Below are 57671 nucleotides of genomic sequence, written 5' to 3'. Positions count from 1 at the left end.
CCGATCCCGCACCGGGTTCGGAATATCCTTGGCACCACACGACTTCGCCCGTCAGCGTTGCTGCGATCCACCGCCGCTTCTGTTCATCGGTGCCCAACTCGAGCAAAGTCGGGACGAGCATTGAGATGCCCTGGTTCGCCAAGCCGCTCGGAAGCCGAGCTCGCGAAAACTCTTCCGCGATAATGCGCGATTTGAGTATATCCGGCGCCGCTCCGTAGCCGCCATATTCGGCCGGTATCGTGCGCGCCGTATAGCCGTGCTCGATCAATAGCTTTTGCCATCGGATAGCTTCGGCTGAGGGCCGGGAGAACCGGGTGGCGGAGGGTGGCGCCAAATGTCTGTGCGCATTGATGAAGGCGCGGATCTCCGCGCGGAAGGCGTCATATTGGGGGCCGTAGTCGAGATCCATGTCGTCTCTACCCTTCACGCGGACGAAAAACAGGAAGGCGAAAGTCCCCCCCGATCATTTCGAAATCGAGTTCGACCGGCAGATCGAGTGCGAGGATGTCACGCTCGCAATCCACGAGGCGCGTGGCCATGCGCACGCCTTCCTCAAGTTCCACCACGGCAGCCACGAACGGGACGTCGGCGGCAAAAGCGGGGTGCAGCGCCTGATGGGTCACGGTCCAGGAAAAAAGCGTGCCCTTGCCGCTGCTGGGTTCCCAGGAATAGTCTGGCGAGCCGCATCGTGCACACATGTAGCGAGGCAGGTGGCGAAAGATGCCGCAACTTCCGCAACGCTGGAAATAGAGTTGACCGTCCTGGCACAGCCTCCAGAACTCCTGTTCGATCGGGTCCTGCGGCCGCGGCTGCGGCTTGGCCGGCGTTGCCTGCGCGGAGGGCCGCGCCTTGGGAGGCACATCATGCTCGTCGCTCATGCAAACCTCCTGAGGATCGCGATGCTGCCATCGCCAAGGTCTCCCCAGCCTGTCACAAGGCCGGTCTGGGCTCCGATCACTTGACGCTCGCCGCAGTCATGGCGCAGCTGTCGTACTGCTTCCACAACATGGTTGAGACCCCAGACATGCGCCTCGCTAAGCAAGCCGCCATGGGTGTTGATCGGTAAGCGCCCGCCCAGCTCGATCTGGCCATTGGCGACAAATTCGGCCTGCGCGCCAGGCTCGCAATATCCGAGCGATTCGAGCTGCAGCAGAACGATATAGGTGAAACAATCGTAGATCTGGAGGAAGTCCATGTCGTCGCGCGTGACGCCCGCCATATCGAATGCGCGCGGGGCGGCATCGCTGAGGCCGATCTTGAAGGGGTCGGGGCGGGAAGGGATGTCGTCGGCGGGATAGGGATGGCCTTCGGCCGCGCCGGCGATGCTGACGGGCACATGCGGCATGTCTTTGGCACGGTCCATGCGCGAGAGGACGACAGCACAGGCGCCATCGGTCTCGAGGCAGCAATCGTAGAGGCGAAACGGCTCAGATATCCAGCGCGCCGAATAATAGGTTTCCGCGTCGAGTTCGCGGCCATAGGTAAAGGCGCGTGGATTCAATTGCGCATGACGGCGGCAGGCGAGCGCCACGGCCGCCATCGCATCTTCGCCAACGCCGTAGAGCTTCGAGTGACGGGTCGCCAGCCAGGCGTACATCTGCACCGGCAACAATACGCCGTAGGGGCTGTAGTAGCCTTGGATCGTATTGGTCAGGGTGTTCATGTTCATCGGCCGGGTGGGCGGGGCGCCCGGCTTAGGTCTGAGAGCGGAATAGCCGTTCCAGCCCAGTGTCACGAGCACATGATCGCATAGACCACAGGCGATCGCCATGGCGGCATTCTGTAGTGCCGTTGTCGGGCTGGCGCCGCCCATGTGCACGGTTGCCGCATAGCGCAGCACATCAATGCCCAGATTGGCGGCCATCTCCTCCGACGTCGTATAGATTGGCGGCGGCACCATGCCGTCGATATCGGAGGGTTTCAGTCCAGCATCCGCGATGGCCCGGCGCGAGGCGGTGAGCATCATTTCCACTGCAGTCCGCTCGGTGCCCTTGACGAAATCGGTCTGGCCGACCCCGGTGATTGCTGCCTTGTCGGCAAAGGAAAGGGTGGATGAAAGATTCATGCCGCGTCCCTGTCTCGCTCGCCGGTCAGAAATGAGTTCCGGCGCCGGCCAATGCTCTCTCCGCGCCCTCTATAAGGTCGCGCATCACGACTGCCGCTGGGCGGATCGCATCGATCAGACCAATCCCCTGGCCTGCGAAGCCGGGCATGATGTCCTTGCGTGCGGCCTTGATGCCAGAAGCCATGACAGGCCCCGAAACCATCGACTGATAAGGCATCGGAAGCGGCTCTTTGCCGGCCGCCACCCAAGCATCGGCCCATTTGTTCCGAATCATCCGGGCAGGCTTGCCCGTTAGCGATCGGCTGACCACCGTATCGGCATCGCCGCTTTCGGTGATGGCTTCTTTCTGAAATTGTTCGATACCTGCTTCGTCGGTTGCGAGGAACGCCGATCCGATCCACGCCCCCTGGGCGCCGAGCATCATCGCTGCGGCGACTCCGCGACCATCGGCTATTCCTCCCGCACCGATTACGGGAACACGATCGCCGACTGCATCAACCACTTGCGGAATCAGCGAGAAGGTTCCGACAGGAGAGTTGTGGCCGCCGCCGTCGTGACCCTGCGCGACGATCAGGTCGATACCCGATTCCACTACCTGCAGGGCGTGCTTGACCTTTCCGATCACCGCCATGACCTTGGTGCCATTGGCATGAAGGCGTTCCATCCACGGTTCGGGATTGCCAAGGCCTGCGGCATAGACCGGCACTTTTTCTTCGATGATTACTTCCATCTGCGCTTCGAAGAACTCCCGCGAGAACAGCTGCAGTCCGCCCTTGCCCATGTCCGGGGCGCCCGCCGCGCGCATCGCCGTGGCGGCGTCCACTGCGGGCAAATGCTCGCGCTCCATGAATTCGCGGGTGAACTCCTGATATTCGCCGAGCAAAGCCAGGGGGTTTTCTGCTACACCTCCGCTCTCCGGCGCCGAACCGCGCCTGACAGACGCCGGCAGCAAGGTATCGACCCCAAAAGGCATGTCGGTCATCTCGCGGGTTTGCCTGATCCAGCTACGTAACTGGTCGGGCGAGCATGCGGCAGCGCCGAGAACACCAAGTCCGCCTGCGTTCGACACCGCGGCAGCGAGTGCAGGCACGCTCGCCCCGCCCATTCCAGCCAGAAGAATCGGATATTCGATCCCGAGAATTTTGCAAACAGGGCTCTTCAGCGCCATTATCCTACCCTCTCCGTTCCGCGCCCGATCAGACGCAATTTTCTAAATCTGCCCCCACCTGACACGCTGGGATACAAGCTCGGGGCTTCGCTCTGCCAGATAGGACGCGGATCCCGAGACGAGCCGGGCCATGGCCTGACGCGCCGCTTCGGAATCCCCGGTGCGTACTGCTTCGAGGACACGGCGGAGGAATCGCAATTGGACCGCTCGCTCCTGCGCCGAATAGCCAAGTGAGTGAGAGAATTCGCGCGTAATTAAATGCAGCGTCGACGTTAATAGCCCGAACAATGGATTGCCGCTGGCCCAGCCGAGAAGGTCATGAAAACGACGGTTCAGTTCCTCGAACTGGCCTCCGGCTTCATTTCGTTCCAGCTCTTTGAGGCAATCGGCGAGTGCGCTCAGGTCGCCGGTAGTCGCGCGCTGGGCGGCGTAGGCGGCAACATCCGCGGCGATCGCTTCACGTAGTTCGAGCAGGCCTCTGAGGTCGGCGTCCATGAAATGCAGAATTAGCGAGAGACTGTTTGCAAAGTCGCCGGTCTGCGGACGCGCAACCACCGGACCGCCGCTACGGCCCAGCTGAAGATGGATAACGCCCTGGAGCTCAAGGAAGCGGAGCGCTTCGCGCAAGGTCGCTCGCGCGACATCATATCGCGCAAGCATTTCTTCCTCACGCGGCAACCTGTCGCCCGGGGCGTGTGCACCTGCCTCGATATCGCGAACGATGTGCTGGGCAAGCGAGAGTGCGCGCTTAGCTTTCTTCGCGTTTTCGACTTTCAGCAACATCACTCTGCCTCACCCCTGTCACGAAGCCTTATAAGATTTAAGTTCCGTTTATGTCCATGGTCGTGAGATAAAAATGTTTCAGATGCAAAAAAATGATAAAACCTTATAAGCATTATTGACTGAGCCTCAGAAGGGATTTACGATTTCAAGTAGGGCAATTGTGCTGTTATCGACGAAGGGCGCGACATGGATACCGACATGGTGGAGCCGAATATCCGCGAAAAGGTCGCTTTCATCCCGATCGACGAGATTGATGTTGCGCGTCCGAGCCTTTTCCAGAAAGACACGGTCGGCCTGTTCTTCGAGCGGCTTCGCCGAGAGGAGCCGGTCCACTACTGCCGCGAAAGCTATGTCGGACCATATTGGTCGATTACAAAGTTCGACGACATCATGGCCGTGGACACCAACCATAAGGTATTTTCGTCAGAGGCGAAGCTCGGCGGTATCGCCATCGAGGACATGCACTCGGCGAAAAGCGCGCTTGAACTTGAAATGTTCATCGCGATGGACCCACCAAAGCACAACCAGCAACGAAAGGCCGTTACTGGTGCGGTCGCGCCGTCCAACTTGCTGCTGCTTGAGCCAACTATCCGCGAACGAGCATGCCAAATCCTCGACGACTTGCCGGTCGGCGAAGATATTGATTGGGTTGATAAGGTGGCGGTCGAATTGACCACAATGACCCTTGCGACCCTGTTCGACTTCCCGTGGGAGGAACGCCGCAAGCTCACGCGCTGGTCCGACGTCACAACGGCCGCCCCTGAAACTGGGATCGTCGCATCCTATGAGGCGCGGCGCGCAGAGCTGATCGAATGCGCAATGTATTTCAAGGGTCTGTGGGAGCAGCGCATCAATGCGGAGCCGAAGAATGACCTGATCTCCATGATGGCGCATTCTCCGGCGACACGGGACATGCCCTTCCTGGAGTTTCTGGGCAACCTCTTGCTGCTTATCGTGGGCGGCAATGACACCACGCGCAACTCGATCAGCGGTGGTGTCCTGGCACTGAACCAGAACCCGGACGCGTATTTGAAATTGAATAACGATCCTGGGCTCATCACTAGCATGGTGCCAGAGATCATCCGCTGGCAGACACCGCTGACCCATATGCGCCGCACGGCGCTGCAAGATTGGGAGATCGGCGGCAAGAAGATCAGAAAAGGCGACAAGGTTGTGATGTGGTACCTGTCGGGTAACCGCGACGAGACGGTCATCGACAGGGCGGACGAGTTCATCATAGACCGTAAGAACCCACGGCATCATCTGTCTTTCGGCTATGGCATTCATCGCTGTATGGGCAACCGGCTCGCAGAACTGCAACTACGGATCATCTGGGAAGAGATCCACAAGCGGTTCGCGAAGATCGAAGTGACCGGTGAACCCGAGCGCCTGTTCTCGAACCTAGTGCGAGGGATTACGAAACTGCCGGTGAGGCTCCACGCCCGCTGATTGGCTGATTCAAAAAAAGCGGAGCTTGATATGGTCAAAGTGACGTTCGTTTCCAGCGATGGAACGCGGAGGGCAGTCGACATAGCCGAAGGTGAGACAGCGCGCGAAGCGGCGCTGTTCAACGATGTGCCGGGCATCGACGGTGATTGCGGCGGGGTGTGCGCTTGTGCAACCTGCCATGTGTTTGTGGATCCGGCCTGGATCGACAAGGTCGGCCGCTTGGCCGAAGGCGGTGCGGAGGCAGACCTCCTGCAGTTTGCGGAAGGGGCGAACGAATATAGTCGCCTCGCTTGCCAGATTCCCATCGAGCCCTTGGTGGAAGGTCTGATTCTGCATGTTCCCGAGCAGCAATACTGACATGCCTGCGTGACGCGTGTTTCACACGACGCTCGACTGTCTGAAATCGCGAGTAGAGCTCAACCAGGAGGTACTCGCTACCTTTCAGAGGTCCCAGCATCAAATGGCGGATCTGTGCTGACCTAGCTCTCGTGCGCCCGCGAGTCGAGGGGGGCGTGCCAACAGTGCCTTTCAACTTAAAATTTCATACGCTGCGCCGTATCCCGCGTTGGCGGGAATAGTGAGGATGTTCGTGCCGTCTCGCTGGATGACTTCTGGAAGGACCGGCACGATTTCGCGAGCCTTGGCCCGCGCGACGCAATCGTCTGCGCTCGCAGCTTCGGCTAGCAGTTGCAGGTTCAATCTCGTAGGAAAGATGATCGTTCGTTCACCGCTGACACCCAGTTTCAGGGCTTTGCTTGGCGAAAGCCATTCCGCATCAACGGTTTCATATCCATCACATGCTGCGATCTGGCGCTCTGGGGCGCGAACGACGAAGAAATGAGTGTCGAAGCGCTTTTGCATAAAGCTGGGCGTGATCCACCGCGCGAACTCGCTCAGGCGATCAAGGCGCAGTTGCACATCGGCCTCACGCACAATGTCGAAAAATTCGCGCTCGCCTCGCTCGACGGCTTTGCGGCTTTCAAGATCGCAAATATCCTCGAACTCGCTACCGTCGCGATGATCGGCCAGCAGGATGCCTGCTTCCTCAAAGGCTTCACGAATCGCGGCAATCCGGAGGGTGCGCTGCGTAGGATCTAGCGTTTTCCAACCCCTGCAATAATCGGCCCATTCAGGCGCTTCATCGGCAGCAGAAGGCTTTCCACCCGGAAAGACCAGCGCGCCGGATGCAAAATCGATCTGGTGATGCCGCTTGACCATCAGCACCTGGAACTCCGGCTCGTCGCGAAGCAACAGCATGGTGGCTGCGGGGACCGGATTGACTGGCTTCTGCAGGGTCATCATAAACTCCAGTTTGAATTGGCCTGATATTGGACGCTGGCCCGTTCAGGCTGAGCAACGATCTTATCGCCATTTGCGCAGAAGAACCAACCCGGCAAGAGCCAGTGCAACACTTGCAAGCACCCAGGACTGATTCGCAAGCAGCGCCGCGGAGACGATAAGTGCGGCCGCCACAGGACCTTTGACAGGCTGGCTCGCGCGGCGAATGGCTGCAAGCCGTTCAAAACTGGCCGGATCGATCTGGACAGGCACGTACCCGGACTTGGCGATCACGGCGGCGTTATCGAGAAGGTCGGGCATGACCGCCGCCAAGGCGAGGAGTTTTCGGCGAACTTTTTTTAGATTGGGCTGATTTCGGCCGAGAGAGAATCTTTCCGCGAACAGCTCCAACATGATGGGGCGTGTTTCCTCCCCAATATTATAACCAGGCGCAAAGGAACGCGCAAACCCCTCCGCCGTGAGCAATGTTCGAAGAAGGATCGCCAGATCAGGCGGAAGTGCGAGCTGATAGTCTCGCAGGAGATCGAACACGCGGCTGAAAATATGCGAGAACTCAATCCCCGAAAGGACGGTTCCTCTGAATTCACCTATCAGCTGGTCCAAATTCTGGGTGAGCCCATCACGGTCAACTTTTGGATTTCCGGCCCATTCGAGCAACACGTTCGCGACGTCGGCTGTGTCCTCGTCGGCTATAGCCATGACAAGTCGCACCAGCTCCTCGCGTCTCGCCTTCGTGAGAGTGCCGACCGATCCAAAGTCGATAAAGCCCACATCCTGTTCCCCGATAAGGAAAACATTGCCCGGATGCGGATCGCCATGGAATTCGCCATTCAGAATGATCATGCGCAGGACTGCATTCGCATATTGTCTCGCGAACGCCGCCACGCGTGGGTCGGTCGAGCCGGCCTCGAGCGCAGACGCGGGCGTTCCATACAGCCGCTCCTGGACGTTGACCCGTATCCCCGTCAGTTCCCAATGAATTGTTGGAGTCTTGATCCCAAGCGTGTCAAGATAGCCACCGATACGCTCGCATGCACGAGCTTCGGCTGCCAGATCCATTTCCCAGGCAAGATTTCTGCCAAAGGTTCGCAGGAACTCTACGGGGCGATAGCGGGCGATTTCAGGGGATCGATCCTCGGCAACGGCGGCGAGGCGCGACAGCAGCCGCACATCGGCCTCCATTCGCGCAGCAGTGCCCGGACGCCGCACCTTTATGATAACGCCGGCGCCGTCGAGCAGCGAAGCAGAGTAGGTCTGCGCTACCGAAGCCGAAGCCAGTGGTTGTTCATCGAATTGGGTGAATTCCCCTCGCCAGTCAGCTCCCCAGCTTGCGGCAAGGATGGGCTCGATTTCTTCGAATGGCACCGGAGAAACCTGATCGTGGAGCGTCGCGAAGGCAGCAATCCAGGACCTGGAAAACAGATCGCTGCGCGTCGCCAGCAGCTGTCCAAGCTTTATTCCGACCGGACCAATGTCGCGCAGGAGTGCGACGACCGCCGCCGGCCGCAATTCACCTGGATCGATTGAATTGGCAGGATGCGGAATGACGCCGAGCGCGCCCGCCAGGCTTTTGGCGCCGTGCCGGACAAGAATCTGTCCTATCTCGGCGGCGCGTGCGATGTCTCCTATCGGTTTATCTCGGAACCCAGGCATATGTCCTATTCCGCATCGGTCCGGCTCTGATCGAGATTCGACGCAATCCGCACAAGAATGTCCAGCAACGTCCGTTTTTCGTCGCGCGTGGCGTTCCGCCATAAGACCCTATGCAGCCCGTCCGCGGATTCTCTCAGTTGGGGCAACAACCTGTCGAGCTCCTGGGTCAGGATGAGCTGCCATGCCCGGCCGTCCGTTTTGGCTCGTCGCCTTTCCATCAATCCTTTCTCACAAAGGCCAGCGACGGCTTGACCGATCGTGGCGGATTCCAACTCTAGTCGCTTGGCAATTCCGGCCTGCGTCAACGATGGTTCGCGGAGAAGTTGTCCGATGATGCGCCACTGCGTCTGATTGAGGCCGCTCTTGGCAATCCGTGCGTCATAAGCGCGCCTCGCCCCCCGACTAATCTCGTCCATCAAATATAGCATACGGTCGTCGTCGGTGAGGGCGCCTTCGCGAAGCCGTGGCGGCATTGTGTCGAGATTTGCGTTCATACCGCTGCCTAGTCCGTTTCGTGGGAATGCCAAAACGCAAATTACTAAACGATTTTACTAACTGGATGGAACGGTCTACGCCACGCCATGAAGCGACTTAGCACATGTCCAAAATCCTTCGAAAGAGGCAGATGACCGACGAACCAAATGAGCGGGAACAGGATCGCGCGCCCGCATCCAGCCTGAAATCGCAACCCAAATTTCGCCTCATCCTCATCATAGCCATCACTGCTGCGCTGATTGCAGGTGGTTGGTGGTATTACAGGCATGTCACCTATGGGCAGTACATGCAGTCGACCGACAACGCCTATGTCGCGGCCGACAGCGTTGTGGTTTCATCAAAAGTGGCCGGATACGTGGACGCGGTGCTCGTCTCTGAGAACGGGTGGGTCAGTCCCGGCGAGGCGCTCGTGCAACTGGATGTGCGAGATTATAGAGCCCAGGCGCAACAGGCGCGTGCGCAGATTGCGGCGACGCTGGCCGGCGCCGACACAATCCGCTCGCAAGTAACCGAACAGGACTCAGCGATTCGACAGGCGCGGGCCCAACTCGCCGCCAAGCGCGCGGCGCTCGACCTCGCCAATGAGCAGGTAGCGAGGTATCGCCCCCTCGCCGCGACCGGTGCGGAGCCGCGAGAAAAGCTTCAACAATATGAGACACAGGCGCAGCAAGCGCACGCCGACTTTGTTGCTGCCCAGGCAGCAGTCTCTGCCGCCAACGGTCGGAGGGCCACCTTGTTCAAACAGATCGACCAGACCGAAGCCCAAGCTGACGCGGCCCGCGCGCAGCTGGAAGCGGCCGACCTAGATGTCACATCGACCCTGCTGCGAGCCAGCAAGGGAGGTCGCGTTGGCGATCTAACAGTAAGGGTCGGCCAATTCGTTCAGCCCGGCCAGCGATTGATGACGGTGGTTCCGGTAAACGAAATCTACGTCATCGCTAATTTCAAGGAGACGCAGGTCGGCCTTTTGCGGGCGGGGCAACCGGTCAAGCTCGAGGTCGACGCACTTCCCGACTTTGAGATTGCCGGACGCGTTGAGAGCATCTCCCCCGGAACCGGAGCAGAATTTTCAATCCTGCCGCCCGAAAACGCCACAGGGAATTTCACCAAGATTGTTCAGCGGATAACGGTTCGTATCGCGATAATAGCCTCGCCCAAAGTGCGTCGTCTGCTCGTCCCGGGCATGTCGGTTGTGGCAGTTGTCGACACGCGAAATGCTGCCGGAGAGCTGAAAGAGATCTCGAGTACCGACAAATGACCGCCGAGTTGGCATCGAACAGCGCCTCTGGTACTCCGACTGCAGACAGGCGGAATGCCGATATCACCGCGTGGATAGCGGTCGCAGCGGGCGCACTTGGCGCCATGCTCGCAACACTCGATATCTCTATCGTCAATTCCGCGCTTCCGGTGATCCAGGGCGAAATCGGAGCCAGCGGCACCGAGGGAACCTGGATTGCCACCGCATTTCTCGTAGCCGAAATCGTGGTAATTCCGCTTAGCGCCTGGCTTGAACGCCTTTTTGGACTGCGAAATCTGCTCATCATTGCGGTTTCCGCGTTCACCGGCTTTTCAATTCTTTGCGGTATGGCGACCGACCTCACGACCATGATCATCGGTCGCACGGGTCAGGGTTTCATGGGTGGTGCGCTGATACCGACTGCGATGACCATCGTGGCGAAAAGATTGCCGCCCCATCAACAGCCGATCGGCATGGCGCTGTTCGGCATGACAGTGATTCTGGGTCCGGTCATGGGGCCGCTGATCGGTGGCTGGCTGACCGAAAATTTGAGCTGGCACTATGCCTTCTTTGTCAATGTTCCAATCTGCGCTGTGCTGCTGCTGCTGCTATTCGTCGGGCTTCCTCACGAAGAGCCGAAGTGGGAGTATCTGACCGATGCTGATTGGGCGGGCATTGCCGGCCTGATTCTGGGGTTGGGCGCTTTGACTGTGTTGCTTGAGGAGGGGCATCGCGAGGAATGGTTTGAATCCGCTCTTATTCGCTGGCTGGCCCTCATTGCCGTCATCGGTTTCGCTTCACTGATCTACGGGCAGCTGAATGCGTCCAAGCCCGTCCTGAAACTCCGCCTCCTTCTCAATCGCCAATTCGGAAGCGTTGCGGTGATGGCTCTCGCCTTGGGAATGGTGATGTATGGTTCGACCTACGTCATTCCCCAATTTCTTGCGATCATATCGGATTATAACGCTTTTCAAACCGGGCTCGTTATATTTTGGATGGGTATTCCGGCCTTTGTGCTTATGCCGATCCTGCCCTTAATGATCCGTAGGCTCCACATCCGCATTGCCGTCGGAGTCGCAATGCTTCTGATGGCGGCCAGCTGTTTCGTCAGCATAAGCCTCACCGCGGAATCCGGGGGCGCCGTATTCATCGAAAGCCAGCTTATTCGGGGTGTTGGCATGATTCTGTCCATGATGTTCCTGAACCAGGCTACCGTAGCCTCAGTGGCAAATACAGATGCTGGCGATGCCTCCGGTATTTTTAACGCCGCTCGAAATCTCGGAGGATCTTTCGCTTTGGCCGGACTGGCTTCGTTTCAGGACCAGCGGATCTGGCACCATAGCCGGCGCATGGAAGAAACGCTGAATGCCAACAGTGTTTCGCTCCAGATTTATCTTGATGAACTCGCGAAAAGCTTCGGCGGGATGGAGGGTGCCATGTCGATGCTAGGCCGGACCATCCAGCGGGACGCGTTCGTAATGACCTACAATGATGTGTTCTTGGCGATGGGCGTCCTAACCTTGATGACCGTTCCTTTGGTCATCTTTTTGAAGCCGCTTCCCAGGAATGTTTCCCTTTCGATGCACTGAGCCTGATATGATAAAAAAATCTGTAATATCGCTTCTCGCCTCGTTTCTGCTGGCCGGTTGTGTCGCGGGCCCAGACTACGCCGGGCCTCCAGAAGTATTCTCGGCGAACCGAAATGACGGCTTTGTCCGTGCCGGCGGTAACGTCAGCGATGCCGAGCCCGAGCTGGCAGATTGGTGGCTCCTTTTGAACGATCCGGAATTGAACAGGCTTATCGAGGCCGCGTTATCGGACAATCCTTCGCTTCAGGCTGCGCAAGCGCGGATCGCGCAGGCGCGGGCATCCGTGAGACAGGAGAAGGCCGGAAGATTTCCGACGCTTGGAACCCAGGCGACGGCTATTCAGGGCCGCTTGCCGGGCCTTGATATTCAGAACAGTGCCCCGCCTTCGGCGAGCGCGCCTGTTAGTCCGCAGGGACAGGCGGATGATAGCCTCAGTGTCTACAATCTCGGGCTCAACGCTAACTGGGAGCTGGATTTCGCAGGAGGAACGCAGCGACGGATCGAGGCCGGCAACGCTCAGGCAGCGGCAGCGGTTGCCAATGTGGAGGATGCCAAGGTCCAGCTGACCGCCGAAGTCGCCAATGCCTATGTCAACCTGCGCGAGGCCCAGTTTCGAGCCAAAGCGTACCGAACCGAGTGCGAGTTGCAGCATCAAATCCTCTCGCTAACCTATCAACGGTATCAGCAAGGCGTTTTGCCCCTGTTCCCTCTCGGCAATGCAAATGCCGAGCTCGAGTTGCTCAAGTCTCAGCTCGCCGAGGCCGAAGCTGACACGGCGGTATTGCTCGATGCGCTTGCCATTTTAGCTGGGCAGATCCCAGGGACAACGGACGAAGCGCTGAAACAGATCTTCGATGTTCCCCTCCCGCCGGAACAGGTCGCGGTGGGCGACCCCTCAAACCTTGTCGCACGTCGGCCCGACATCCGCGCGGCCGAACGCAGCCTGGCGGCAGCAACGGCTCGGATCGGTGTTGCGGAGGCCGCACGATTTCCGAAGCTGTCATTCATGGGAATCTTGGGACTTGGCGGAACGTCGCCAGACGATCTCTTTGATGTGAGCAACCCGTCAATTCTCGCTATTCCGCAGCTGCAGTGGAACTTCCTCGATTTCGGAAGGGTCGATGCCTCGGTCGATCAGGCGAGCGCCGCCCGTGCCGAGGCGGTTGCCAACTATCGACAGACAGTGCTTTCTGCACTTCAGGACGCCGAGCGCGCGTTGTCGCGCTTTGGCCAGCAGCGCTCTGCCCTGGTGGCGTTCGCGCAGATCAAGTCCCAGGCAGATGGCGCAGCCGATCTTGATCGACAACGATTTGCCGGCGGAGTGATCTCGCGCGCTGACCTAAATCGCACGCTTCGCAAACAGGAGCAGGCGGCAACCGACCTCGTCCGGGGAAAGGCGGCGCTCACGCTGTCATGGATCGCCCTGCAAAAATCACTCGGCCTGGGATGGCAAATGCAAGCAAAGATTTAATGTCACCTACGAGTGTTGTTAATATAAACTCCAAGGTGCGATATCGGTTCAGAAAGAATCTCATAGGGATTTCACCTGACAATTTTATCTAACCTTAGCAAGAGTATCCTGTGCTTATTCAAACGATCTGTCGGCCGATTTGTGCGCAGCATACTCCTTGCAAGCGACCTGATATAACGCTACGCTGACGTCTACATAATGTCATTGAGGCAAGGCGCGATGTGTGGATCGGCATGGTTAAATGTGTGGGGTCAGTGGTCCCGCTTGCTGGCATGATCCGCTCGACGACGGGCTATGGGAGAGGAAGTTGCCACGGGCGATCCGCTCTCCCGACACCGGTTGGAGACTTGCTGCGATGAATGCGCGCACAGCACCGAACATCTTCGTTCGCGAAGGAGATGGCATTTCAACGTTGGTCGTTGAAGGTGACTGGACAGCGATTTCGATCGCAGGCCTTTCCGGGCATGTTCTGAGTCCCTCGAACCTCTCCTTCTCAAGCGACTTCGGAAACCTGGGAAGGATAGACAGCGCAGGCGCGCTCGCCATCCTGACTCTCGCACCCAATGCGGCATTTACCGCAGACCTGCCCGCCAATCTTGCTGATCTGTTCGCGCTGGTGGGCTCGGCCATGGCCGACCGCGATGTCCCGTCTATCAAAACTCCCCCATTTCACGTGCGTCTTGGCCAAAAAGTTTATCGAGCTGTCCAGGAAATCGGCGCAAGCGCTCGATTTCTCGGGCAACTTGAGGTGGCGCTCATGAAATCTCTTGCACATCCCAAAAGGATGCGACTGATCGCACTGGCGTCGTCAATTCAGAAGGCCGGCTTCGATGCGCTGCCACTCATAGCGATCATGACATTCTTTATCGGCGCAGTAGTGGCTCTCATAGGAAGCGATCTGCTCAAGACATTGGGTGCATCGGAACTGGTCGTCGAACTGGTTGGCATATCCGTCCTCCGCGAGTTCGGCGTCCTCATTCCCGCGATACTACTTGCCGGTCGGTCCGCTTCCACTTTCGCGGCCCAGATCGGCGCAATGCGAATGAATCAAGAGACGCAGGCAATGAAGGTGATGGGCATCGACCTGTTCGACGCGCTGGTTGTGCCACGCGTATTGGCATTGCTTGTAATTATGCCCCTCCTGGCGATTGTTGCCATGCTGGCTGGGTTGGCCGGCGGGCTTGTCGTCAGCTGGGGCATACTCGACGTGAGCCCGACATATTTCGCCGAACGACTCTCGGCTGCGGTCGATATCCGACACTTCTGGGTTGGAATGGCAAAAGTACCGGTGCTGGCCATTGTGATTGCGCTTGCCGGATGTCGCCACGGCCTTTCGGTACGCGGAGATGTTGAGGATCTGGGCGGGCGGGTGACCGTCGCCGTTGTCCAAGCGCTATTCGCAATCATCCTTCTGGATGCCGCCTTTGCAATTCTCTTCAACGTGCTCGAAATATGATTTGCGATCCGGACGTCGTTATTCGGGTGGAGAATCTTAAAACCCGATTTGGCGATCACATTATCCACCAGGATTTGAACCTAGAAGTCCATCGTGGCGAGATTCTTGGTGTCGTCGGAGGGTCCGGTAGTGGAAAATCCGTCCTGATGAACACCATTTTGGGCCTGATTGCGCCTAGCCATGGGACAATCGAAATCTTTCAGAAAAAAATTGGGAGTCGCTTTGATCGTACGGAAATTAATCACCGAATTGGCGTCATGTTTCAAAATGGCGCGCTTTTTTCTTCTCTTAGTGTGCAAGAAAATGTCGAGGCTCCTCTCATCGAACATACCCGTCTTAGAGAGCCGTGGCTCGAGGCCGTGGCTCTGATGAAAATCGGCCTTGTCGGACTCGATGCCGAGGTGGGCCGGCAAATGCCCGCTGAACTTTCAGGCGGAATGCGAAAACGTGTAAGCGTAGCGAGGGCCTTGGCGCTCGATCCAGAATTGCTGTTCCTTGACGAACCCACTTCGGGCCTCGACCCGATCGCAGCCGCGGAATTTGACCAGCTGATACGGACGCTGAGCGACACGCTGGGGCTTACTGTCGTGATGGTGACCCATGATCTCGACAGCCTGTATTCCATCAGCGACCGCGTGGCCGTGGTTGCGGATCAGAAAATTGTCGAGGTTTCGCCAATCGCGGAACTTGAGAGGTCTGACCATCCTTGGATCAGGGCGTTTTTGGGAGGGCGGGCGGAGCGCGCCAAGGAAAGGAACCGCTAATGGAACGCGACGCGAACTACGGTCTGATTGGGGGCCTGACGCTGGCTCTGCTAGCGGCGGCTTTCGGCTTCATCCTCTGGCTCGGTCAATCCCAATTCGCGCGTGATTTCGACGAGTATCGGATCATTTTCGATGGTCCTGTCCGCGGGCTGAGCGAGGGAGGCGAGGTGCAGTTCAACGGAATTCCGGTGGGAGAAATCACGCGTATTAGTCTTGATCCCAGAAATCCAAACAGGGTGCTTGCAGGAGTGCGCCTGCGCGAGGATACGCCTGTGCGCGTCGATTCTACCGCCGCGACGGAGTCGCAAGGCATAACCGGCGGAAGCTACATCCAGATCAGTGCGGGGACGCCCTCTAAGCCGTTGTTGAAGGAGGTTTCCAAGGAAGCGCTCCCAGTGATTAAGGCGGAAAAAAGTTCGCTACAATCCCTGATGGATGGAGGTGGCGCATTGTTGGCGGATGCTTCGCAGGCCCTGGAAAGGGTCAACCGGACCTTGTCCGACGAGAATATCGAAAATGTTTCGGCTGCTATTGCGAATGTAACAGCTACCACGGCGGAATTGCGATCTAGTCGCGGAATGTTCAGCAAGGCTGAACAAGCGTTTGCACGCCTGGACCGGGCGGCGGCCGATATCGAGGCCGCGGCCGCATCGGCGCGCACGGCGATCGATGGCGACGGTCGCAAGACGTTTGCCGATGTCTCGGCAGCCGCTCGAGATCTTCGAGAGGGGATCGCCGAGGCGAGGGTGGTCATTCACAGGCTTGATGACGCCGCGAGTGGATTGGCGGCGCCCGACGGCTCCGGGATTGCTGCAACTTTGAAATCGCTCGATAGCGCGGCGCAGGAAATCGAGCAGCTCGCCGGCCAGCTACGACGGACCCCTCGTGAAAGGAAGCTCCCCCAATGAAAACGATCTCTGCAAGAATGTTTTTGCTGATGGGCGCGCTAATTTGCCTTTCTGGTTGCGGGAATATTCTGGGAACTGGCGGCAAATCGACGTTGTACCGGATCAGTAGCACGCCCGTACCGGAGCGTGAAATTGCACGACAGTGGATTCCGGTGTATATTACGCGACCGACGCTTCCGCCTGGGGCCGATGGAGACAGGATCCTCACGATCGAGAATCGCGAAGTCACGTATCTGGCCAAAGCACGGTGGATGAGGCCTGCGCCCGAGATGATCCGCGAGGCTATTGCCGGAAGCGTAGCGCGCAAAATCGATCACGCATATATCCCTGTCCAGAGCGTTGCTTCCGATCATTACGTCCTATCCGCACGGCTTTCTTCTTTTGCAGCCTATTACGACCAGGGGCCCGACGCGGCCCCGATCATTCGCATCGCCGCGCAAGTGGAACTAAGCCGATCCAAAGAATCGGAACCACTGGCAGTCACGCGCATCGTCCTTGATAGGTCAGCAAGTGCAAATAGCGTTTCGAGTATCGTCGAAGCCTTTGATCGCGCGAGCCTTGAAATGGCCGACGAAATCGCGAGTTGGACGGCTGCGGCGATCAACTAGCGTGAAGCCAATGGAAACTTAGTCGGGACAACGGCCCAGCCCAAGATGAAGCGGGAATGTTATGGGTGGCTCCCCTTCAGGGAGGGGCGGCAGCCGTACACAAATAGATCGACAGCTTGCCTCATTCGGGCTGAAGAGGTTTCATTGTGACTGGTCACTCCCACTCCAAGAGCGGCCCGACGAAAAGGTGACAAAATGACGCTGGAGATAAACTGCTCCGCAGCAAAATTCGCGTCTGACACCCTGATTTCTCCCCTCTCCTCGGCTTTGCGCAAGACCTCTGCCACCAATCTCGTCGTGCGTCCTACGCCGAATTCGTAAAGGTTTCGCGCTAAAGCGGGAAAACGTGCAGCCTCAGCCATTACAACGCGTTCCAACGCGACGTGAATGTCGGTAAGCATCCAGGATAGCAGTTCATCGGACAGCTCTTCAAGCTCGAGCCGAACGTCGCCATGTTCGGGAACGTGCTGTTCAAGGAAGGAGAGCCGATCCTCGATTTCCATGAGTATTGCCGCTTCGAAAAGCAGCTTTTTGTCCCCGTAACGGGCGTACAACGTGCGCTTGGAGATGCCTGCTTTTGCAGCAATCCGTTCAGCCGTTGAACGACCGAATCCGTCGGCAAAGAAGACATCGCGGGCGACACGGAGAATTTTCCTCGAAAGTGCTTGCGAGGCTTGTCGAGTGGGCCTCCCTGTTCGTCCGGAAGCTGGTTCTTTGGTTTTTTGGGTCGACGCCATGCCTCATCTTGGCCATACCTTGACCGCGCTGCAAGCGTAGAGCGCTTTGCCTTGGACAGCCCGACCGAGATTGCCCGGGCTTATGCAAGACTCACGAGGCCCGCTGAAATTATCCCGCCTGAAAGGATCGCTGCCATTCGCACGGAATGGACGCAGTGTGATCTCATCTAGGCGAGTTGGTTACGATACGCTTCGCGTAAGGCCTTTTTGTCGATCTTTCCCGTTGCAGTGAGCGGTACTGTCGCGAACAGGATGTCGTCCGGCAGCCACCAACGAACAACCTTCGTCTCCAGATGCGCGCGAATTGCGTCGGCTGTGACGGCTTGACCTTCATGCGTTTCGATCACGAGAAGGGGGCGCTCTTCCCATTTTGGATGATATACGCCAACGACCGCCGGGACCCGGACGCCGGGGTACCCAACCGCCGCATTCTCGATATCAATCGAGCTGATCCATTCGCCCCCGGACTTGATCACATCTTTCTCGCGGTCGGTCAGCCGGAGAAAGCCGAAGCGATCGATCGTACCGATGTCCCCGGTGTCGTACCAGCCATCGCTCCCGGCGCCCTCAATATCGGGGAAATAGCGATCGACGACCCACGGTCCGCGGACCTGGAGCGCACCCGCCTGCTCACCGTCCCAGGGGAGCGGCGTGCCATCGCCGTCGATAATGCGCAGTTCGATGCCAAATTGCATGCGACCCTGCTTCGTCAGCGGGAGGTCGTTCGCGAAATCCTCGCCTTCGGCCATCAGGAGCGGGGAGGGCGTCGAAATCACGCCGAGCGGATTGGTTTCGGTCATGCCCCAGAGCTGCAGCACAGTGACACCATATTTGGCTCGGAATGTCTCGGCCATCGCCCGGGGGACGGCCGAGCCCCCAATCACGAGGCGCTTGAGATTGCCGACCCCCGTCCCCGTAGTGTCGAGATGAGCGAGGTACAAGGTCCAGATCGTCGGCACACCACCCGAAAAGGTGACGCCCTCTTCGTTGATCAGGTCGGCAAGACTGGCACCGTCCATCCTGTCACAAGGAAGCACTAGCTTGCAGCCGTTGATCGCTGCCGTGAAGGGAAGTCCCCATGCCGTTGCATGATACATGGACGAGCAGGGCATGATGACATCAAAAGCGCTGAACCCGAAGGCACTGCTTAGACCGGCCGCCATCCCGTGAAGAACGATTGAGCGGTGGCTGTATAGGACGCCCTTGGGGTCGCCCGTCGTCCCCGAAGTGTAGCAAAGAAATGCGGCTGCCTTTTCATCGAAGCTCATCCAGGTGAGGGCTCCGTCCTCGCTTGCCAGCAACGCTTCGTAGTTCAACGTGTCGGCAACATCTGGCGCGATCGTTCCGCGCTCCGCGAGAAGGACATAGCGCTCGATACCCGGAAGGAGAGGACGCAGCCGTGCGACGAGCTCGGCTAGATTGGGCTCGAAGAAGAGAATGCGGCTCCCTGCATGAGCGATAGTGAAGGCGATCTGCTTGTCGCTGAGACGCGGGTTGGCGGTGTGCAATACGGCGCCCATGCCCGGCGCCGCATAGAAGAGTTCGAGGTGGCGGTGGGAGTGTTCCAGGCGAGCGAGGAGACGCCGTCGCCCGTCGCAATCCCGAGGACGCCAAGGGCCTGCGCAGCCTGACGCGCACGCTGATCGCAGCGGTGCCAGTCATACCGCCAAACCGGCTCCACGACAGCCTTCGAGACGATCTCCCTCTTGCCGTGCGCGCGCGCTGCATATTCCAATATTCCGCTGATCAGCAGCGGCGCGTCCTGCATCAATCCCCGCAACATGCTGCATCCTTCTTCGCCCCACTGCGCCGTCGCGCGCACGGTTCCGCCTCTCGGTTCCGATCGCCGCGCTGGCTGTCAATGACCGTCATCATGCTGGCCCATGGGCAAACTCCACGGGCCGCGATTGCATTCAGCCAGCAATTCTCAATGATCATATTGCAGCGGCACGGCTTAGGTTCGATCGCCCCCGAGATGTTCTCGCCCGCGTTTCAAATTATTCACTCGCTGGTTTCAGCAACAGCGACAGGAACCGCCAATCGGACCAATCACCTTTTTTCCCCGCCGCTAAGGCGGCAATGTCGAGTTTCGCCTGCCTCACGATCGTAAGCCGAAGCGACGGAATGATATAGAGGCGTTGATCGCCCGCGCCGGCGGCGACGACCATATCCGCCGGTAGTTCGGCGGCATGACTGGTGATATCGGTGGACCGAGTAACAATATCGACAGCCGGCGTGCTACGGGGTAGCCACCAAGTGAGACCGTAGGCAGGATTGACCTGGCTACCCTGGAACATCTCGCCGAATGTCGCTTCGTCGACAAGTGGCCTGCCTTCGAGCTTTCCGCCCCCGCGGACGAACTCGCCGATCTTCGCCCACTCGGATGCGGCCAGCACTAGGCCCTGCGGCATGAGCGGTGCGCCATCGGGGCCGCTGCGCCAATCGCCGACCGTTACGCCTAGCGGCATTAGAATGCGACGCTCGATATAATGGCGAGGGTTGCCGTCCTCGCCTTTGGCGACGAGCTTTCGGCGCATGATTTCGCCGACGACTTGCATCGGAGCAGGGCCATACTGGAATTTCCCGCCCGGTGCCGCCGCGAGCGGTGCCTTGACCGAGTCCAAATACCCTTGGGGTCTCCCGACGGTTGAGGCCTGACCACCTGTCATCGACAGCAGTTGGCGAAGCGTGATCTGTTCCTTTTCGGCGTCGCCCTTCCACTCAGCGAGCGTCTCTGATGCCCGCTCGTCGAGCGTCAAAAGCCCGTCCTGTACGGCCGCCGCCGCCATCAGCCCGACAAGACTCTTGGTGCCCGACCAGAGTTCCTGCGGTGTCGCAATATCTGCAGAACGGCATCGAACCTCGCCATCCTCAAGGATCAGCAGCGCCACGCCAGAGTTTGCCTCGGAATAGGCGATCGCCGCGGCACAGCCGGGAAGAGGAGCGGGTTCGCCTGCCGTGGCCGGCTGTGCCGCAACGGCTGCTGCGAAAAAGAGGATGGTGCGCTTCAAGTTCCGACTCCCATTTTCTGGTGCTTGTCATTCTCGATATTATCGATAATAATTTCATTCGCAATCATCGATTGCTCGCGTGCACTGTCCGATTAGGATGGTGCCGGTAGCAGGGAAAGCCGAACGGAGAGAAATGGGCGCGACGAAGACCGAAGACGACAGTGCACCGACTCAAGACCGCGTCATTGCGCGTCTCTTGACTGACGACATCGTCGAATGGCGCATCCAGCCGGGATCGTGGCTGCGCGAGCGCGAAATCGCCGCGCGCTTCGGGGTGAGCCATGCGCCCGTGCGCGAAGCATTCCGTCATCTTGCGCGGATCGGTCTCGTGAAGGTGGTCCCGTGGCGCGGAACCTATGTGATCGATATCGACGAGCATGCCGCGAACGAGGTCTATGAGCTGTGGAAATCCCTGTTCGGTGTAGTTTGCCGCCTGGCTGCGGTCGAGATGACGGATCGCGACGGGCGCGAACTGATGCACCGTCTGGTCGAATATAAGGATGTCACCCAGCGCACCGAAAATACGTTCGAGCATATCAAAGTCTCGAACCGCATCGGCCGCTTCATCGCCAAGCGGAGCAATGCGCCGCTCGCGCTGGAGCTCCTCGACCGGGTCGCGCTGCTCGCGCGCTGGCAGCACAATGTCTATACCGACAGCTATATCGAGACGCATGGCAATGACGCCGCGAAGCGATCGGCCATCCTCTACGACGCGCTTTGCCGCCATATCGTCACGCGCGATGGCGATGCCGCCGATGCGGTGGCGCGCGATCTGATCGGCGTTACTCAGAATAGTTTCGGGCGCGCACTCGAGGAATATAAGGCCCGGCACGCAAAGACTAAGCCCAGCCGCCGCCGCGCAAAAGTGACATGAGCCGCCTCCCGACCGACCGCCGCACGTTGCTTAAGGCGGGCCTCGCGGCGCCGATCGCATTGCAGGTTAACTCCGCTGCCGCTGTATCTCGGGATTTGACCATGTTCGGCTCCGAACGCCTCTTCACCGACGTCCAAAGCTATACCGAGGCCGGCAACAAGCAGTCGGGCGGCGAGGGCGATCGTTGGACCGCCGACTGGACAGCGAAGCGGCTGTCCAGTGCCGGATTCGAAGTCGAACGCCAGACGTTTGACGTGCCTTGGTTCGAGGCCTCGCGCTGCGACCTCAGGCTCGGCGACATCACGATACCGCTCGTCGCACAACCGCTCGCCATCGAAACCGGCGAGGCTGGACTCGCTGCGCCGCTGCGCCTCGCAGAAATTCCTGAACGCCTCGACGGCGCGATCGCCGTAGTGCGCCTGCCTTTCCGCCGCTGGTCGAGCCTCGTAGATCGTGCAGCGCGCGAGCCGCTCGCCGATGCGCTTGCGCGCGGTGCGAGCGGGGTCATTCTCATTACGACCGGGCCGACGGGCGAGGCCTTGCTCCTCAATGTCCCGGCCGGTCATCCCGTATCGGAAAAGCCACTTGCCTTGCTCGCGCCGCGACTCGCCGCCCCGGTGATTGAAGCCGCGCGCCACGGTGCCGCGGCGAAATTAGCGCTGCGCGGGCGCGGTGGGGCTCGGGCAGCTCAGAATATAATCGGGCGACTCGTTCGCTCCGGCCGCCCTTGGCTCGTCGTCTCGACGCCGCGTTCAGGCTGGACCGATTGCGCCGGCGAGCGGGGGCCGGGCATCGCGATGTGGCTCGCGCTCGCCGACTGGATGCCCCGAGCGTTTCCCCAGCACAGCCTGCTCTTTCTGTGCAACAGCGGGCATGAATATGAGAATCTCGGTGCGAGCCATATCGCCGACAAGTTTGGTCCAGCCCCCAGCGAGACGGCTTTCTGGTTGCATCTCGGCGCCAATGCCGCAGCACGTGACTATCAGGAAATGCCGGGGCGCTTGCTGCCGCTGCCGAGTGCCGATCCCTATCGTTTTCTCATGACATCGCCCGAATTCGTTGCGCGTGCGCGCGAGATATTCAAAGGCCAGCCAGGGTTGGAAATGGCCTATCCTTCGGCGGAAGGCACAGCGGGCGAACTCTCGGAAGTGATAAAGGCCGGCTACACACGTCATGCTGGCATCTTTGGCGCACACCGTCATCACCACGCTGTGACCGACGATTTATCTACCGTCACACCTGACCCGCTTGCCGCTACGGCGCGGGGCGTCCGCGACCTGCTGAGCGCCGTCGTCTCCTAAACCCGTGACCCACGTGCAATGACATTGCGCTTTCCGGCTTGACTCGCTCGCGTTTTCTGCACAAAATTATCGATAATAATTGCGATAACAAAATGGGGAGAGTGACCATGGGACGCAGGGCGAACCTTCTTTTCTGCACGGCCGCAATTTGGGTAGCCGTCGCTCCGCCTGCTTTCGCGCAAGACAGACCGCCCGAAGCTCTTCCGGACGCGGCGGAAGCGAACGATGACGGCGCGATCGTCGTGACGGCGCGGCGCCGCGAGGAGCGGCTCGCCGACGTTCCTACAGCCGCTTCTGTCATCGATATCACCTCACTCACCGATCGCGGCGGCGCAAGCGGCAGCGGCGAATTGCTAGCAGACCAGCCGAGCGTCAGGTTCAACAATCTCAGCTCATCGATCACTTCCGAGATTTCGATCCGCGCCTCGTCGACCGCGCGCGCGACCAATGGCGATCCCAGCGTCGGCCTGTATCGCAACGGTGCCTATATCGCCGGTGGTCCCGTGGGCGGGCGAAACTTCACCCGCCTCGATCTCCTCGATATCGGCCGGGTCGAGGTGCTGCGGGGGACACAGGGCGCACTCTATGGCCGCAACGCGGTCGGCGGCGCGATCAATATCATTTCGGCCGAGCCCGAATTCGATCTCTCAGGCTGGGCGAGTGCGCGCTACGGCTTCGAGAATAACAGCTTCCAGACGCAAGGCGCGATCAATGTTCCGCTTGCCGAAGGTCTTGCGATCCGTCTCAGCGGCGATCTCGTCGAGCAGGACAAGGGCTTCTTCTACAATCCGGACAACGACGTCTATTTCGACCAACAGAAGGGTCATGGTCTGCGCGGCCAGATCCGTCTCAAACGCGGACCCGTCGACGCGATCATCATGGCCGAGACCCAGCGGCTGACGACCCCGGCGGTTCATTATCAGATTTCCATCCCCGCCGGCACGCCAGGCTTCCCGGGGGGATATACCCAGGATCGCTTCCGCTATCCCTGGAACACGGCGCCCCGTGCCAGCCAGGATGTCGATGGACTGCAGGCGATTATCCGCGTGGACTTGGGCGGCGCCGACCTCACCTCGACAACATCCTTTCGCAAGCGCCACTCGGAATATGACCTTGACAATGACGCGGTGAGCCCGGCCGAACTTGCGCGCGCGCGCGCTGCAGGTCAGATCGGGGCGCTAACCCCGCTCGACCCGAGCGGCGCCTCCTATGTCGTCGACACCACCGACAATTTCTCGCAGGACATCCATGTGACGGGCGCGAGCGACCGTCTGACCTGGCTCGTGGGCGCCGAGATGCTGCTGCTCGACAGCGATTTCTCCGTGACGACGACGCGCACGCCGACGCTTGCCAATCCTTCTCCGGGCAACATCGCCCCCGCCCGGCTCCATTTCGAAAGCTATGCGGCTTATGGTTCGCTCGGTTTCGATATCACCGACAGCCTCAACTTGACCGGCGAGCTCCGCTATACACGCGACAGCCGGAGCATCAGCGCGCGGCTCTATGATCTCGCGACAGGCCTGCCAACAGGCGGGTCATCGCGGATTATCGACGACAACATCAGCGCCGACAATCTCTCCTACAATGCGACGCTTTCGTACAAACTTACTCCAAATATTCTCGCCTATGGCAAGGTCGGCAGCAGCTACCGCGCCGGCGGTTTCAACACGCGCCTGTCCGATCCCCGCGCTCCGAGCCCGGTACAGGTACTGTTCGGCAACGAAAGCAGCACCTCCTATGAGGTCGGCATCAAGGGCAGCCCGGTGCGGCGCGGCTATTTCGCAATCGCGGGATATTATACCGAGCTCAAGGATCTGATCGCGCAGGTCGACGATGGATGCGCGCTGACCAACGCGGCCTGCCCGGTCGCCGCGGTCGCCTATCTCACTAATGCCGGTAATGCGAAGAGCTGGGGTATCGAGGCAGAATATAGCCACGGATTCGACCTTGGAGAAGGCGACGGCCGCCTCGCGCTCAGCGGCTCGCGGCAGGGCGGCAAGGTCAAGACGGGCCGATACGACGGTCTCGATCTCGCGCAGGTTCCCGACTGGCTCGCCTCGGCGAACCTCAATCTTCGCTATCCGGTCACCGGCGACGTTGCCTTGACGAGCAATGTGCTTGTCAGCGGACAATGGGGTGGCAAGCAGGAGCTGACCGCAACGTCGGTCGACCTCGACAATTATGTCCTCGTCAATCTTCGCATCGGCGTCGACTTCGGAAAGGTCAATGTGAGCGCCTTCGCGAACAACCTCTTCGACAAGCTCTACTATGTTGCCCAGGCGCCGACGATCAACCGTTACAGCCAACCCCGGGTGATAGGCGTCGAGGGCCGCATTTCTTTCTAGGGGATATGCTTGCCCGCGGCCTGCGGCCGCCAGCCGAGACGAAAGGGACGGCGAAATGCGGCAATGGGTCATGGCAGCATGTGCTGGAGCCGCGACGCTGCTCGCTTCAGCATCCGCCGCGGCGGCGGTTGCCCCTCCGCAAGCGACGCTGGCGCAGGGGCGACTAACGGGCGCTGCAGAGGCAGGAGTCGAGCGTTTTTTCGATATTCCCTTCGCTGCGCCTCCCGTAGGCGCGCTCCGCTGGCGCGCGCCGCAGGCTCCGCCGCGCTGGGCGGGTATTCGCAATGCCGCGAAGTTCGGACCCGCTTGCCCGCAGATGGTGCGGCCTGCGCTCGTCGCCGGTGGAGTAGCGGATGATCAATCCGAAGACTGCCTACAGCTCAATATCTGGCGCCCGGCCGGCGCGCGGAAACTTCCCGTCATGGTCTGGATCCATGGCGGTGCGCATGTCATCGGGTCGGGTACGTTCCCGGCTTTCGACGGTACAGCCTTCGCAAGGCAAGGGGTCATTCTTGTCACGATCAACTACCGGCTCGGCGCACTCGGCTATTTTGCCCACCCGGCTCTGAGCGCAGCCAAGCCGCGTCGCGAGGCGCTCGCCAATTATGGCCTCATGGACCAGATGGCCGCCCTTCGCTGGGTCCAGAAAAATATCGCAGCCTTTGGTGGCGATCCGGGGAAGGTCACTTTGTTCGGCGAGTCCGCGGGGGCAATCGGCGTGACGACGATCCTCGCCCACTCCGAAGCCAAGGGCCTGTTCGCGCGCGCCATCGTACAGTCGGGCGTCGGCCTACTCGACCCGCGCCCGCTTATCGAGCAGGAAGCGCTAGGCACGGCATTGGCGGCTCGCGCCGGCGCGCCGCCTTCGGCGACGATCGACGCGCTCCGGGCGCTTTCGGCCGACGCGCTCGTCGCGGCCGGCGATGTCCGGACGCCGGGCGCGATGGTCGGCCCCATTCTCGACGGCGAGCTGGTGCGCGAAGCGCCATGGCGCGTTTTTGCGCGCAGTGAGCCGATCGACGTGCCGCTCCTCGTCGGCGCTAACAGCAACGAAGCCAGCGTAATCCTCGCCATGGGCGTGCCGCCGGCGGCCGCGCTCACCTATCTCGGGCCCGACCAGGCGGCGGGCCGCGCCGCCTATGGCACCGGGCTCGCCGATGACGAACTGGCCCGCCAAATTCTGGGCGACGCCTGGTTCGTCGCACCGTCGCGATGGCTCGCGGCGCGGACGTCCGCCGGCGCGCCGTCCTACCTCTATCATTTCGACTATGTTGCAGCAGCGCGCCGCGATCGGGCGAAGGGCGCCGGGCATGGCTCCGAAATTCCCTATATTTTCGGGACGCTGGGCTATTTCGCTTCGCTCGCCGGCCCCGTCGACGACGAGGATCGCCGCTTCGGCGAAGGCGTGTCCGCCTGCTGGGTCGCTTTCGCGAAGAATGGCGTACCCGACTGCGCGCTGGTGCCTGACTGGCCCCGGTACCAGCCGACTGACGACCGTCTCGCACATCTCGCGCCCCGGTCAGCCGTCGTCGCCGGTTTTCGCAAGGCGCAACTCGACCACCTGCTGAAAATCCATTTCGCGGCAGGCCAACCCAGGCCTTAGCCCGCTCGGCCAAACAGGCCCACCGTTTCGAAACGTGCAACGAAGCTGGGAGAGATAAAATGTCTGGACGACGGAAATCGATATGGCTTGCCGCCGGCGCCGCATTGGTCGGCGTAGCGGTTTTTGCGGCGCAAAGTGGCTTCGGGAGCAGCGACGGCGGCGAAACGCGTCCGATGGTCCAACTGCCACCCGCGCCGTCCGCCGCCAAGGCGACGGCATCCGCTGCGTCGGCGCTCGCGACCGCAAGCCTCACAACGACCGTCGGCGGTTACACCTATGACTGGACAGCGCTGAAGGCCGCGATCGTCGCTGACACCGAAGTCGCTAGTGGCTATTTCATTGTCGGGAACGCGTCCGATCCCACTTATCTTTTCGAATTCGACAAGGGCAGTTTTGGCATCGACCGGGTGACACCGCTCGCCTCGGCTTCCAAATGGTTTGCTGGCGCGCTCGGCATGCGCATGGTGCAGGCGGGCATTGCCACGCTCGACGATCCGATGCGGCCACCACTCGCCTTCTGGACGACGAGCGGAACGAAGAAGGATGTCAAACTCAAGCATACGCTGTCGATGACATCGGGCTTTAATGCGAGCCCGCTCGTCGGCGGCTGCCAGCTTCTCCCGACTTTTGGTCTCTATAACTGCGCCAAGAGCATCCACGACCTGCGCTACGACATCCTGCGCCCGGGCAATGCGCCTGGTGCTCAATATAGCTACGGTCCTCACGGCATTCAGGTCGCAGGGGCGTATTTGGAGGCCAAGGATACAAGCATAGAACCAGGAACGTCGCCAGCACGCGAGCGGAACTTCCACGAACTGTTTGCGCAGCACGTCACCATCCCGCTCGGGATGTCAAGCACCACGTGGTACGATCCCCACCCCCCCGCGACCGTCCCAACCAATCCGTGGGTGGCCGGCGGCGCCTTCTCCACGCCGCGCGACTATGCGAAACTGCTGCGCGCGTTCCTCGGCGGCAGCTTCATCACCAACATGACGGCCTTCACGCAGCCGCGCACGATCGGACTGCCGCGTGTTTTCGTTCCGGCGAGCACAGTGAACTGGGAATATGCGCTCGGCTCCTTCGTCGAATGCGACACGCCCTCGGCGTGCGCGACGTCGAAGATCAACTCTTCGCCCGGCGCCTATGGCTGGACCGGCTGGATCGATCGCGAGACCGGCTATTATGCCCTGATCGCGACCGAAATATCGAGCGGAGGCGACCGCAAGGGCGTCGAGCTCGAGCAGGTCATGCAGGATCTGATCGAGGATGCGATTGCGAACCGCACTCCGGCGCCCTGACCCGATCGGCAAAACTTCGCCTATGGTGCCTGGGCCAGGCCGCGCCGTGAGGTAGCGGTCTGGCTCAACGGAGGGGGCTGGACACCGCGTGGTTGTGCTGACAGCCGGCTTTCGAAGGGCATGAAGGACCGCTTTCTCGATCATGGAGCGGTTCAATACGAACGCGAGTAGAGCAAGTAGAACCGAAGGCGGACCATCTCGCCCTGCGCATCTTGCTCGAGCGTTCGGCGCGACGCATGACAGCGCCAAACGCGGTGCCGCAACTATGCCCTAAGACTTAGTTCCGCTCGATAACTCGCCGCAGCCGATCAGCGATGATCAAAAGGTCGCCGAGGCAGGACCGCACCAGCACGATGGCTGCGAGAAGTGCCACGACTCTTGCGCGATGGTCAGGCGACGTAAGCACCTCTACCACTCGCTATCAAGGTTCCGTCTGCAGACACAATCCGCGTCCCGGCTATGCTTATCTGCCGACCCAGTTTGACCGGCCTGCCGATCGCCCGCATCAGCCCTGGCAAGGCCGGTCGGTGAAAATCGACGTGCAAGTTTGCCGTAGCCCGCGCAGACCCTCCCATGGCAATGACCGTGTAAAGGCCGGTAAGATCGATCAGCGCCGATAAAATGCCACCATGCGCTGCGCCGACCGTCGGATTTGAGATTATTTCGTCTCGCCAGGGCATTGAGATCACCAACTCGTCGGTGCCGACCTCGGCGATCCTGAGCCCGAGCCAGCGGTGGAAAGGCGCAAGCAACAGCAGCTCCCCCAGTTCCTCAAGCCCAGGGGCGACCCGTGGGGCGTTCATGACTTCATCTCCATTTCATGGGTGCTGAGCAAAAACTCCACAATTGACTTGCCAAACGCGTCATTCTCGTCGCCCACCACCATATGGGTCGCATTCGCGATGTCGCTATATGCCATATGCGGGACCAATCTTCGGAAATGCTTGACGGCTTCCAGCGAAACTAGGTCGCTCGACCCACCGCGGATCAGATGCACAGGCAAGGCTAAACTGGCAGCGGCGGCGCTCAGTTCGCTGCGGCCATTGTCGCTTGAGACACCGCCTTGCCGCGTAACTCCTTCGATGAAGGTCGGGTCCCAATGCCAATAGAAGCGCCCATCGTCCTTGCGGCGCAGATAGTGGGCGAGCCCAGGCGAGGCCTTCCGGCTAGGCCGATGGGGCAGATAGTCGGAAATGACCTCAGCGGCCTCCTCCACCGACGCAAACCCTTCGCGCGCATGGGCCGCCATGAAACCGACCACGCGGGCAACGCCGCTCGGTTCCATCTGCGGCGTGACGTCGACCAAGGTAAGCGATCCAAAACTCCCCGGTGCGCGGTTTCCCTCCGCAATGATCCCAGCCAGCCCCCCAAGCGATGCGCCGATCATCGCCGGCTTTCTTCGCATCGCCGCAGCGATCTCAACGAGATCGGCCGCGAAATCGGAAATGTCATAAGCCCCATCACTGGCCCAAGCGCTCTCGCCGTGCCCGCGCATATCGACGGCGATCGTCCGAAAACCGTGGCTCGCGAGTTGACGGGTCACCGACTTCCACGCCCGGCGGGTCTGGCCGCCGCCGTGCGCCAAAATCACCGGAAAGCCCAGTTCCGGTCCATCGATCGACGCCGCGATTGCATGGCCCGCTTTTCCCGCAAGCGTGATCGTCCGATCATACATTCAGGCATCATACTGTATCATATCTTACAGTAAAGCATGTTCATATGCCGATAGTGGCTTTACAGTTTCAGCCGATGGTCGACTTTCGCAGCACCAGCGATGCTTCTCTCGGGAAAAGTCTTCTGACGGACTCAGACGAGTTTGTCTTTGTCATCGAAGAAGTGCCACGCAAACTTCGCCGCTTGTTCGACGCCTCAATGGCGCGCTTCGGATTGACCCGAACCCAGTGGCGCGCGCTCGTCTATATTTATCGGACCCCGGGCATTACCCAGACCGATCTCGCCAAATGCTCGAACTGGAGCGTGCCAGCGTTGGCCATGTTGTCGACCAGCTGGAAAGAATGACGCTCGCGGAACGGCGCGCTGCCAAGGGCGACCGGCGCGTCTGGGAGCTTCATCTCTTACCCCGAGCGATCGAAATCCTGCCCCAGCTGCGCGCCGAAGCCGACATGATCTACGCGCGGCTGCTCCATATGATTTCACCGACTGAAATACGCGCGGTCCGCGCATTGCTGACGAAAATGTCAGGCAATCTCGAAAGCGGATCGGAAGACATGCCTCCTCGATAGAAGCATTGAAAGATTTGAAATGGCCGACGCCATTCATCGTCAGCAAGCCGATTTCCCCAATTGGCGCCGCTCGCGTTTGCGGCGGCGCACCGCCGCCGTTCTGCCCCCTCTGCACCAAATCGCCAGCACTGACGACTAACGAATTGCGAATATGGCGGCAGGGAGCCCTACCTAACCTCTTGTCGTGTCAGCAAAATCGTCCGACCGAGCCGGCGATCTTTCGGCGGTGAGGGCTCTTCCTCGAGGCAGACCGCTCTTGGCTTCGCATGCCAACGCCAATTGACCGACGAGCCATTTTGTGCAACGTGTTGTCTACTAGGAAACGAATCTCTGCTTGGAGACCGACATGGCTCAACCCGAGCGCTTCATGCGAGGACAGAGTGCCGGTGGCTGCGCTTGTGGCGACGGGCCGGTCTTTGAAGTGAGGCTGGGCGCCGACGGTCAGCCTCTGGCATTCGCCGACGCCTATCCCAACGCGCTTCCAATCCTGAAGAGGCTCGCACGCGGTCGGGTACCGAACAAGCTAGTGCTTCCCCTTTCGGCGGATCGCCCGACACGACACGTCTGATATCGGGGCAGCGGGGACTACCAGATCGCTCTCGACGGGCTCGCCGAAGCCGGCCGCTCTTTGCCTCGGGCCCTGCGCGTTGAAGGATCGAACGTTCGCGACGAGCGGGCGATAACAACCCTATGCTGCCAGGTGCCGCTCAGCACATCGCCCCGGTCATGACGACACCCCTCTCGGGACTCGCGATAAGGCTTGCCCCGAATCAAAACAAACAGTACAGACTGACTGATCATTGGATTTGAGGTGGCAAATGCTGGAGCAGCTACGGTTCGTACGGATCCCGGTTCAGTCGCTTAGCGAAGCCACGCGGCTCGCCGTTGATACCGTCGGCCTGCAGCACAGCGAACGGTTGCCGGAAGCCGAACGGTTCCGTTCTGACTCTCGGTCCTATTGCCTGGAGTTCGACGGTTCCGGGAGCAGCCTCCGGCCCAGCGTGGCGGTGTCGCTGAGAACCGTCGAGCAGCTGCAGGAAGTCTCCGGGAAACTCAGGGAGCGAAATTGGGATGTCGAGGCGATCCCTCACGATCTGTGTCGAAGCCGCCGCTATCACGCGGGGCTCGCCTGTCGCGACCTAAGCGGCAATCTCATCGAGCTGGTCGTTCGGGCCGAGGAGAGCGGCGAGCGATATTTTCCATCGCGCGATGCGGGAATTGTCGGCCTGTCACACGTGATCCTCGGCAGCCGGGACCCGGCGTCTGACGCCGCTGTGTGGGTGGACATCCTCGGAGCGCGGATCACCGATCGGGTGGGCGACGCAATCTACCTCGGCTGGGACGATCAGCATCACAGGATCATGATTGTGCCGAGCAAGCGCGAGAGCTTCCTCGTCGTGGGGTTTGAGGTCGAGAGCATCGACGCCGTGATGCAGTCGAAATATTTTCTCCTTGACCGGCAGGTCGGCATTGTCCGCGGCCCAGGCAAGGAACCCGCGAGCGGTGAAGTGTTTCTGACCTTCAGCGGGCCCTCGCCCGACAGCTATTTCACCTATTCGACCCGATCGGATCCGTCGCCCGTCGGACGCCGGCCACGGCAGTTTGCCGATTCTCCCGCCTCGCTATGCAGTTGGGGTTCGACCTCCAACCTCGAAGAATTGGGAGGAACGTTGCCATGACCATCAACATCATTGACATCGCTTATACTCGTCTCAAGACACCGGATGTCGCGGCCGCTACCGATTTCGCCACGCGAATACTTGGCCTGGAGCCTGTCGATCGCGCGGTTGATCGCCTGTCGTTTCGCTCCGATAGTCGCATGAGCACGATGAGCTACGAGATCGGCGACCCATCCGAAACGATTGTCGGCTTCGAATTGGCGAATGGGGAGGATCTCCTCAATGCGGCGAAAACGCTCGAAGCATTAGGGTATGAGGTGTGCTACGGTTCGCATGAGGAACGCGAGCAGCGGCACGTTTCCGAATTCATAGCCTTTCGTGACCCCAGCGGGGGACGCATCGAATTCGCGGTTTCGCCGCAGATCGGTGGCAATGGCGCGCAGCTGTCTCGCGACGCGGGAATTACGGGTTTCAGTCACGTCGGTCTGTTCAGCCGGGATCCCGGTCGCGATGAGCATTTCTGGACCCAAATATGCAATGCACGCGTCAGTGACCGGGTAGGCGAGCTCCCGCTGCTCCGTCTGAGCCAGATTCACCACAGCATCGCGCTCGTCCCCGCAGACCGGTGCGGTATCCAGCACATCAACCACCAGGTTCAGTCGATCGACGATGTGCAGCGCAGCTACGCGCTGCTTAGCCAGCATAAGGTTCCCATCGTCTTCGGACCCGGCCGGCATCCGACTTCGGGCGCGCGGTTCGTATATTTCGAGGGTCCCGACGGGATGGTCTTTGAATATTCCGTCGGCGTGCGCGAGGTCGACGAAGAGACCTACAGGGAACGCCAGTTCGGCTTTGAACCGAAGAGCTTCTGCATGTGGGGCGCAACCCCGAAAATCAAGGAGTTGTCCACATAGACTTGGGCCCCGGTGGGCAGCGGGCATGGGATGAATGTGACCGCATCGCGAGGTGACGCGGGCGGCGAAATAGCAAAGAGAAAGGATGGGAGATGACGGTTCCGGAGGCTTATCTTCAAGACATTGTCTGGCCGGCAAATTTTAACGAAATCCCCAAGGAGATTTTCGTCCGGCAAGACCTCTACCAAGCCGAGATCGACCGGATTTTCCGTGGAGCCGAGTGGCATCCCGTTGCGCACGAAAGCGAAGTGCCGCACCCGGGGGACTTCAAAACCTGCAATCTTGCGGACGTCCCCCTGCTCATCATCCGCGGCGACGACGGACGGGTCAGGGCATTCTTCAACGCCTGCTCACATCGCAGCACCCAGATCGAGGTAAAGCCTTCGGGCAATCGAGCCGAATTCGAATGCCCCTATCATCGGTGGCTGTTCAACAAAGAGGGCGAGTTGGTCGGCTGCCCCAATCAGCGCGAATTCATCCCCGGTTTCGACAAGAAAGACTATCCGCTGACCCAGCCGCGGCAGGAATCGGTCGGCGGCCTCCTGTTCGTGACGCTGTCGCCGGACACCGAAAGCCTCGACGACTTCCTGCAGGAAGCGAAAGGGTCGTTGCTGGACATCATGGCCGGTGACGGACGCCTCAAGCTGATTGGCTATCATCGGGTCCGGTATCTGACCAACTGGAAAGCCTATAGCGACAACGACGGCTATCATCCGCCGCTCCTGCACCAGGCGTTCACGATGCTCAACTGGCAGGGCGGCGCAGGCCGCCAGTATGCGACTACCGGACGTGGCCATTATTGCATCGAAACCGAGTTGACCGTTCCCCAGCCCACGAGCGTAATCCGCGATGCTTCGGTCATCGAGTTTCGCGACGAGGGGCGGCCGAAAAACGCCAGCGTGCTCGCTCTCTTTCCGATGCTCGTCGCCTCAAATTACCTGAACGTCATCAGCATCCGTTTCGCTACGCCTGTCGCAATCGACGAGGTGGAAGTCACCTACGCCTATTTCGCGCATCAGGACGACGATGACGCGATGGTCTTGCACCGAATAAGGCAAAGCTCCAACGCGATCGGCCCGTCCGGCCTGATCAGTATGGAAGACGCCTCGGTTTTCCACCGGGTCCAGATCGGCAATCGCACCCCCGGCAAGGCCATCTTCCAAAAAGGCGTCACCGATCCATCCCGGCTCGGGTTCGAATTCCGTCAGAACGACGAGAGCGGCAATCTTCCGCACTGGGAATATTATCGCGCCGCCATGGGCTTCCGGAGGAGGGAGGCATGACGCGCTTGACGCTCGACGAGCTCGCGCGGCTCGATGAACTCCAGTCGGCATATATGTCGGCACTGGACGGGAAGAAAATGCGGTCGTGGCTCGACACGTTCGAAGATGATCCGAGCGCGAGTTACATCTGCATCGCGCGCAACGATGTCGAGAGCGGCCTGCGCGTGGCGATGATGCTCGACGACTGCCGCGACAGGTTAATCGATCGCTGCACCTTCATCGAAGACATATGGGCGGGTACATTCCAGGACTATCGTACCCGGCATTTCGTTCAGCGCGTGCACGCCAGCCGCCGCGCGGATGGTCTCGTCGACATGGTCTCGAACTTCTCCGTGATCTTTACCCCCGACGATACCGGGCTGCCGCAGCAGCTGGCCGCCGGGACCTACGAGGACATTATTCGAATGGAAGACGATCAATGTCGCTTTCTGTCGCGGAACGCGGTGACCGACAACGCGGTCGTGCCGCGGTATCTGGTGTTTCCTTTGTGAGCGGTGACAGAATAACCTTATAAATCAATTACTAAATAATCGGGAGGGAGACCGAAAATGAAAGGCCTTTTTGCATCCAAAGCGCTGCTGATGATGACGGCAGCCGTGACCGCCGCGCCATCCATGGCGCAAACGGCGCCCGTTGGCGGTTTGTCCGCGCCCAGCCCGTCGGCCCCAGCCGAGGATCAGGATCAAACCTCGACGCAGAGCGGCCTCGTAGATATCGTCGTGACCGCGACGCGCCGGGAACAGAAGTTGCAGGATGTGCCGGTCGCGGTGACCGCCGTGACTTCGGAATCGCTTGGCCGTTCGGGTGCGGCCGACATCCGGAATCTCACTCAGGTCGTGCCCGGCTTCTTCGGTGGCCGCGCTGCGGGCGTGTTCCTGCCCGTTATCCGCGGGGTGGGGTCGAGCAGTATTTCGGTCGGGGACGAGTCAAACGTAGCAACCTATGTCGATGGAATCTACCAGGGAGACCCATTTTCCACCTGGACCGATCTCGTCAAGGTCGACCGCGTCGAGGTCCTGCGCGGGCCGCAGGGGACAATATTCGGTCGGAACGCGACGGGCGGGTTGATCAATGTCATTACGCCTGATCCCAGTTTCGACTTCAGCGGCATGGTTTCGGCGCGCGCGGCCGCCCTCGAGACGGGCGACGGAGACTATAATGTGCGCGGCTATCTGACTGGTGGCCTGTCCGATACGATTGCAGCCGATATCGCCGGAATTTACCGCAAAACGGACAGTTTTGTCGACGATCTCGTGCGCGGTGGGAAAGCTGGCGGCTATCAGGTTGTCGATGTCCGCAGCAAGCTGATGTACCGCGGCGAGAACGGAAACAAGATCGTCCTCACGGGAGAATATTTCGATCGCAAGGGCTCGGAGAATGTCTACCAGCCCTATGAGAATAACACGGCAGGTCGAGCCTTTCCCGGCGCGATCCTCCCGTTGAAACCCTGGCAGCTGTCCGCCGATCTGCGCCCCTCGCTCGCCACCCGGCGATACAGTGTCGCCTTGCAGACACGCTTCGATCTAGGCGGGGTCAATCTGGAGACGACCGGGGCATATGCCTCCAACCGAACCTCTCAGGCGACGGATTCGGATTCGTCGAATATCTTGCTCGCGACTTTTGTGGCCCCCAAAATCGCATCGGAATATTATAGTCAGGAAGTGCGCCTGCTCTCGTCCGGCTCCGGGCCGCTTCAATGGATCGCTGGTTTATATGCCTTCCACCTCTCCGGCGACGCCAACTTCATTCTGAGCAGTCGCGCTGATCCGAGCCAGCCACTGCTCGTGCGCACATTCGACCCCGTCCTGAAGACGACCTCCTATGCCGGATTCGCCGAGGCGACGCTTGAGGTCGTCCCGCGCCTGTTCGTGACGGGCGGCATTCGCTACACCCATGAGAAAAGAAGTTTCGATCAGATCGTAAACGGCGTCGCCCTTTTTCCGCAGACAGCGGAAAAATCCTTTAACAGGGTCACGTATAAAGGCACGGTCCGGTTCGAAATCGGACCGGACACGAATATCTACGCGACCTACAGCACCGGCTTCAAAAGCGGTGTGTTCAACATGACTGGCGTGTCGCCTCTCGCGGTCGATCCCGAGACGCTCAAAGCCCTCGAAGGCGGTATCAAGTCTGACATCACGCCCTGGCTGCGCGCCAATCTCGCCTTGTATCGTTATGATTATAAGGATTTGCAGGTCACTGCCCGCGATCCGTTGGGTCCCGGTTATGTCCTGCAGAACGCCGCGAACGCCACTCTTTACGGCGGCGAACTCGAAACCACTTTGGCGCCAACCGATCATTTCCGGGTCAACGCGGCGGTCGCCTACGCCCATGCGGAATATGACGATTTTCCGCTCGCGCAAGTTTTCATTCCCCGGCCAACGGGAGGCAATATCGTGTCGCAAGCGGATGTGTCGGGCAACCGCCTACCGCGGGCACCTCGCTGGACCTTTAACATCGCTCCAAGTCTCGACGTACCGCTCGCATCGGGAATGTTGAACATCAACGGCACCCTGTTCCGCAGTTCGGTCGTCTATTTCGACTTCCTGAATTCCGTGAAGCAGGATCCCTATACGGCGATCAACAGCGAAATTTCGTGGCGAACGGATGACGAAAAGTTTCGGTTCTCGATCTGGGCGACGAATTTGACCAATGAGAAGATCATCCAGGAAGTTCGGCCCGGCGCGCTTGGCACCGATCTCAGGTACGAGCTGCCCCGGCGTATCGGCGCCGGCGTCGAAGTGAAATTCTGATGCGATCGCCGGTCATAGGCTGGCTCGCCCCTCAAGGATTGAGAGCATAGATGGCAATTCCAGATCAGTACGACCTTTACTATGATGGCGGGTGGCATGCACCGACGGCGGGCGGGTACAGTCCCTCGCACAATCCGGCCAACGGCTCGCTCATCGCACATGTCGCGCAGGCAGAAAGCGAGGATGTCGACCGGGCAGTCCTCGCTGCCGCCGTCGGATCCAGGGTCTGGCGCGATGTGCCACCCCTCGAACGTGCCCGGCTGCTGCGCGAAGTAGCGGCAGTCATTCGCCAGAATGCAAAGGAATTGGCGCAACTCGATGCTCTCGATTGCGGCAACCCGGTCCGTGAACTGGCGGCCGACTCCCATGTGGCAGCCGCGCTCATCGACTATTTCTCCGGGCTGGTGACGGAGATGAAAGGTGCTTCGGTCCCCGTCGGACCAGATGCGGTCAACTTCTCCGTCAGGCAGCCATTTGGCGTCGTCGCCCGCATTCTGGCCTTCAATCATCCGTTTCTGTTCTGCGCCGGCAAGGTTGCCGCTCCCCTTGCAGCCGGCAATGCGGTAATCGTCAAGCCATCCGAACAGGCTCCCCTGTCAGCACTCCGCTTCGCCGAGCTGATCGACGGCTTGTTGCCGTCGGGTACGTTCAGCGTCCTTACGGGAGGAGCCGAAACGGGGGCGGCGTTAGCGGCCCACCCCAAGGTGGCGATGATCAGCTTGGTGGGGAGCGCGGCTGCAGGTCGCGCTCTGATGCGCGAGGCCAGTCCAACGCTCAAGCCAGTCTTGCTCGAACTTGGCGGCAAGAATGCCCTGATAGCCTATGGCGATGCCGATCCCGCCGAAGTAGCAAAAGCCTTGATCCAGGGCATGAATTTTGCGTGGTGCGGCCAATCATGCGGGTCGACGAGCCGGGCGTTCATACATGAGGACATCTACGACGCGGTTCTGGCTCGTATCGAGGAGGAAGCCCAGCGGTTTCAGCCGGGCGATCCGTCCAACGAGGCGACTTCGATGGGCGCGATCATCAGCGCGAAACAGCATGAGCGCATAGTCGGATTCATCGATAGCGCCCAGGCGGAAGGCGCTCGACTGATATGCGGCGGGGGGCCACCGGCCGACCAAGCTCTTGCGCGCGGCCTGTACATCGAGCCGACAGTGTTTGCCGACGTTACCCCTGACATGCGCTTGGCCCGCGAAGAGGTTTTCGGGCCGGTGCTCGGAATCCTGCGATGGTCCGACGAGCCGACGATGATCGAGGTCGTCAACGAACTGGAGTATGGATTGACCTGCTCAATCTGGACACGAGATCTCGAACGCGCGCACCGCACCGCCATGGCCGTCGACGTAGGCTATGTCTGGATCAACGAGACCTCACGCCACATTCTTGGAGCCCCCTTCGGCGGAATGAAACAGTCGGGCATCGGCCGTGAGGAATGCCTCGGCGAACTGCTGGCGTTCACCCAGGAGAAAAATATCTTCATCTCGTTGGGATCGGGCAACCGGTGACGGGCGGGGGCGCGCCTCCTGTGCTGCAACCGGCGCTCGGCACAGCACGCACGCCGCCTGGCGAGGGCGAAGCCGCGCTGGCTGTGGCGGGGGCGGCTTTCCGCCGCCGCATCGCCATGTTTTTCCTGACCTTTGCTCTCACACTCAACTTTGTTGACCGGCAGATCGTCAACATTCTAGCCGAACCGATCCGGGAAGAGTTGCAGCTGGCGGACTGGCAAATCGGGCTGATGTCGGGCCTTGCCTTTGCCTTGCTTTATAGCGTCGCCGGAATCCCGCTCGCGCGCTGGGCGGATCGCGGCAACCGGCCAAAGATCATGGCATTTTCCGTTCTCGTCTGGAGCGGGTTCACCATCGCCTGCAGCCTCGCGCGAAGCTTTCCCCAACTTTTGGTGGGGCGTGTCGGAGTGGGGATTGGCGAGGCCGGCCTGACACCTGCCGCAAATTCGCTCATCGTCGATTATTACCCACCCGAGCGGCGCGCGTCGGCGCTTTCGCTCTACTATCTTGGCGTGCCGTTGGGAACGTTGGCGGGGATGGCATTGGGAGGGCTGGTTGCCGATGCCTATGGCTGGCGCACCGCCTTTCTGGTGGCCGGCATACCAGGTGTCGTCCTTGCCCCCTTTTTGCTGCTGGTTTTGCGCGAACCGCGCAAGGCGCACGCCGCTCTGTTGCGAACGGCGCCGCCGGGCGCTCTCGCGGCGGTAAAGACGCTTTGGGCGGTTCGCACCTACCGGCTCATCGTGATCGCGACTGCGCTGCAAGCCGCGGTAGGATATGGCTTCGGACCTTTCATCGCATCTTTTTTTATCCGCAATCATGGCCCGGAGATCGTCGCCATGGCCACCCAGGCCGGGATGGGGGTTTCGGGGTTCCTGGGCCTGACGCTCGGTCTTTCCACAGGTCTCGCAGGCGCCGCCGGCGTGTGGCTCGGTGGGTTGCTGGCCGATCGGTTCGGCCGGAGCGACGTCCGAGCCTATGTAACCATCCCTGCGTTTGCGTCGCTGGCGGCCCTTCCCTGTTATGCCGTCATCTTCAGCATCGACAGTGGCGCGCTGGCGCTTGCGGGCCTTGCGCTTCCCAACATGCTAGGGGCCATGTGGATGGGCCCGGTCCACAGTACCCAGCAAAGCGTCTCACCGCCGGAGATCCGTGGCGGCGCGACCGCCCTCTTCCTTCTGGTCTTGAACCTGGTCGGCGTGGGTTTGGGACCGCTGTTCGTCGGGACGGCCAGCGACGCGATCTCGTGGCAGTTCGATCAAGATTCCGGCAGGAGTTTGCGTGCCGCCCTCATCCTTACAAGCCTGGTCGCACCATTCTCCGCATTTCTTTTCTGGCGCGCGCGGTCGTCGATCGGGCGCGACATGACCAGGTGGAAGGCCGTCAATCCAGTGTGACACAAATTGTTCATCATCATTGTCTGGAGAATGAAATTGTCAGCGGAAAATCATCTAGCAATGGGCGCCGGCGGCACCTTGCCGGCCGGCAAGGGCGATCGCGCGCCGTCAGGACCGCACCGCATGCCGGACCGCCTCGACATACGCGGCCGCGACTATGACGCGGCAGGCCTGCGATCGCTTGTGGCACCGGGCTGGATTCATTCGGCGGTGTATACCGACGCGAAGATTTTCGATCTTGAACTCGAGCGGATTTTCCACACCGGTTGGCTGTTCATCGGCCATGAGAGCGAGATTGCAAAAACGGGCGAGTTCAAGCGTCGGCAGATGGGCCGTCAACCGGTCATTTTTGTTCGCGGCCAGGATGGCGAGATCCGCGTTTTCCTGAACCGCTGCCGACACAGGGGCGCAATCGTCTGCGAGGTGGACGAAGGCAGGGACAGCTTTTTCCGCTGCTGGTATCACGGCTGGACCTATTCCAATGCTGGCGAACTGGTCAGCGTTTCCGGGCCCGACGGCTATGGGCCGAGTTTCGACGCGAGCGAAAACGGTCTCACGCCGGTGCCGCGGGTCGAAAATTATCGCGGCTTCATATTCGCGGCTTTGAGCGAAAAGGTCCTTCCGCTCGAGGACTATCTCGGCAACGCAGCCAAGGTGATCGACATCCTGGTCGACGCGGCACCGGGCGGAGAGTTGAGCGTGCGAGCCGGATCCAACCGGACGATCTATAAAGGAAATTGGAAGCAGGTCGGGATGGATGGATATCATCCGTTGTTCGTCCATGCCTCGGTGCTGGCGACATGGGAACGACACACCGATTCGGGTCACAGCCTCGGTGCCACGCACAGTGCGAACCCCTTCGACTTCGACGGAATCTCGGAAACGCGCGACTTCGGTCATGGCCACACGATGCTCGATTTCCGTAAGCATCGGCTCAAGCACTCGGGAAAATATCGCGCGCTTCTGGAAAACACGCCGGGAGGGGCAGACTATATCGACGCGCTCTATGCAGAGCATGATGTTGCCTGGGCGGACATGCTGCTTGCCATGGCGGGCGATCCTCACGTCGGCGTTTTTCCAAACCTGCAACTGATCAACAACCAGATCCGGATCGTTAATCCCCTGTCTGTCGACGAGACCGAGGTCGTGATGTTCCCTGTGCTGTTCTCCAACGTCAGCACCGAAATCAATGCGCTGCGACTTCGCCAGCATGAATCCTTTTATGGACCCGCAGGATCCGGATCGACAGACGACGCCGAGATTTTCGAGCGGGTGCAACTCGGCCTGGAGGCTAATCTCGATCCGTGGATCAATATATCGCGCGGGATGGAGCGCGAGTGGGTTGATGAAGATGGGACGATCGTCGGCCATGTTTCCGACGAGGTTCCGCAGCGCGCTCAGATCCGGCAATGGCTGGCGATGATGGCCGAAGAATCGCCCGATGGGAGGCGTTAGGATGAACATGGTAGCAGCAGATCTTTGCGATTTCACCGTCTTCTCGGAATTGAAGGAGAGCCGGGCAATCCTGCCCGGGAGCGACATTTTCGGCAAAATCGAAGCATTTTTGTATTTTGAGGCCGAATTGATGGACAGCCACGCCTATGACGATTGGCTCGCGCTCTGGGAGCCGGGCGGCCTCTACTGGGTTCCCTCCAATCAGGCCGACCTCGACCCCGATCGGTCCGTCTCGATCATCTACGAGCATTATGACCAGATCTCGGATCGAATATTCCGCCTGAAGGATAAGCGGATGCATTCGCAAAGTCCGAAGTCGCGTCTGATCCGCATCGTCTCGAACATTACGGTCGCCGCATCCGGCGGATCCGATGTCCTTGTCAGTTCAAACTTCATCCTGGGCGAGGCGCGCTCCGGTCAGCATCAATCCTTGTTCGCGCGCGCGACCCACCTCCTGAAACAGGGGGCCGATGGCTTCAAAATCTTGGGCAAGAAGGTCTATCTGATCAACAATGATGCGCCCATGCGCAATGTGACCTTCCTGCTATGAGAGGTGCAGGCGAAGGAGCGGGCAAGCCGCGCCGTGAGCAGCCACTCATCGCTACCGTCATTGGCGATCCGGCGGGTATCGGTCCAGAGGTCTGTGTCAAGGCACTCGCCGCCGGCAACCACGCGGCGCGGCACCTATTGATCGGAAGCATCGACGCTGTCCGGTTCGCGGCCGCGGCGAGCGGGATTAGCCCTCCCATCTACCAGGTGGAAACGCCGGATGAGGTGTCCGGTGCGGTTGGCGAAATCGCCGTTCTCGACCACGGCTCGCTGGCGAGGGGGGCATGGGATATCGGACAGTCGGGCGCCGCTTCGGGCCGGGCGGTGATAGAATGGATCCGCTTGGCCGAGCAATTGGCTCGCAATGGAGAGATCGATGGCTGGATCATGGCCCCGGTCGACTCGCAATCACTCAAGGCGTCTGGCGAAATATCGTCGATCGACGATCTTCAGCCGACTGGAACCTATCTATTGCGAGTCAGCCCCTCGTTGCGGATCGTCCCAATCACCGAGCATATCAGCATCGCCGAGGTCCCGGGCACTGTCTCTGCCGCGGCGGTGTCGTCGCTGATCGGTCTCGTTGACGAGACTTTCAGGCGTTGGGGCGTCAATGCCCCCAGGATCGGCGTCGCCGGCCTGAATCCGCACGCGATGGGAACTGAAGAAGTGCGCGAGATCGCGCCGGCGGTCGAACGGGAGCGCGCGGCGGGGCGCCGCGTCGAGGGGCCGGTGTCGCCCGATTCGATATTTCGTCTTGCCATGGAGGGGCGATACGACGTCGTTGTCTCAATGTATCATGACCAGGGCCAGATTGCGCTCAAGACGGCTGCCTTCGAAGGCGCGTGCACCATCTATATCGGCCTCGATTATGTTCATCTGACCGTACCGCACGGATCTGCCATGGAAATTGCGGGACAGGGCATCGCCCAGCACGCCAGCATGGCCTCCGCGATGAAGATGGCCGAATCACTCTGCTTCGGGAGAGGGTTTTATGCCGGCGACGATTGACCCCGGACTTCAGATGCAGGTGCGCATGGCGGCGCGCGGCCTGGCGCACGCCGGGCTCGTGCACGCGTTCGGCCATTGCAGTGCGCGCATCGATGCGCGGCACTTTCTTGTCTGTGCCGCAATGCCCATGGGGCTTATCAAGGACGAACCCGGTACTATTGTCTCGGTCGATGGCGCCCTTCCCCAAAAAGTGCTTGGCGAAGTGCGCGCGCACCAGGCGATTTATGCCGCGCGGTCCGATGTCGGCGGCATTTGTCGCATCATGCCCGCCGCCACCATGTCGTTGTCGACGCTCGGGATCACACCGGCGGCGCGGCACGGCCTAGGCGCCTATTTCGCTCCCCGGCCGCCGCTTTGGGACGATCCCAGGCTCCTGCGCGACGACGCTTCAGCGAGAAATCTTGCAATTGCCCTTGGCGAGGCTCGTGCGATCGTCATGCGAGGAAACGGAGCGATTACGGTCGGGCAAGATCTGAAGGAAGCTGCGACTTTTGCCTTCTTCCTCGAAGACGCCGCGCGGGTAGAGCGCGACGTGCGCTCGATGGGGTTCGGCCCTCAACACGGGCTTCTCGATGAAGACGAGATACGCGCGCGCCAGACCCTGGCCGGCGGCGTCGTTGAGCGGATGTGGAGTTGGCTGACGGCGATGGACGTGACCGAAGGTCGAGGAGCAAGCGGCGGATGACGTCAGGCGCGGTGCTCGCATATGCCCCGTTGCCTCGCCCGAATACCAGCAAGAAAGAGGAAACGATATGACCGACATGACCAAGACAGACACCTTCGCGGGGCGCGTCGCGCTCATCACGGGCGCGGGACAAGGAATCGGGCGGGTTTTCGCCAAAGGCTTCGCGCGCGCCGGTGCGAAAATCGCCATCGTCGAACTGAACGAAGACAGCGGACGGTCGGTAGCGGCCGAGGTCGAAGCGGAATGTGGCGCCGGCACCGTTATCGCCATTCGGGCCGATGTGGCCGATCCGGCAGCCGTCGACGCCGCCATAGCGGAGACATTGGAGGCCTTTGGCCGCATTGACGTCGCCATCAACAATGCGGCGATCTTCTCGACGCTGAAAATGCGGCCCTTCGAGGAAATCCCGTTTGACGAGTGGAGACAGGTCATGCGCGTGAACGTCGATGGCGTAATGCTGGTGTCCAAGGCGTGCGCGCCGGTAATGCGAGGTAATCGTCATGGGCGCATCATCAACATCTCGTCCGGGGTGGTGACTATGGGCCGACCGCACTATTTACATTATGTGGCTTCCAAAGCGGCGGTGGTCGGTATGACGCGCGCCATGGCGCGTGAACTCGGCGCCGACGGGATCACGGTGAATGCGCTGCTTCCGGGCGCAACCTTCACGGAGATCGAGCGCGAGACGGTGACGCCCGCGCAAAAGACCCAGATATTGAACATGCAGTGCATCAAGCGCCACGAGACCGCAGACGACTTGCTCGCCGCAGCGCTTTACCTCGCGTCCGACGGCGCAGAATTTGTGACGGGCCAGTCGATAGCCGTCGATGGCGGTACGACGTTTCGCTGAACAGGCCCGCAACGAGGCGGGCGGAATGGCCAGCCGGGTGCGGACGGCATCCTGTTGCATCTCGCAGCTATGACTTTGACAAGCCCGATAGGAAAGCTATGCCATCTGTACGTTCGGCCGCATGAGGGTCTCGGCAAGAGGTGTAGCAGACGCAGTGGCGGACATTTCCCCAGCTCACGACAATTCGCACAAGCCACAAGGCGAACGCAGTAGAAAGATGCGGGCTCGAATCCTTTCGGCCGCTATCAATCTGTTGCGCGAGAAAGGTTATTCGGCGTTTCGCGTCGCAGACGTTGCCGAAAGCGCAGGCGTCTCTCGCGGAGCGCAGCTTCACCATTTTCCGACAAAGGACCAACTAGTCGCCGCCTGCCTGGAGCAGGTTTTTTCGGCAGCCCTCGAGAAGGCGACCGTTGCCGCGGGTAAGGCTATCGAAGATGACGGCCTCCTCGAGGCTGCATGCGACGATGCAGAGGCATTCTTCTACGGTGAAGATTTTTTGATCGCGCTCGACCTCGTCATCTCGGGAAACAAGCTTCGGGCCCTCGCCGACGATGTTCGCGGTATGTCGCAGCAACGACGCGTCGGGGCCGAGCAAGTCTGGGTCAGCCGTTTTGCCAAGACCGGCCTGTCTCCGTCTGACGCCGAAGACATATTGTGGCTGCTGTGGAGCGTGCTCCGCGGATTGGCGGTGCGAGCCCAGATCGGAAAGGACCCCGAGCGGGCAAGGCGCGTCACCGAGCTGACAATTGCCTTGCTGTCCGGCTATGCGCAGTCGCTGCGGGAGCGGAACGACGGGACGGGCGGCCCAGACGCTATTGGTTGAAGCTTGCGATGACAAGCTTCTCGCCGCGCAGTGATTGCTGCCGAACCATCGGGTCCCGTTCCCTCAAGCCGCGTAGACATTACCATAGCGTTCGCGCAGTTGCTTCTTGTCGATTTTCCCTGTTGCCGTAAGTGGCACCGCGCCGACGAGGATGCGATCGGGCAGCTGCCATTTCGCGAATTCCGCGGATAGGGTTGATAGAATTTCCTTTTCGTCGGGAAGGATTCCATCATGAGGCTCGACGATCAAGAGCGGGCGCTCTTCCCATTTAGGGTGCGGAATGCCGACGACCGCGGCGATCTTGACCCCGCTGCACCCAGCGGCAACATTCTCAAGGTCGATTGAGCTGATCCACTCTCCTCCCGACTTGATGACATCTTTGGTGCGGTCTGTGATTCGCATGAACCCCTGGGCGTCGAGTGTCGCAACGTCGCCGGTATCGAACCACCCGTCGACATCGGTGCAATCCGCCGGCTGACGAAAATAGCGCTGAACCACCCACGGACCCCGCACCTGTAGCGCGCCTGCCGTCGCCCCATCGTGGGGGCAGGGGTGCCCGTCTTCGCCCAAGATGCGCATCTCGACGCCGAACTGGAGCCGTCCCTGCCGCGTCCACAATATATCCTGCATCGCTGCCTCGCCGAGGTCCGCGACGGCCGGCGTCGGTGTTGCGATCACACCGAGCGGGCAGGTCTCGGTCATTCCCCAGAGCTGAAGGACATCGACATCATGGTCGGCCTTGAAGCTTTCTGCCATCGCGCGAGGTACGGCGGAGCCCCCGATCATAATCCGCTTGAGCGTTCCCGTGTCGCCGCCGGTTGCCTCGAGGTGGGCGAGATACATGGTCCAGATCGTGGGCACCCCACCGGTAAAAGAAACCGCCTCCCCTCGGATTAGGGCCTGGAGGCTAGGACCGTCCATGCGGTCGCCAGGAAGAACGAGCTTGGCGCCGCAGAGCGGCGCCACGAACGGAAGGCCCCAGGCGGTGGCGTGATAGAGCGAGGAGCAAGGCATCACGCAATCGAACGACGTGAGGCCGAACGCGCTCGCCAAGCCCGCTCCCATCGCATGCAGAACGACTGCCCGGTGGCTGTAGAGAACCCCCTTGGGATCGCCTGTGGTCCCCGAGGTGTAACAAAGAAACGCCCCGGAATTTTCATCGATTTCGGGCCAGGTGATCGAGACCGGTGCCGACGCGAGCAAGGGCTCATAGGCCAGCGCCCCGAACCCCTCGCCGATGCCGACGCCTTCGTCGGACAGTACGATGTATTTTTCGATATGCGGGAGGCTGGGCGCAAGCCGCTCGACGAGCGCGGCGAGGTTGGGCTCGAACGCCAATATGCGACTCTCGGCATGGTTCAAGGTAAAGATCAGCTGATCGTCGGGGAGCCGGGGGTTGGCGGTGTGAAGCACTGCCCCAAGGCCCGGGACCGCGTAGAAGAGTTCCAAATGCCGGTGCGTGTTCCAGGCGAGCGACGATATCCGGTCACCGCTCCCGATCCCGGCAAGGGTGAACATGTTGGCAGCCTGCGCTACCCGGCGGGCGAGCGCTGCATAATCATAACGCCACAACCGATCGCTGCCGATTTCGCGCGACACCACTTCCCGGGTTGCGTGCGCGGCGGCGGCATATGTCAGGATCGTGCCGATCGCCAGTTGCGCAGGCTGCATTTGTCCCGTGATCGTCATGCATGCATCCTTCGACAAGTAGCAGTTGAACGGACCGTCTTTACGCGACAGCAAACAAAGTCCGCCAGCACAAGCCACCGAGGCTCATGCTGGCGGACACGGCGGCAGCCCGGCCGCACGCGATCCGCGGGATCAAGCCCTTGGACCGCGTTTGGGCGCGTCAGAACCGGAGTTCGGCGCTGACGCCCACTTTTCTTGGCTGTTCGTAAAAGCCGTCAGTTGCCTGCGCCCCGACACGAATGGTCTGGAAGACCTTTTCGTTGGTGAGGTTGGTCGCCCAGAGGCTGAATTTCCAGCGATCACCGGTTGGGGCAAAGGATATCGACGCATTGGTAAGGGTATAGCTCGGCTGGGAGAAAATATTCTGGAAGTCATAATAGAGCCGGGTCGAGTAGAAGGTGTTGACCGAGACCCCAAGGCGCCCTGCATCGAACTCATGGCCCCAATCGACCCCCAGGTTGAACGTCCACTTCGGGGCGCGGGTCATCACGTTACCCGACGCGTCCGCCGGGGCAACAGTGTTGCCTCCGTCGGGGCGCGGGAAAAAGCTCTGCGCGAGCGGAAAATCACGATAGCGCGCGTGGCTGTAGGCCGCCGAGCCGCGGATGTTGAGATCGTCAATCGGTTGGATAATCGCCTCGAACTCGCCGCCATAGATTTTGGCGCTCGCTGCGTTCTGCAGGACGTAGCTCGGACCCGACGCGTCTTTGGCCTGAACTTGCAGATCGTCGTACGTATAGTGATAAACGGCGAGGTTCGTGCGGAGCCAATTGAAGGGGTCGACCTTGATGCCGGCCTCCCATGCCTTGATGTTCTCGGGATTGACCGGATTCGGCGATGTGCCCGCCATATTGTAGACGCCGCTTTTGAATGCGGTGCCATAGCTTGCATAAATGCTTCCGTCGGGTGCGAACTGGTACCGGACTGCGCCGCGATAGTTGAACTTGTTGAACGACTTGGCGGTCTTCGGAACGACCAGATTTCCATTAACGACCTGTTCGAAGGTCCGCCGCTCGGTGGTGTACCGCGCGCCGACAGTGATGAACAGGTCGTCGACGATCTCGTAGGTTCCTTCGGCAAAGCCCGCGAACGAGCGACCCGATAGTGCGGGATCAAGGTTGAGGGTGGTCGGAGGGATTCCAGGCCCCGGCGACGTGACGAGATCCAACTCAGTATGACCGCCGAACTGGTAGAAATAGCCGCCCAGGAGCCACTGGAATCGGCCGGGGTCGGCAGACGTGAACTTGATTTCCTGGCTCCCCGATTCCGTCGCAAATGTTGCAGGGAAATTACCGAGGAAGATGTTCGAGGCGTCCGAATCGGTTTCCTGGTACCAGCGCAGATTCATGAAGCCGCTCGTCGCCTCGAGGTTGAAGCCGTCGAACTCGAGTTTTACATGCAGCGCCGCACTCCAGCGCCGTAAGTCCAGCGTAGGAATGCTGGTCAGTGACGCCTGCCAAGCGTCGGTCGGAAGTATAACGCCCGGGAAGCGACGGCCGGCCGTATTCCCATTGACCGGCTGGGGCGAATTGGTCGTGCTGTTCTGGTCGAAGAATTCGCCGGTCAGGATGACCTTGGCATTGTCGGAAGGCTGCCACAGCAGCTTGCTGCGAAAGTTGATCACTTGCTGGTCGCCGAGCGTGCCGCCGCGCACCAGATCGTCGATATAGCCGTCGTTCTTGCGATAGAGGGCGGCAAAATCGGCAGCCAATTTATCGCTAAGGCCGCCGGTGATATAGAAGCGGGCATCATAATCGCCCGCGTCCCTCCGCATGCGGCCGTAACGCAGCGACGCCTTGCCGCGCAGGTCAAAACTGGGGTCGGGGGTAATCACGTTGATCAGGCCGCCGGTGGCGTTGCGGCCAAATGTCGTGCCTTGCGGTCCGCGCAGCACTTCCACGCGCTCGACTTCGACGAGATCGATCCAGTTGGCGGCCGACTCTGGCTGGTAGACACCATCGACATAGGTGGCGATGTTTGGCTCGTCGCCGATCGAGATGCCGGTCGACCCGACGCCGCGAATGACGGGCTGGAAGACACCCATGTTGCGGCTCCCGATGAATCCGGGAACCACCTGGGTCAACGAGCGCACCGTCGAAACATCTGCCGCCGAGAGCGAATCGCCGGTGATCGCGGTCACGGCGACAGCAACGTCCTGCAGACGCTCCTCGCGGCGCGTGGCCGTCACGATGATGTCGGAGATACCCGAACTCGACTGCGCCTCGGGCTCGGGTTCGGCAGCCGGGGCCGTATCCTGGGCTTGGCCGGCCGCGCTCCAGGCCAGTGCGAAAAGTGCGATGCCGCTCGCGAGGGCGCGCCCGCTATTATAACTGTTGGTCCTCATGTCCATTCTCCCTCTCCCTGATTCTTTTTTTCAATTCGTCCGCACATGCTCTTCAAGAAAATCCAGCCGGTCGTTTCCCCAGAATATCTGGTCGTCGACAAACATAAGCGGCGCGCCGAATACGCCGCGGGCGTAAGCTTTCGACCGCGCTTCGCGATAGGCGCGCTTGCCCTCTTTCGAATCCACGAAGGCCATGACGGCATCGGCTTCGAGACCCGCCGTTGCCGCCGAGGCGCGCAATTCGTCCCGGTCTCGCGGATCGATTCCGAGGCCCCAGATGCGCCGATAGGCATCCCGCACGAAGCCTTCGGCGGCACCGTGACGGGCCGCGAAGATTGCGGCTGTGTTCCAGCCTCCGCACTCGAAGCTCGATGGAAAGGTAAGCGGCACGTCGTACCGCCGAGCCCAACGCTGCAGATCCGCGGTCAGAACCTTTATCTTCGCCGGCACCTCGCGGTTGGACGGGCCGTAATTGCCCGCCGCAATCTTTGCTTCGGGGATGTCGATGGGATGATAGGCGAGCGCCCGGCCGTGCCGACGCGCAATCTCCGGCAGACGCAACTGTGCGAGATAGCTGAACGGGCTGATGAAATCGAAGTAGAAATCAATGGTGGCGGTCATGAGACCCTCTCTTCGATTCCCACCATCTCGCGGTAATTTTGCCAGAAGCCGATGATGGCCCCTTCCGTGACAAGATGATCCGCATCATCGGCGCCGCCGCCGCCCATCGCGATATAGGATCTTGCCTTTCTGTCCGAGCTGACCGCCTGCTGCACGATCTCGACCGCCTCGCCATCCTCCATCGAGATCATGCCCGCCGGTCCGATGAGGTTCGATTGCTTGAGGCGGATCGCGTCCATCTCCGCATCATCGTCCGCATAGCCAAATTGGGTCCACACGAGCTCGAACGAATCCGGTCCGTGGGTGACGATCTGGCGAACCGCGAGCGTGTTCGAGATCTGCTGCAAAATCAGGTTGGGATAAAGGGCCAGGATGACGAGGGTGATGCCGTCCGGAAACTCGCTCCGGCCCGCGAGCAGCGACGGATCCTGGAGCGAGAAGCTCGTGTCGAAGCTGCGCGAGTCCTGATAGACTTCGCTGTCGCGCGCCGCGTCGTTGCTGCCCGCCTTCGAATAAAGGAACGAATGCCGCTTGCTCTCGTCCATCAGGCATTCGCCGGTTTGCGTCGAACGATAGAGGCCGAAAGTATTGTGAAACAGATGGAGGAGGCTTGCGTGATAGGGGTCGCGCGTATTTTCGGCGTATAGCTTCCAGTTGCCGTGGATGAACTGGCGTTGATTGCCCAATATCTTGATCGGGCGGCACATGATCCGCTCGACATGCTTGGTGATGAGCGGACCGAGATAGTCCGTCAGCGGCTCCACTTCTTGCGAGAATGTCGCGAAAACCAGCCCATTCAACGCTTCGACGCGCAGCTTGACCAAGCCATGTTGCTTGAGATCGAAATCCGCCGGCATCCCCCCCTTGCCCTTGATCCCGCGGCGGAACGGGACGCCCATGAGGTCTCCGTTCAATTCATAAGCCCATTGATGATAAACGCATTCGAGATGCGGCACATTGCCTTGGCGTGCGCGGCATACCGTCGCGCCGCGATGCGCGCAGCGGTTCACAACGACATGGAGGCTCTGGTCCTTGTCCCGCGTCACAACGACCGGCGTGTCGCCGATGAAGGTCGATTTGAAATCACCGGGGTTCGGGACTTCGGCCTCGAGCGCAACGAAGTTCCAGGTGGGGCCGCGGAAGAGATGCTCCTGTTCGGCCTTGTAAAAGGCATCATCCGTGAACACGGAATATGGTATCCGGCAGCCAATGGGCTCCTCGGTGTCGGTCGACACTTTACCTACGGCCGTATCTTGAACATTGAGCATATCGCAACCTCGAAATGGGCTAAATGGGGCGGACCATCAAAGTGTCGATCAGGTCCGTGTCGAAAATCGCCTTCTTTGACCGAAAAAGAAATTTCCCGGACGAAAACACTATTTCATCGACATATTTACCAGCATTATACACAAATGATCGGCCGGTGTTTCTTGTCTGGAGCACTAGATAGTTTGTATGTGCCACAACCGCATCTGAACGAACCTCGTGAATGCGGCTGGTGCTGATGATGTGTCGATAGTGATGGACCGGAAAAATGTTGGCGCGCCGGAGCGAGACGATGCGGTCTACAAGCATGCCCCTGCTGTCACAGAAGATCGTCGCAACCGGCAATCCGCGGTCGGCATTCTCTCGCGGCAATACGGAATAGTGGCAGTCCTCGACGAACAGATCGGGCCACGCTTCGAGCTGATCGTCGTCAATCAGCTCGGCGTGCAGGGCAATAAGGTCCGTCACTTCCCGGAGGAGCTCGGTGCGAGGCAGAGTGGAAAGGTCCATAGCCTCAGCTCTCCGGCGCACCGGGAGCGTCGATCGTCACCCAGCCGTCCTCGATCGTCACTTCATAGGTCTTAAGCGGGATCTGGCAGGGATAAGTTGTCGCGGCTCCGCTCGGAATGTCGAAGGCGCCGCCATGATAGGGGCATTCGATCGTCGCACCGTCCTGATAGCCATCGGTAAGCTGCGCGTTGCCGTGCGTACATGTGTTGGCCGTGACATAAATCTGGCCATCGACGTTATAGACCGCGAGCGCCGGGAAGGCGCCTGCCGGTATCGCAACCGGCTCGCCGTCCTGGGGGGCGTCAATTGGGCACAGGCGAAGTCTCTCCATTTCAATCACATCCATCTCTTGAAATATCCTAAGGTGGTCAGCCGAGGGGGATGTCCATTCCGTAGCCCTCGGCTTCATTTCCATGGCCGAAGAGGTCGCGCAGATAATGTTCCTGCTGCGGGCCCGCCTTTTTCGCTCCCCAGCCAAATTCCCACAGCCACCCTGACGGATTTGCGCAGTAGAATGTCAGCGCTTCGTCGTTCGCGTGCTTTCCGAGCTGGAGTGCGACATCGATCTTTCGTTCGCGCACCGAGTCGTGGGCAAGGCCAAGATCGTCGAGCTCGCTGTACTCGAGCATCAAATGGTTGATCCGCTTGTCCATCGGACCGAGGCCGAAAGCCACGGAATGTTGCCGGTCGTTGCAATGCATGAAATAGGGGGCAGCGACATCACCGTTCGGCAAAGCGAGGTGGTACTCGACCGAGCCCCGCAGCCCGAGCAGCTGATAAAAGCGAACCGCTGCGGCCACATCATCTTGACGCAGGATGCAATGGCCGATCCCTTCGGCGCCGGTAACAAAACGACCGAACATCGGGCGGCCGGGATGAAAAGGGCGGTAATTGTCGACCTGGGGGCCGAAGAAGATTTCGGTGGGATTACCGCCCGGATCCTTGAGCTTGGCCAAGCCGAGGACCCGGCGCTCGCGCGCCGCTTCGTCGCTCGCTATTTCGACTTCGATATTCTGGACTGTCAGCTTCTCGACAATTTCGTCGAACTCTACCGGACCCGCAACGCGCCAGCCAAGATAGGCAAGATCGTCACCGCCATCAGCATGCAGCGTGATGCGGTGATGCCATTTGTCCATTCGCAGATACGCGCGGTCGCCTTCGCCTTCATCGACATATTCCATGCCGCCGACGCCGCACGCGAAGCTCTTCCATGCATCCAGATCAGATACCGACAAGCCTAGATAACCCAGCTCGGTCACGCCCACCATATTTCGCACTCCCAAATCTCAAGCCATTTTTGGCTTTTATACGCCTGAACCAGCCTGGTTGACGTGTCGCACATGATGCAACGCGATTCGAATAGGGCAATTTAGATCATTGTGCAACCCATTGCACAATGAGCCACGCATGCTATGTTGGGTCATTCGGGATCGGAAGAGTCCAAAGAGTTGAGCCGAGAATCGTTGATCCAAATAGTTGACCTACGAATCTCGGTGGCCGGAAATGGAGGAGAGGATGTTGCAACCTGACGGAAACGGCGCAGCCGTGGCAGAGCTTGAATCACTGCGTTCGCGTATCGATGCATGGCTCGTAAAAGACGAGGGAAGCGGCCGCTTTCAGATCGACCGGGAGGCCTTTACCGACGCGGACGTGTTCGCTCTCGAGCTGAAATATATCTTCGAGCGCAACTGGGTCTTCATTGCGCACGAGAGCCAGGTCGCAAAGCCGAACGACTTTCTCACGACTTTTATCGGCCGCCAGCCCGTCATCCTGACCCGCGACCGGGCCGGGGAATTGCATTGTCTGATCAATGCCTGCGCGCACCGCGGCGCGCGCGTTTGCCGCGAGAAGAGCGGAAACCGCCGCAACTTCACCTGCCCCTTCCACGGTTGGACCTATAATCCCGCGGGCCAACTCCTCGACGTGACAGATGAGGCTGGGGGTGGCTACGCGCCGGGCTTCAAGCGGGAAGACTATGGTCTAGAACATGTTGCGCGCATCGAGATTTACCGGGGCTTCATTTTCGCCAGTCTCAACCCCGAGGTCGTTCCTCTTGAGGACTATCTCGCGGGCGCGAAGACATTCATCGATCTCATGGTTGATCAGTCGGTCGAAGAGAAGCTCGAAGTTCTTCCAGGCGCTACGCGCTACCGCTATCGAGGGAACTGGAAGCTGCAGGTCGAAAATGGCCTCGACGGCTATCATATCGGCACGGTGCACGCGAATTACTTCATGACGGTCGCACGCCGGGTCGACGGGACATCGAAGAACGATACCAGGGCGTTCGATTTCGGTCGCTGGGCTCAGCTCGAGGGCGGCTCTTTCTCCTTCGACAACGGCCATTGCGTGCTCTGGAATGACTATGCAAACTATCAGGACCGGCCGAATTACGAAATCCTGGACTGGTTGAAGCGCGAGCGCGGCGAAGAGCGCGCTACCTGGATGAACGGCCGGATACGCAATCTGGAGCTGTTCCCTAACGTCTTCCTCATGGACCAGACGAGCACCCAGATCCGTATCATCCGGCCCATCTCGGTGGATGAGACCGAGGTGACAACCTACTGCATAGCTCCGGTGGGTGAGAGTGACGACGCCCGCGCCTTGCGCATCCGCCAGTATGAAGATTTCTTCAATGCAAGCGGCATGGCTACGCCGGACGACCTGACCGAGTTCAACAATTGCCAGGTCGGTTTCGGTGGCGGGGCTGGCCGGATGAACGACATGTCGCGGGGATCGACACGGTGGGTGCAAGGCGTCAGCAGCCACGGCGAAGCCCTGGGCGTCGACGCCATCCTTAGCGGCACGGCGGTGGCCGACGAGGGGCTTTACGTCGCGATCCACGACGAATGGATATTGCGCATGCGCGGAGCCATTGCGAGCGAAGAGGCCGAGCGCGCGTTACCCCCGAAGCCGGAGATGGCGAAATGAGCAGCGAAGTTGCGCAATGGACCGCGATCCAGCGATTTCTCGGGCGCGAAGCGGCCGCTCTCGATGCCAAGGATTGGGATAGCTGGATCGATCTATATCATCCCGATGCCGAATATTGGGTCCCCGCGTGGGATGACAGCGGCCGATTGACCGAGGACCCAAGGCGCGAGATTTCGCTGATCTATTATCCGACCCGGGCAGGGCTCGAGGACCGCGTCTATCGCATTCGGACGGGCCGGTCGTCGGCCAGTTCGCCGGCCCCGCGCACTTCCCATATCTTTTGCCTGCTCGCGGTCGACCATGAGGACGACGTCATTCGGGCGCGGACGAATTGGTCGGTGACCTCGGTCTTGGAGGATCGGCCGACGGTCTACAGTGGGTCGGCCATTTACGATCTCGAACCGATGGGCGACGCCTTTGTGATAAAACGCAAATATACCGTCGTCATCAACGACCTCGCGCAGACGATGCTCGATGTCTACAGCATTTGAGGTCGGCGTAGCGTCGCAGCAGGCCGGATTCCGGCCCTGCATCGGTACCATGGTCGGCGAGCCGGCAGGCATCGGACCCGAGGTTACCGTTCGCGCCTGGGCGTCAGGCCGCGTGCATGAGGTGTCGGTTCCCCTATTAGTGGGGTCGGCGGCCTCGGTCGAACGAGCGCTTGACCTGACTAAAGTGTCGGCCCGCCTGCGTGTCATGCGTTCGCTCGAGCCGCTCAGCGACGACCCGGCAGTCATCGATATCCTGGATACAGGTGCGCTGGACGACCGCGCGCTCCCCTTCGCGAAAGATACGCTCGAATCGGGCATTGCGACCGCCAAGTGGCTAGCCGAACTCGATGCGCTCGCGCGCGACGGGGTCTTCGCCGGCACAGTGATGGGTCCGATCAGCACCGGATCGCTTAAACTGGCGGGAAAGCTGGATATGGTGATCAGCCCGACGCCGGGCGAGAGTTATCTGCTCCTCCTCACCGGACCGCTCCGTGTCGCCCACCTCACCGATCATATGTCGATTCGGGCGGTCTGCGACCTCATCACGCCCGAGTTGATCGATACCGCCCTACAGCAAATCGACGCGGCGCTTCGAAGCTGGGGCGTCGCCAACCCCAGGATCGTGGTCGCGGGTCTCAATCCTCATGCCATCGGCGATGAGGAAGATCGTGCCATCGGTCCTGGAGTCGCGCGCGCGCGCGCGCGCGGCATCAATGTCGATGGACCATCCGCGCCCGATACCGTCTTTCGCCAATGTATCGAAGGCCGATACGATCTCGTGCTAGCGATGTTTCACGACCAAGGCCACATAGCCGTCAAGACATGGGGATTCTCGGGAAACTGCGTGATCATGATGGGGCCACCCTATCTCCATATGTCGGTCGCACACGGCACGGCATATGACATTGTGGGAACGGGCAAAGCCGATCCATCGATGATGCTGAGTGCCATGCGGACTTGTGGGGTGCTGACCGCCGGAAAGGGCTTTTCCGAGGTGGATCGCTGACGCGCCGGCCCAACTCCGGCGTGAAGCACGGCCATTCGCGCGCTGTGCTCAAGTCGTCCACAAGGATATGAGATGCTCCTTTACTATGCGCCTGGCCTTTGCTCGCTGGCACCGCACATCGCGCTGCGCCGGATAGGGGCAGAGTTCGATATTGAAAAAGTCGACATGCCCACGCGCAGAACCGAGCATGGCGCCGACTTCCGGTCGATAAAGCCTTCGGGAAAAATCCCTGCTCTCCTTCTGGATTCGGGCGAGCTTCTCACAGAGACGATAGCGATCCTTCTCTATGTTGCCGACCTGGCACCGCGCGCGGGGCTCGCCCCGCCGGCCGGAACAATCGCTCGCTACACGCTGACGGACAGCCTGAGCTTCATCGCCTCCGAGCTGCACAAGAGCTTCGTGCCGCTCTTCTCCAAAACCGCGGGGCCGGAGATCCGCGCTGAGGCAAAGCGGGACGTCATGCACCATCTCCAAGCGCTCGACCTGGAATTGACCGACAAGAATTATTGCTTCGGGGACGCCTTCACCGTGGCCGACGCCTATCTCTATTGCATCCTCGGGTGGCCCTCTCGAGTGGAGATCGGTCTCGCGGGCTTCCCCGCTTTGACGCGCTACCGCGCCCGGATGGAAGAGGAGCCCGGTGTCCTCGAAGCCGTGCGAGCCGAGAGCCTGAAGTGACCGGATCAGAGGCGCCGGTTTCATTTACCGGTTGCAAACGCGTTTCCCATGGTGCAAAACATTGTCCCAAGAGGGCTGCGACATGATGGCCCGTGGAACGGAGATTGAGTGATGCTTGAAGCCGTTTGGGGGCAGGTCGCCCGACATGATGATTACATGGTTGCTGGCCAATGAGTTCGGCGCCCGACATGGTCCGGCCCGAAATCGGCAAGACATTCGTCGCTGACGGGATCAAAACCAACTATCATGACACCGGCGAGGGCAGGCCGGTCCTCCTCGTCCACGGTTCGGGCCCCGGGGTCACGGCATGGGCGAACTGGCGGCTTAATATGCCCGAGATTGCTAAGGAATTCCGGGTCATTGCTCCCGACATGATTGGCTTCGGCTACAGCGACTCGGTGGGTCGGATCACCGACAAGGCCATCTGGACCAATCAACTGGTCCGTCTTCTCGACGACCTGGAAATCGACCAGGTCTCGATGGTCGGAAATTCCTTCGGCGGCGGCGTGACGCTCGCCTTCATGATCGCCCATCCCGACAGGGTCGATCGTGCCGTTTTGATGGGAGCGGCTGGACTTGAATTCCCGCTCACGCCGGCGCTCGATTTCGTCTGGGGTTATGAGCCATCCCGCGAAATGATGCATGAGTCGCTGAAGATGCTCGCATGGGACCAGAGCCGGCTGACCGACGATCTGATCGACTCCCGTTATCACGCGAGCATCCGCCCAGGAGCGCATGAGCCCTATCATGCGACGTTCGGCGGTTCCGACCGGCAGGCCAATATTGCTATGCTGTCGAGCCGCGAGGAAGATATCGCCGCGCTTCCCCATGAAGTGCTCGTCCTGCACGGCAAGGCCGACCAAGTCATTCCGCAAGAGGTGTCGCTGCGCCTCGGAAACCTGATCACACACTCAGACGTCCGCTTCTTTGGAGAGTG

At 60.3% G+C, this 57671-nt stretch carries 54 protein-coding genes (2 of these 54 cut by a window edge); 34 read left to right on the top strand and 20 right to left on the bottom strand.

Annotated features, from left to right (window positions below):
- The 5 genes in view from NP825_RS15520 to NP825_RS15500 are tightly spaced (at most 42 nt apart) and all read right to left on the bottom strand, a layout consistent with a single transcriptional unit that may run on beyond the window.
- Window positions 1-409, bottom strand: partial view of an acyl-CoA dehydrogenase family protein gene (locus tag NP825_RS15520; RefSeq protein ID WP_037557597.1) — the beginning only. It extends 842 nt beyond the left edge of the window; 409 of the gene's 1251 nt are visible here — the first part of the coding sequence; the start codon lies at window positions 407-409; the stop codon falls past the left edge of the window.
- Window positions 410-416: 7 nt separating this feature from the next.
- Window positions 417-878 carry a Zn-ribbon domain-containing OB-fold protein gene (locus tag NP825_RS15515; protein WP_037557599.1) on the bottom strand — a complete coding sequence of 154 codons (462 nt, stop codon included), beginning with the start codon at window positions 876-878 and terminating at the stop codon, window positions 417-419.
- Window positions 875-2065, bottom strand: a complete 1191-nt coding sequence (locus NP825_RS15510) for a transporter (protein ID WP_037557601.1) — start codon at window positions 2063-2065, stop codon at window positions 875-877. Before NP825_RS15510 ends, NP825_RS15515 begins: the two co-directional genes overlap by 4 nt.
- A gap of 25 nt (window positions 2066-2090) precedes the next feature.
- On the bottom strand, window positions 2091-3233 hold the full coding sequence (locus NP825_RS15505; RefSeq protein WP_037557602.1) for a nitronate monooxygenase family protein: 1143 nt from the start codon (window positions 3231-3233) through the stop codon (window positions 2091-2093).
- 42 nt (window positions 3234-3275) lie between these two features.
- Window positions 3276-4016 carry a FadR/GntR family transcriptional regulator gene (locus NP825_RS15500; RefSeq protein WP_037557604.1) on the bottom strand — a complete coding sequence of 247 codons (741 nt, stop codon included), beginning with the start codon at window positions 4014-4016 and terminating at the stop codon, window positions 3276-3278.
- Window positions 4017-4202: 186 nt separating this feature from the next.
- Here NP825_RS15500 and NP825_RS15495 point away from each other — a divergent pair, with 186 nt between their 5' ends.
- Entirely contained in the window at window positions 4203-5465 is a 1263-nt protein-coding gene (locus tag NP825_RS15495; protein ID WP_037557605.1) for a cytochrome P450, read from the top strand.
- On the top strand, window positions 5466-5822 hold the full coding sequence (locus NP825_RS15490; RefSeq protein WP_231729244.1) for a 2Fe-2S iron-sulfur cluster-binding protein: 357 nt from the start codon (window positions 5466-5468) through the stop codon (window positions 5820-5822).
- A 171-nt stretch (window positions 5823-5993) separates the two neighbouring features.
- On the opposite strand, the gene NP825_RS15485 is transcribed toward NP825_RS15490, so the two are convergent.
- From NP825_RS15485 to NP825_RS15475, 3 genes are all read right to left on the bottom strand, one after another.
- The gene (locus NP825_RS15485) at window positions 5994-6764 is read right to left on the bottom strand and encodes an NUDIX domain-containing protein (RefSeq protein WP_037557695.1); all 771 of its coding nucleotides are present in this window, start codon (window positions 6762-6764) and stop codon (window positions 5994-5996) included.
- Window positions 6765-6827: 63 nt separating this feature from the next.
- A complete protein-coding gene (locus NP825_RS15480; RefSeq protein WP_037557607.1) occupies window positions 6828-8417 on the bottom strand; it encodes an AarF/ABC1/UbiB kinase family protein in 1590 nt (529 codons plus the stop codon).
- A 5-nt stretch (window positions 8418-8422) separates the two neighbouring features.
- Complete coding sequence (locus NP825_RS15475; protein ID WP_052182484.1) at window positions 8423-8911, bottom strand: MarR family winged helix-turn-helix transcriptional regulator; 489 nt, start codon at window positions 8909-8911, stop codon at window positions 8423-8425.
- 131 nt (window positions 8912-9042) lie between these two features.
- Between NP825_RS15475 and NP825_RS15470 the strand changes: the two genes are divergently transcribed.
- The 7 genes from NP825_RS15470 (at window position 9043) to NP825_RS15440 (ending at window position 16945) form a co-directional block, all read left to right on the top strand.
- Window positions 9043-10170: an HlyD family secretion protein gene (locus NP825_RS15470; RefSeq protein ID WP_037557697.1), complete on the top strand. Its 1128-nt coding sequence runs from the start codon at window positions 9043-9045 to the stop codon at window positions 10168-10170.
- Window positions 10167-11738: an MDR family MFS transporter gene (locus NP825_RS15465; protein WP_137752007.1), complete on the top strand. Its 1572-nt coding sequence runs from the start codon at window positions 10167-10169 to the stop codon at window positions 11736-11738. Before NP825_RS15470 ends, NP825_RS15465 begins: the two co-directional genes overlap by 4 nt.
- A gap of 7 nt (window positions 11739-11745) precedes the next feature.
- The gene (locus NP825_RS15460; RefSeq protein ID WP_037557608.1) at window positions 11746-13209 is read left to right on the top strand and encodes an efflux transporter outer membrane subunit; all 1464 of its coding nucleotides are present in this window, start codon (window positions 11746-11748) and stop codon (window positions 13207-13209) included.
- 307 nt (window positions 13210-13516) lie between these two features.
- A complete protein-coding gene (locus NP825_RS15455; protein WP_161786578.1) occupies window positions 13517-14665 on the top strand; it encodes an ABC transporter permease in 1149 nt (382 codons plus the stop codon).
- Between the two features lie 26 nt (window positions 14666-14691).
- Window positions 14692-15429, top strand: a complete 738-nt coding sequence (locus tag NP825_RS15450) for an ABC transporter ATP-binding protein (RefSeq protein WP_257545149.1) — start codon at window positions 14692-14694, stop codon at window positions 15427-15429.
- Complete coding sequence (locus NP825_RS15445; RefSeq protein ID WP_037557611.1) at window positions 15429-16337, top strand: MlaD family protein; 909 nt, start codon at window positions 15429-15431, stop codon at window positions 16335-16337. Before NP825_RS15450 ends, NP825_RS15445 begins: the two co-directional genes overlap by 1 nt.
- A complete protein-coding gene (locus NP825_RS15440) occupies window positions 16334-16945 on the top strand; it encodes an ABC-type transport auxiliary lipoprotein family protein (protein WP_058801017.1) in 612 nt (203 codons plus the stop codon). Before NP825_RS15445 ends, NP825_RS15440 begins: the two co-directional genes overlap by 4 nt.
- A gap of 59 nt (window positions 16946-17004) precedes the next feature.
- On the opposite strand, the gene NP825_RS15435 is transcribed toward NP825_RS15440, so the two are convergent.
- From NP825_RS15435 to NP825_RS15425, 3 genes are all read right to left on the bottom strand, one after another.
- Window positions 17005-17682 carry a TetR/AcrR family transcriptional regulator gene (locus NP825_RS15435; protein ID WP_037557613.1) on the bottom strand — a complete coding sequence of 226 codons (678 nt, stop codon included), beginning with the start codon at window positions 17680-17682 and terminating at the stop codon, window positions 17005-17007.
- A gap of 167 nt (window positions 17683-17849) precedes the next feature.
- Complete coding sequence (locus NP825_RS15430; protein WP_231732773.1) at window positions 17850-19202, bottom strand: AMP-binding protein; 1353 nt, start codon at window positions 19200-19202, stop codon at window positions 17850-17852.
- 477 nt (window positions 19203-19679) lie between these two features.
- Window positions 19680-20693, bottom strand: a complete 1014-nt coding sequence (locus NP825_RS15425; RefSeq protein ID WP_037557614.1) for a serine hydrolase — start codon at window positions 20691-20693, stop codon at window positions 19680-19682.
- Window positions 20694-20889: 196 nt separating this feature from the next.
- Here NP825_RS15425 and NP825_RS15420 point away from each other — a divergent pair, with 196 nt between their 5' ends.
- From NP825_RS15420 to NP825_RS15400, 5 genes are all read left to right on the top strand, one after another.
- A complete protein-coding gene (locus NP825_RS15420; RefSeq protein ID WP_197411506.1) occupies window positions 20890-21567 on the top strand; it encodes a GntR family transcriptional regulator in 678 nt (225 codons plus the stop codon).
- On the top strand, window positions 21564-22868 hold the full coding sequence (locus NP825_RS15415; RefSeq protein ID WP_037557615.1) for a hypothetical protein: 1305 nt from the start codon (window positions 21564-21566) through the stop codon (window positions 22866-22868). Before NP825_RS15420 ends, NP825_RS15415 begins: the two co-directional genes overlap by 4 nt.
- Window positions 22869-23110: 242 nt before the next feature.
- Window positions 23111-25213 (top strand): TonB-dependent receptor, encoded by a 2103-nt coding sequence (locus NP825_RS15410; protein ID WP_161786579.1) that lies wholly within the window; start codon window positions 23111-23113, stop codon window positions 25211-25213.
- A gap of 55 nt (window positions 25214-25268) precedes the next feature.
- Complete coding sequence (locus NP825_RS15405) at window positions 25269-26816, top strand: carboxylesterase/lipase family protein (RefSeq protein WP_037557617.1); 1548 nt, start codon at window positions 25269-25271, stop codon at window positions 26814-26816.
- A 59-nt stretch (window positions 26817-26875) separates the two neighbouring features.
- Window positions 26876-28114: a serine hydrolase gene (locus NP825_RS15400; RefSeq protein WP_058539115.1), complete on the top strand. Its 1239-nt coding sequence runs from the start codon at window positions 26876-26878 to the stop codon at window positions 28112-28114.
- Between the two features lie 389 nt (window positions 28115-28503).
- Here NP825_RS15400 and NP825_RS15395 read toward each other — a convergent pair whose 3' ends face one another.
- Together NP825_RS15395 and NP825_RS15390 are read right to left on the bottom strand one after the other, a co-directional pair.
- Window positions 28504-28917 (bottom strand): hotdog fold thioesterase, encoded by a 414-nt coding sequence (locus NP825_RS15395; RefSeq protein WP_037557619.1) that lies wholly within the window; start codon window positions 28915-28917, stop codon window positions 28504-28506.
- A complete protein-coding gene (locus tag NP825_RS15390) occupies window positions 28914-29789 on the bottom strand; it encodes an alpha/beta fold hydrolase (protein ID WP_037557620.1) in 876 nt (291 codons plus the stop codon). Before NP825_RS15390 ends, NP825_RS15395 begins: the two co-directional genes overlap by 4 nt.
- A 74-nt stretch (window positions 29790-29863) precedes the next feature.
- On the opposite strand from NP825_RS15390, the gene NP825_RS15385 reads away from it, so the two are divergent.
- The 15 genes from NP825_RS15385 to NP825_RS15315 all read left to right on the top strand — a co-directional run bounded on the left by NP825_RS15385 (window position 29864) and on the right by NP825_RS15315 (window position 45201).
- Window positions 29864-30133: a MarR family winged helix-turn-helix transcriptional regulator gene (locus NP825_RS15385; RefSeq protein WP_058539116.1), complete on the top strand. Its 270-nt coding sequence runs from the start codon at window positions 29864-29866 to the stop codon at window positions 30131-30133.
- Window positions 30130-30357 carry a hypothetical protein gene (locus tag NP825_RS15380; RefSeq protein ID WP_037557622.1) on the top strand — a complete coding sequence of 76 codons (228 nt, stop codon included), beginning with the start codon at window positions 30130-30132 and terminating at the stop codon, window positions 30355-30357. The genes NP825_RS15385 and NP825_RS15380 overlap by 4 nt, the downstream gene beginning before the upstream one ends.
- 818 nt (window positions 30358-31175) lie before the next feature.
- Entirely contained in the window at window positions 31176-32036 is an 861-nt protein-coding gene (locus NP825_RS15375; protein WP_052182489.1) for a hypothetical protein, read from the top strand.
- On the top strand, window positions 32033-32890 hold the full coding sequence (locus tag NP825_RS15370; protein ID WP_037557623.1) for a VOC family protein: 858 nt from the start codon (window positions 32033-32035) through the stop codon (window positions 32888-32890). Before NP825_RS15375 ends, NP825_RS15370 begins: the two co-directional genes overlap by 4 nt.
- A gap of 92 nt (window positions 32891-32982) precedes the next feature.
- Window positions 32983-34173, top strand: a complete 1191-nt coding sequence (locus NP825_RS15365) for an aromatic ring-hydroxylating dioxygenase subunit alpha (protein ID WP_037557624.1) — start codon at window positions 32983-32985, stop codon at window positions 34171-34173.
- Window positions 34170-34664, top strand: coding sequence for an aromatic-ring-hydroxylating dioxygenase subunit beta (locus NP825_RS15360; protein ID WP_037557625.1), 495 nt, complete (start codon window positions 34170-34172; stop codon window positions 34662-34664). Before NP825_RS15365 ends, NP825_RS15360 begins: the two co-directional genes overlap by 4 nt.
- Window positions 34665-34721: 57 nt before the next feature.
- Window positions 34722-36926: a TonB-dependent receptor gene (locus NP825_RS15355; protein WP_081933247.1), complete on the top strand. Its 2205-nt coding sequence runs from the start codon at window positions 34722-34724 to the stop codon at window positions 36924-36926.
- Window positions 36927-36976: 50 nt separating this feature from the next.
- The gene (locus NP825_RS15350) at window positions 36977-38434 is read left to right on the top strand and encodes an aldehyde dehydrogenase family protein (protein ID WP_037557626.1); all 1458 of its coding nucleotides are present in this window, start codon (window positions 36977-36979) and stop codon (window positions 38432-38434) included.
- 20 nt (window positions 38435-38454) lie between these two features.
- Window positions 38455-39831 carry an MFS transporter gene (locus NP825_RS15345; protein ID WP_197411507.1) on the top strand — a complete coding sequence of 459 codons (1377 nt, stop codon included), beginning with the start codon at window positions 38455-38457 and terminating at the stop codon, window positions 39829-39831.
- 6 nt (window positions 39832-39837) lie between these two features.
- On the top strand, window positions 39838-41286 hold the full coding sequence (locus tag NP825_RS15340) for a Rieske 2Fe-2S domain-containing protein (protein WP_197411508.1): 1449 nt from the start codon (window positions 39838-39840) through the stop codon (window positions 41284-41286).
- A gap of 1 nt (window position 41287) precedes the next feature.
- Window positions 41288-41836 carry an aromatic-ring-hydroxylating dioxygenase subunit beta gene (locus NP825_RS15335; protein ID WP_052182490.1) on the top strand — a complete coding sequence of 183 codons (549 nt, stop codon included), beginning with the start codon at window positions 41288-41290 and terminating at the stop codon, window positions 41834-41836.
- On the top strand, window positions 41833-42843 hold the full coding sequence (locus tag NP825_RS15330; protein WP_052182491.1) for a PdxA family protein: 1011 nt from the start codon (window positions 41833-41835) through the stop codon (window positions 42841-42843). The genes NP825_RS15335 and NP825_RS15330 overlap by 4 nt, the downstream gene beginning before the upstream one ends.
- A complete protein-coding gene (locus NP825_RS15325; RefSeq protein ID WP_037557627.1) occupies window positions 42827-43528 on the top strand; it encodes a class II aldolase/adducin family protein in 702 nt (233 codons plus the stop codon). The genes NP825_RS15330 and NP825_RS15325 overlap by 17 nt, the downstream gene beginning before the upstream one ends.
- Window positions 43529-43595: 67 nt before the next feature.
- Window positions 43596-44378, top strand: a complete 783-nt coding sequence (locus NP825_RS15320; RefSeq protein WP_197411509.1) for an SDR family NAD(P)-dependent oxidoreductase — start codon at window positions 43596-43598, stop codon at window positions 44376-44378.
- A gap of 154 nt (window positions 44379-44532) precedes the next feature.
- Window positions 44533-45201, top strand: a complete 669-nt coding sequence (locus NP825_RS15315; protein ID WP_161786581.1) for a TetR/AcrR family transcriptional regulator — start codon at window positions 44533-44535, stop codon at window positions 45199-45201.
- A 63-nt stretch (window positions 45202-45264) separates the two neighbouring features.
- Here the strand turns inward: NP825_RS15315 and NP825_RS15310 are convergent, their stop codons facing one another.
- The 7 genes from NP825_RS15310 to bphC form a co-directional block, all read right to left on the bottom strand.
- Window positions 45265-46890, bottom strand: a complete 1626-nt coding sequence (locus NP825_RS15310; RefSeq protein WP_197411510.1) for a long-chain fatty acid--CoA ligase — start codon at window positions 46888-46890, stop codon at window positions 45265-45267.
- A gap of 160 nt (window positions 46891-47050) precedes the next feature.
- Window positions 47051-49240: a TonB-dependent receptor gene (locus NP825_RS15305; RefSeq protein ID WP_231733416.1), complete on the bottom strand. Its 2190-nt coding sequence runs from the start codon at window positions 49238-49240 to the stop codon at window positions 47051-47053.
- 24 nt (window positions 49241-49264) lie between these two features.
- Window positions 49265-49855, bottom strand: coding sequence for a 2-hydroxychromene-2-carboxylate isomerase (locus NP825_RS15300; RefSeq protein ID WP_037557628.1), 591 nt, complete (start codon window positions 49853-49855; stop codon window positions 49265-49267).
- On the bottom strand, window positions 49852-51042 hold the full coding sequence (locus NP825_RS15295; protein ID WP_306997167.1) for an aromatic ring-hydroxylating dioxygenase subunit alpha: 1191 nt from the start codon (window positions 51040-51042) through the stop codon (window positions 49852-49854). Before NP825_RS15295 ends, NP825_RS15300 begins: the two co-directional genes overlap by 4 nt.
- 100 nt (window positions 51043-51142) lie before the next feature.
- Complete coding sequence (locus NP825_RS15290) at window positions 51143-51631, bottom strand: aromatic-ring-hydroxylating dioxygenase subunit beta (protein WP_037557630.1); 489 nt, start codon at window positions 51629-51631, stop codon at window positions 51143-51145.
- Between the two features lie 4 nt (window positions 51632-51635).
- The gene (locus NP825_RS15285; protein WP_037557710.1) at window positions 51636-51962 is read right to left on the bottom strand and encodes a non-heme iron oxygenase ferredoxin subunit; all 327 of its coding nucleotides are present in this window, start codon (window positions 51960-51962) and stop codon (window positions 51636-51638) included.
- Window positions 51963-51999: 37 nt separating this feature from the next.
- Complete coding sequence (gene bphC, locus NP825_RS15280) at window positions 52000-52899, bottom strand: biphenyl-2,3-diol 1,2-dioxygenase (RefSeq protein ID WP_257545107.1); 900 nt, start codon at window positions 52897-52899, stop codon at window positions 52000-52002.
- Between the two features lie 247 nt (window positions 52900-53146).
- Between bphC and NP825_RS15275 the strand changes: the two genes are divergently transcribed.
- The 5 genes from NP825_RS15275 to NP825_RS15255 all read left to right on the top strand — a co-directional run.
- On the top strand, window positions 53147-54559 hold the full coding sequence (locus tag NP825_RS15275; protein WP_052182494.1) for a Rieske 2Fe-2S domain-containing protein: 1413 nt from the start codon (window positions 53147-53149) through the stop codon (window positions 54557-54559).
- Window positions 54556-55050, top strand: coding sequence for an aromatic-ring-hydroxylating dioxygenase subunit beta (locus tag NP825_RS15270; protein WP_037557632.1), 495 nt, complete (start codon window positions 54556-54558; stop codon window positions 55048-55050). The genes NP825_RS15275 and NP825_RS15270 overlap by 4 nt, the downstream gene beginning before the upstream one ends.
- Window positions 55051-55099: 49 nt before the next feature.
- On the top strand, window positions 55100-56056 hold the full coding sequence (locus tag NP825_RS15265) for a PdxA family protein (RefSeq protein ID WP_037557633.1): 957 nt from the start codon (window positions 55100-55102) through the stop codon (window positions 56054-56056).
- 72 nt (window positions 56057-56128) lie between these two features.
- Window positions 56129-56734 (top strand): glutathione transferase GstA, encoded by a 606-nt coding sequence (gstA, locus tag NP825_RS15260; RefSeq protein ID WP_037557634.1) that lies wholly within the window; start codon window positions 56129-56131, stop codon window positions 56732-56734.
- A 188-nt stretch (window positions 56735-56922) separates the two neighbouring features.
- A protein-coding gene (locus NP825_RS15255; protein WP_231732772.1) for an alpha/beta fold hydrolase crosses the window boundary here: on the top strand, window positions 56923-57671 show its 5' portion. The gene runs 82 nt beyond the window's last position; 749 of the gene's 831 nt are visible here — the first part of the coding sequence; the start codon lies at window positions 56923-56925; the stop codon falls past the right edge of the window.

This window comes from Sphingopyxis sp. DBS4 (assembly GCF_024628865.1).
In the GTDB taxonomy this organism is placed as follows: Bacteria; Pseudomonadota; Alphaproteobacteria; order Sphingomonadales; family Sphingomonadaceae; genus Sphingopyxis.
The sequence above is the reverse complement of the archived record's forward strand: the minus strand, read 5'-3'. Positions and strand labels throughout refer to the sequence as shown.

Coding starts and splice junctions, on each gene's coding strand:
- NP825_RS15515 (WP_037557599.1), bottom strand. CDS start 878: ATGAGCGACGAGCATGATGTGCCTCCCAAGGCGCGGCCCTCCGCGCAG.
- NP825_RS15510 (WP_037557601.1), bottom strand. CDS start 2,065: ATGAATCTTTCATCCACCCTTTCCTTTGCCGACAAGGCAGCAATCACC.
- NP825_RS15505 (WP_037557602.1), bottom strand. CDS start 3,233: ATGGCGCTGAAGAGCCCTGTTTGCAAAATTCTCGGGATCGAATATCCG.
- NP825_RS15500 (WP_037557604.1), bottom strand. CDS start 4,016: ATGTTGCTGAAAGTCGAAAACGCGAAGAAAGCTAAGCGCGCACTCTCG.
- NP825_RS15495 (WP_037557605.1), top strand. CDS start 4,203: ATGGATACCGACATGGTGGAGCCGAATATCCGCGAAAAGGTCGCTTTC.
- NP825_RS15485 (WP_037557695.1), bottom strand. CDS start 6,764: ATGACCCTGCAGAAGCCAGTCAATCCGGTCCCCGCAGCCACCATGCTG.
- NP825_RS15480 (WP_037557607.1), bottom strand. CDS start 8,417: ATGCCTGGGTTCCGAGATAAACCGATAGGAGACATCGCACGCGCCGCC.
- NP825_RS15475 (WP_052182484.1), bottom strand. CDS start 8,911: ATGAACGCAAATCTCGACACAATGCCGCCACGGCTTCGCGAAGGCGCC.
- NP825_RS15470 (WP_037557697.1), top strand. CDS start 9,043: ATGACCGACGAACCAAATGAGCGGGAACAGGATCGCGCGCCCGCATCC.
- NP825_RS15465 (WP_137752007.1), top strand. CDS start 10,167: ATGACCGCCGAGTTGGCATCGAACAGCGCCTCTGGTACTCCGACTGCA.
- NP825_RS15460 (WP_037557608.1), top strand. CDS start 11,746: ATGATAAAAAAATCTGTAATATCGCTTCTCGCCTCGTTTCTGCTGGCC.
- NP825_RS15445 (WP_037557611.1), top strand. CDS start 15,429: ATGGAACGCGACGCGAACTACGGTCTGATTGGGGGCCTGACGCTGGCT.
- NP825_RS15440 (WP_058801017.1), top strand. CDS start 16,334: ATGAAAACGATCTCTGCAAGAATGTTTTTGCTGATGGGCGCGCTAATT.
- NP825_RS15435 (WP_037557613.1), bottom strand. CDS start 17,682: ATGGCGTCGACCCAAAAAACCAAAGAACCAGCTTCCGGACGAACAGGG.
- NP825_RS15430 (WP_231732773.1), bottom strand. CDS start 19,202: ATGGGCGCCGTATTGCACACCGCCAACCCGCGTCTCAGCGACAAGCAG.
- NP825_RS15415 (WP_037557615.1), top strand. CDS start 21,564: ATGAGCCGCCTCCCGACCGACCGCCGCACGTTGCTTAAGGCGGGCCTC.
- NP825_RS15405 (WP_037557617.1), top strand. CDS start 25,269: ATGCGGCAATGGGTCATGGCAGCATGTGCTGGAGCCGCGACGCTGCTC.
- NP825_RS15400 (WP_058539115.1), top strand. CDS start 26,876: ATGTCTGGACGACGGAAATCGATATGGCTTGCCGCCGGCGCCGCATTG.
- NP825_RS15395 (WP_037557619.1), bottom strand. CDS start 28,917: ATGAACGCCCCACGGGTCGCCCCTGGGCTTGAGGAACTGGGGGAGCTG.
- NP825_RS15390 (WP_037557620.1), bottom strand. CDS start 29,789: ATGTATGATCGGACGATCACGCTTGCGGGAAAAGCGGGCCATGCAATC.
- NP825_RS15385 (WP_058539116.1), top strand. CDS start 29,864: ATGGTCGACTTTCGCAGCACCAGCGATGCTTCTCTCGGGAAAAGTCTT.
- NP825_RS15380 (WP_037557622.1), top strand. CDS start 30,130: ATGACGCTCGCGGAACGGCGCGCTGCCAAGGGCGACCGGCGCGTCTGG.
- NP825_RS15375 (WP_052182489.1), top strand. CDS start 31,176: ATGCTGGAGCAGCTACGGTTCGTACGGATCCCGGTTCAGTCGCTTAGC.
- NP825_RS15370 (WP_037557623.1), top strand. CDS start 32,033: ATGACCATCAACATCATTGACATCGCTTATACTCGTCTCAAGACACCG.
- NP825_RS15365 (WP_037557624.1), top strand. CDS start 32,983: ATGACGGTTCCGGAGGCTTATCTTCAAGACATTGTCTGGCCGGCAAAT.
- NP825_RS15360 (WP_037557625.1), top strand. CDS start 34,170: ATGACGCGCTTGACGCTCGACGAGCTCGCGCGGCTCGATGAACTCCAG.
- NP825_RS15355 (WP_081933247.1), top strand. CDS start 34,722: ATGAAAGGCCTTTTTGCATCCAAAGCGCTGCTGATGATGACGGCAGCC.
- NP825_RS15350 (WP_037557626.1), top strand. CDS start 36,977: ATGGCAATTCCAGATCAGTACGACCTTTACTATGATGGCGGGTGGCAT.
- NP825_RS15335 (WP_052182490.1), top strand. CDS start 41,288: ATGAACATGGTAGCAGCAGATCTTTGCGATTTCACCGTCTTCTCGGAA.
- NP825_RS15330 (WP_052182491.1), top strand. CDS start 41,833: ATGAGAGGTGCAGGCGAAGGAGCGGGCAAGCCGCGCCGTGAGCAGCCA.
- NP825_RS15325 (WP_037557627.1), top strand. CDS start 42,827: ATGCCGGCGACGATTGACCCCGGACTTCAGATGCAGGTGCGCATGGCG.
- NP825_RS15320 (WP_197411509.1), top strand. CDS start 43,596: ATGACCGACATGACCAAGACAGACACCTTCGCGGGGCGCGTCGCGCTC.
- NP825_RS15310 (WP_197411510.1), bottom strand. CDS start 46,890: ATGACGATCACGGGACAAATGCAGCCTGCGCAACTGGCGATCGGCACG.
- NP825_RS15305 (WP_231733416.1), bottom strand. CDS start 49,240: ATGGACATGAGGACCAACAGTTATAATAGCGGGCGCGCCCTCGCGAGC.
- NP825_RS15300 (WP_037557628.1), bottom strand. CDS start 49,855: ATGACCGCCACCATTGATTTCTACTTCGATTTCATCAGCCCGTTCAGC.
- NP825_RS15290 (WP_037557630.1), bottom strand. CDS start 51,631: ATGGACCTTTCCACTCTGCCTCGCACCGAGCTCCTCCGGGAAGTGACG.
- NP825_RS15285 (WP_037557710.1), bottom strand. CDS start 51,962: ATGGAGAGACTTCGCCTGTGCCCAATTGACGCCCCCCAGGACGGCGAG.
- bphC (WP_257545107.1), bottom strand. CDS start 52,899: ATGGTGGGCGTGACCGAGCTGGGTTATCTAGGCTTGTCGGTATCTGAT.
- NP825_RS15275 (WP_052182494.1), top strand. CDS start 53,147: ATGTTGCAACCTGACGGAAACGGCGCAGCCGTGGCAGAGCTTGAATCA.
- NP825_RS15270 (WP_037557632.1), top strand. CDS start 54,556: ATGAGCAGCGAAGTTGCGCAATGGACCGCGATCCAGCGATTTCTCGGG.
- NP825_RS15265 (WP_037557633.1), top strand. CDS start 55,100: ATGGTCGGCGAGCCGGCAGGCATCGGACCCGAGGTTACCGTTCGCGCC.
- gstA (WP_037557634.1), top strand. CDS start 56,129: ATGCTCCTTTACTATGCGCCTGGCCTTTGCTCGCTGGCACCGCACATC.